General features: G+C 67.3%; 46 protein-coding genes and 1 pseudogene (1 of these 47 running past the window's edge). 23 read left to right on the top strand and 24 right to left on the bottom strand.

Annotated features, from left to right (window positions below):
* The 5 genes in view from HMPREF2716_RS11150 to HMPREF2716_RS11130 are tightly spaced (each overlapping or abutting the next) and all read right to left on the bottom strand, a layout consistent with a single transcriptional unit that may run on beyond the window.
* Positions 1–332: the 5' portion of a class I SAM-dependent methyltransferase gene (locus HMPREF2716_RS11150; RefSeq protein ID WP_003118464.1), read on the bottom strand. It extends 505 nt beyond the left edge of the window; the window shows 332 of its 837 coding nt (coding positions 1–332); its start codon is at positions 330–332; its stop codon lies off the left edge, out of view.
* The gene (locus tag HMPREF2716_RS11145) at positions 326–1,468 is read right to left on the bottom strand and encodes an acyltransferase family protein (RefSeq protein ID WP_003122340.1); all 1,143 of its coding nucleotides are present in this window, start codon (positions 1,466–1,468) and stop codon (positions 326–328) included. Before HMPREF2716_RS11145 ends, HMPREF2716_RS11150 begins: the two co-directional genes overlap by 7 nt.
* Positions 1,465–2,328, bottom strand: coding sequence for a class I SAM-dependent methyltransferase (locus HMPREF2716_RS11140; RefSeq protein WP_003114110.1), 864 nt, complete (start codon positions 2,326–2,328; stop codon positions 1,465–1,467). The genes HMPREF2716_RS11145 and HMPREF2716_RS11140 overlap by 4 nt, the downstream gene beginning before the upstream one ends.
* On the bottom strand, positions 2,325–3,626 hold the full coding sequence (locus HMPREF2716_RS11135) for a glycosyltransferase (RefSeq protein WP_034022427.1): 1,302 nt from the start codon (positions 3,624–3,626) through the stop codon (positions 2,325–2,327). The genes HMPREF2716_RS11140 and HMPREF2716_RS11135 overlap by 4 nt, the downstream gene beginning before the upstream one ends.
* Positions 3,620–5,248 carry a glycosyltransferase gene (locus HMPREF2716_RS11130; RefSeq protein WP_003121361.1) on the bottom strand — a complete coding sequence of 543 codons (1,629 nt, stop codon included), beginning with the start codon at positions 5,246–5,248 and terminating at the stop codon, positions 3,620–3,622. The genes HMPREF2716_RS11135 and HMPREF2716_RS11130 overlap by 7 nt, the downstream gene beginning before the upstream one ends.
* Before the next feature lie 407 nt (positions 5,249–5,655).
* Between HMPREF2716_RS11130 and rmd the strand changes: the two genes are divergently transcribed.
* From rmd to wbpZ, 8 genes are read left to right on the top strand one after another with little or no spacing between them, the layout of a single operon-like run.
* Positions 5,656–6,570: a GDP-6-deoxy-D-mannose reductase gene (gene rmd, locus HMPREF2716_RS11125; protein WP_009877287.1), complete on the top strand. Its 915-nt coding sequence runs from the start codon at positions 5,656–5,658 to the stop codon at positions 6,568–6,570.
* Positions 6,567–7,538, top strand: a complete 972-nt coding sequence (gene gmd, locus HMPREF2716_RS11120) for a GDP-mannose 4,6-dehydratase (RefSeq protein WP_003096890.1) — start codon at positions 6,567–6,569, stop codon at positions 7,536–7,538. Before rmd ends, gmd begins: the two co-directional genes overlap by 4 nt.
* 3 nt (positions 7,539–7,541) lie before the next feature.
* Complete coding sequence (locus HMPREF2716_RS11115; protein ID WP_003162699.1) at positions 7,542–8,981, top strand: mannose-1-phosphate guanylyltransferase/mannose-6-phosphate isomerase; 1,440 nt, start codon at positions 7,542–7,544, stop codon at positions 8,979–8,981.
* A complete protein-coding gene (locus tag HMPREF2716_RS11110; RefSeq protein WP_003096887.1) occupies positions 8,981–9,778 on the top strand; it encodes an ABC transporter permease in 798 nt (265 codons plus the stop codon). Before HMPREF2716_RS11115 ends, HMPREF2716_RS11110 begins: the two co-directional genes overlap by 1 nt.
* Positions 9,778–11,043 carry an ABC transporter ATP-binding protein gene (locus HMPREF2716_RS11105; protein ID WP_003102571.1) on the top strand — a complete coding sequence of 422 codons (1,266 nt, stop codon included), beginning with the start codon at positions 9,778–9,780 and terminating at the stop codon, positions 11,041–11,043. Before HMPREF2716_RS11110 ends, HMPREF2716_RS11105 begins: the two co-directional genes overlap by 1 nt.
* Positions 11,040–12,422, top strand: coding sequence for a glycosyltransferase family 4 protein (locus HMPREF2716_RS11100; protein WP_003096882.1), 1,383 nt, complete (start codon positions 11,040–11,042; stop codon positions 12,420–12,422). The genes HMPREF2716_RS11105 and HMPREF2716_RS11100 overlap by 4 nt, the downstream gene beginning before the upstream one ends.
* On the top strand, positions 12,406–13,533 hold the full coding sequence (locus HMPREF2716_RS11095; protein WP_023518217.1) for a glycosyltransferase family 4 protein: 1,128 nt from the start codon (positions 12,406–12,408) through the stop codon (positions 13,531–13,533). Before HMPREF2716_RS11100 ends, HMPREF2716_RS11095 begins: the two co-directional genes overlap by 17 nt.
* Positions 13,534–14,679 carry a D-rhamnosyltransferase WbpZ gene (wbpZ, locus tag HMPREF2716_RS11090; RefSeq protein ID WP_010792440.1) on the top strand — a complete coding sequence of 382 codons (1,146 nt, stop codon included), beginning with the start codon at positions 13,534–13,536 and terminating at the stop codon, positions 14,677–14,679. It abuts the gene before it with no gap.
* A gap of 55 nt (positions 14,680–14,734) precedes the next feature.
* On the opposite strand, the gene HMPREF2716_RS11085 is transcribed toward wbpZ, so the two are convergent.
* The 4 genes from HMPREF2716_RS11085 to uvrD form a co-directional block, all read right to left on the bottom strand.
* On the bottom strand, positions 14,735–14,938 hold the full coding sequence (locus tag HMPREF2716_RS11085) for a DUF1127 domain-containing protein (protein ID WP_003096877.1): 204 nt from the start codon (positions 14,936–14,938) through the stop codon (positions 14,735–14,737).
* A 377-nt stretch (positions 14,939–15,315) separates the two neighbouring features.
* On the bottom strand, positions 15,316–16,809 hold the full coding sequence (locus HMPREF2716_RS11080; protein WP_003096875.1) for an acetyl-CoA hydrolase/transferase family protein: 1,494 nt from the start codon (positions 16,807–16,809) through the stop codon (positions 15,316–15,318).
* A 97-nt stretch (positions 16,810–16,906) separates the two neighbouring features.
* A complete protein-coding gene (locus HMPREF2716_RS11075) occupies positions 16,907–17,335 on the bottom strand; it encodes an EamA family transporter (RefSeq protein WP_003096873.1) in 429 nt (142 codons plus the stop codon).
* Between the two features lie 37 nt (positions 17,336–17,372).
* Positions 17,373–19,559, bottom strand: a complete 2,187-nt coding sequence (gene uvrD / locus HMPREF2716_RS11070; RefSeq protein ID WP_070621892.1) for a DNA helicase II — start codon at positions 19,557–19,559, stop codon at positions 17,373–17,375.
* Positions 19,560–19,735: 176 nt separating this feature from the next.
* Here uvrD and HMPREF2716_RS11065 point away from each other — a divergent pair, with 176 nt between their 5' ends.
* Genes HMPREF2716_RS11065 through HMPREF2716_RS11055 form a run of 3 tightly spaced genes read left to right on the top strand, consistent with a single transcriptional unit; the run spans position 19,736 to position 25,570 of the window.
* Positions 19,736–22,588 carry a putative bifunctional diguanylate cyclase/phosphodiesterase gene (locus tag HMPREF2716_RS11065; RefSeq protein WP_023132391.1) on the top strand — a complete coding sequence of 951 codons (2,853 nt, stop codon included), beginning with the start codon at positions 19,736–19,738 and terminating at the stop codon, positions 22,586–22,588.
* Between the two features lie 58 nt (positions 22,589–22,646).
* Entirely contained in the window at positions 22,647–24,848 is a 2,202-nt protein-coding gene (locus HMPREF2716_RS11060) for a PA5441 family protein (protein ID WP_023518216.1), read from the top strand.
* The gene (locus HMPREF2716_RS11055; protein WP_003096864.1) at positions 24,845–25,570 is read left to right on the top strand and encodes a DUF3142 domain-containing protein; all 726 of its coding nucleotides are present in this window, start codon (positions 24,845–24,847) and stop codon (positions 25,568–25,570) included. The genes HMPREF2716_RS11060 and HMPREF2716_RS11055 overlap by 4 nt, the downstream gene beginning before the upstream one ends.
* Here HMPREF2716_RS11055 and yegQ read toward each other — a convergent pair.
* Both yegQ and zwf read right to left on the bottom strand, forming a co-directional pair.
* On the bottom strand, positions 25,564–26,958 hold the full coding sequence (yegQ, locus tag HMPREF2716_RS11050; RefSeq protein WP_023518215.1) for a prephenate-dependent tRNA uridine(34) hydroxylase TrhP: 1,395 nt from the start codon (positions 26,956–26,958) through the stop codon (positions 25,564–25,566). The genes HMPREF2716_RS11055 and yegQ overlap by 7 nt on opposite strands.
* Before the next feature lie 80 nt (positions 26,959–27,038).
* Positions 27,039–28,505: a glucose-6-phosphate dehydrogenase gene (gene zwf, locus HMPREF2716_RS11045; RefSeq protein WP_003096859.1), complete on the bottom strand. Its 1,467-nt coding sequence runs from the start codon at positions 28,503–28,505 to the stop codon at positions 27,039–27,041.
* Between the two features lie 85 nt (positions 28,506–28,590).
* Between zwf and hexR the strand changes: the two genes are divergently transcribed.
* Both hexR and HMPREF2716_RS11035 read left to right on the top strand, forming a co-directional pair.
* Positions 28,591–29,472, top strand: coding sequence for a transcriptional regulator HexR (gene hexR, locus HMPREF2716_RS11040; protein WP_003096857.1), 882 nt, complete (start codon positions 28,591–28,593; stop codon positions 29,470–29,472).
* Between the two features lie 106 nt (positions 29,473–29,578).
* Entirely contained in the window at positions 29,579–29,794 is a 216-nt protein-coding gene (locus tag HMPREF2716_RS11035; RefSeq protein WP_003117619.1) for a PA3496 family putative envelope integrity protein, read from the top strand.
* Here HMPREF2716_RS11035 and pycR read toward each other — a convergent pair.
* Complete coding sequence (gene pycR, locus HMPREF2716_RS11030; protein WP_003121355.1) at positions 29,748–30,683, bottom strand: LysR family transcriptional regulator PycR; 936 nt, start codon at positions 30,681–30,683, stop codon at positions 29,748–29,750. The genes HMPREF2716_RS11035 and pycR overlap by 47 nt on opposite strands.
* A 213-nt stretch (positions 30,684–30,896) precedes the next feature.
* Here pycR and HMPREF2716_RS11025 point away from each other — a divergent pair, with 213 nt between their 5' ends.
* The 3 genes from HMPREF2716_RS11025 (at position 30,897) to mtr (ending at position 35,585) form a co-directional block, all read left to right on the top strand.
* Positions 30,897–32,312, top strand: a complete 1,416-nt coding sequence (locus HMPREF2716_RS11025; RefSeq protein ID WP_003096848.1) for an acetyl-CoA carboxylase biotin carboxylase subunit — start codon at positions 30,897–30,899, stop codon at positions 32,310–32,312.
* Positions 32,313–32,327: 15 nt separating this feature from the next.
* Positions 32,328–34,151 carry a sodium-extruding oxaloacetate decarboxylase subunit alpha gene (oadA, locus tag HMPREF2716_RS11020; protein WP_043494939.1) on the top strand — a complete coding sequence of 608 codons (1,824 nt, stop codon included), beginning with the start codon at positions 32,328–32,330 and terminating at the stop codon, positions 34,149–34,151.
* Between the two features lie 180 nt (positions 34,152–34,331).
* Positions 34,332–35,585, top strand: a complete 1,254-nt coding sequence (mtr, locus tag HMPREF2716_RS11015) for a tryptophan permease (protein ID WP_003146817.1) — start codon at positions 34,332–34,334, stop codon at positions 35,583–35,585.
* A gap of 24 nt (positions 35,586–35,609) precedes the next feature.
* On the opposite strand, the gene HMPREF2716_RS11010 is transcribed toward mtr, so the two are convergent.
* Positions 35,610–36,284, bottom strand: coding sequence for a GNAT family N-acetyltransferase (locus HMPREF2716_RS11010; protein ID WP_003096837.1), 675 nt, complete (start codon positions 36,282–36,284; stop codon positions 35,610–35,612).
* 8 nt (positions 36,285–36,292) lie between these two features.
* Complete coding sequence (locus HMPREF2716_RS11005; protein ID WP_070621891.1) at positions 36,293–36,742, bottom strand: GNAT family N-acetyltransferase; 450 nt, start codon at positions 36,740–36,742, stop codon at positions 36,293–36,295.
* Positions 36,743–36,869: 127 nt separating this feature from the next.
* Here HMPREF2716_RS11005 and HMPREF2716_RS11000 point away from each other — a divergent pair, with 127 nt between their 5' ends.
* Together HMPREF2716_RS11000 and HMPREF2716_RS10995 are read left to right on the top strand one after the other, a co-directional pair.
* Positions 36,870–38,345: a MocR-like pyridoxine biosynthesis transcription factor PdxR gene (locus tag HMPREF2716_RS11000; protein WP_003136388.1), complete on the top strand. Its 1,476-nt coding sequence runs from the start codon at positions 36,870–36,872 to the stop codon at positions 38,343–38,345.
* Between the two features lie 36 nt (positions 38,346–38,381).
* A complete protein-coding gene (locus tag HMPREF2716_RS10995; RefSeq protein ID WP_003106317.1) occupies positions 38,382–39,596 on the top strand; it encodes a YeeE/YedE family protein in 1,215 nt (404 codons plus the stop codon).
* Between the two features lie 363 nt (positions 39,597–39,959).
* On the opposite strand, the gene HMPREF2716_RS10990 is transcribed toward HMPREF2716_RS10995, so the two are convergent.
* Positions 39,960–41,384 carry an aspartate ammonia-lyase gene (locus HMPREF2716_RS10990; RefSeq protein ID WP_070621890.1) on the bottom strand — a complete coding sequence of 475 codons (1,425 nt, stop codon included), beginning with the start codon at positions 41,382–41,384 and terminating at the stop codon, positions 39,960–39,962.
* 175 nt (positions 41,385–41,559) lie between these two features.
* On the opposite strand from HMPREF2716_RS10990, the gene HMPREF2716_RS10985 reads away from it, so the two are divergent.
* Positions 41,560–42,468 (top strand): LysR substrate-binding domain-containing protein, encoded by a 909-nt coding sequence (locus HMPREF2716_RS10985; RefSeq protein WP_003096819.1) that lies wholly within the window; start codon positions 41,560–41,562, stop codon positions 42,466–42,468.
* Positions 42,469–42,504: 36 nt separating this feature from the next.
* Here HMPREF2716_RS10985 and adhP read toward each other — a convergent pair whose 3' ends face one another.
* Positions 42,505–43,533, bottom strand: coding sequence for an alcohol dehydrogenase AdhP (gene adhP / locus HMPREF2716_RS10980; protein ID WP_003096816.1), 1,029 nt, complete (start codon positions 43,531–43,533; stop codon positions 42,505–42,507).
* A gap of 347 nt (positions 43,534–43,880) precedes the next feature.
* On the opposite strand from adhP, the gene purE reads away from it, so the two are divergent.
* From purE to HMPREF2716_RS10960, 4 genes are all read left to right on the top strand, one after another.
* Entirely contained in the window at positions 43,881–44,372 is a 492-nt protein-coding gene (purE, locus tag HMPREF2716_RS10975; protein ID WP_003106314.1) for a 5-(carboxyamino)imidazole ribonucleotide mutase, read from the top strand.
* Between the two features lie 30 nt (positions 44,373–44,402).
* Complete coding sequence (locus tag HMPREF2716_RS10970; protein ID WP_003117624.1) at positions 44,403–45,485, top strand: 5-(carboxyamino)imidazole ribonucleotide synthase; 1,083 nt, start codon at positions 44,403–44,405, stop codon at positions 45,483–45,485.
* 114 nt (positions 45,486–45,599) lie between these two features.
* Positions 45,600–45,845, top strand: coding sequence for a GlsB/YeaQ/YmgE family stress response membrane protein (locus tag HMPREF2716_RS10965; protein ID WP_003096795.1), 246 nt, complete (start codon positions 45,600–45,602; stop codon positions 45,843–45,845).
* A 61-nt stretch (positions 45,846–45,906) separates the two neighbouring features.
* On the top strand, positions 45,907–46,455 hold the full coding sequence (locus HMPREF2716_RS10960) for a DUF3299 domain-containing protein (RefSeq protein WP_003106310.1): 549 nt from the start codon (positions 45,907–45,909) through the stop codon (positions 46,453–46,455).
* Positions 46,456–46,520: 65 nt separating this feature from the next.
* Here the strand turns inward: HMPREF2716_RS10960 and HMPREF2716_RS10955 are convergent, their stop codons facing one another.
* The 8 genes and pseudogenes from HMPREF2716_RS10955 to glyA form a co-directional block, all read right to left on the bottom strand.
* Positions 46,521–47,477, bottom strand: a complete 957-nt coding sequence (locus tag HMPREF2716_RS10955) for a D-hexose-6-phosphate mutarotase (RefSeq protein WP_003122353.1) — start codon at positions 47,475–47,477, stop codon at positions 46,521–46,523.
* An 83-nt stretch (positions 47,478–47,560) separates the two neighbouring features.
* On the bottom strand, positions 47,561–48,760 hold the full coding sequence (fdhA, locus tag HMPREF2716_RS10950) for a formaldehyde dehydrogenase, glutathione-independent (protein WP_003096788.1): 1,200 nt from the start codon (positions 48,758–48,760) through the stop codon (positions 47,561–47,563).
* Between the two features lie 206 nt (positions 48,761–48,966).
* Complete coding sequence (locus HMPREF2716_RS10945; protein WP_003096786.1) at positions 48,967–49,824, bottom strand: formyltetrahydrofolate deformylase; 858 nt, start codon at positions 49,822–49,824, stop codon at positions 48,967–48,969.
* A 49-nt stretch (positions 49,825–49,873) separates the two neighbouring features.
* Positions 49,874–50,509, bottom strand: a complete 636-nt coding sequence (soxG, locus tag HMPREF2716_RS10940) for a sarcosine oxidase subunit gamma (RefSeq protein WP_003096784.1) — start codon at positions 50,507–50,509, stop codon at positions 49,874–49,876.
* 93 nt (positions 50,510–50,602) lie between these two features.
* Entirely contained in the window at positions 50,603–53,620 is a 3,018-nt protein-coding gene (locus HMPREF2716_RS10935) for a sarcosine oxidase subunit alpha (RefSeq protein ID WP_023518212.1), read from the bottom strand.
* Positions 53,617–53,937 (bottom strand): sarcosine oxidase subunit delta, encoded by a 321-nt coding sequence (locus HMPREF2716_RS10930; RefSeq protein ID WP_003161125.1) that lies wholly within the window; start codon positions 53,935–53,937, stop codon positions 53,617–53,619. Before HMPREF2716_RS10930 ends, HMPREF2716_RS10935 begins: the two co-directional genes overlap by 4 nt.
* A gap of 93 nt (positions 53,938–54,030) precedes the next feature.
* Positions 54,031–55,281, bottom strand: coding sequence for a sarcosine oxidase subunit beta (locus HMPREF2716_RS10925; protein ID WP_003096779.1), 1,251 nt, complete (start codon positions 55,279–55,281; stop codon positions 54,031–54,033).
* Positions 55,282–55,366: 85 nt separating this feature from the next.
* Positions 55,367–55,682: pseudogene (glyA, locus tag HMPREF2716_RS10920) on the bottom strand (serine hydroxymethyltransferase); the annotation flags it as partial.

The following is a 55,682-nucleotide window of genomic DNA, read 5'->3' as shown; positions in this document are numbered from 1 at the left end:
CATTCCAGTTCGCGGGCCGGGGTATCGGCCAGGCGCTCGCGGGTCCTGGCGATCTTTTCCGCGTCGATGTCGGCGATGATGATGCGAGCGCCGCGCATGGCGCAGAAATGAACGTTGCCGCCGTCGCCGCACCCCACGTCGAGCACGGTGTCCTCGGCGGAAATCGGAAAGCCGCTGAACAGCTCGTCGGTCTCCTGGTTGAACCAGCCGCTGAGCACCGCGTCGCGCAACCCGAGCATGTACGGGTCGACCGGCGCAGGGGCGGGTGGCGCGGCGATGGGCTCGGCGACGGGGCTGGGCGGCGAGACGATCTTCTTGAGGAAGTTCAGCATGAGGTGGCTCCGGAAGTGGTGGCGACGCGGCGGGCGGCGCTCAGGCGCTTGACCAGGCGGGAGCCCAGGTCGCGGCAGGGGCTCTCGACGAAGCGGTAGTTGAGCTCGCTGAGTACGACGATCAGGACCAGGCTGGTGCCGAGCAGCGACAGGGGCCGCTCGCCGGCGTCCCAGCCCAGGCGGAAGCAGAGTTCGCGGCTGAGATAGAACGCCGGGATGTGGATCAGGTAGATCGCATAGGAGCGCGCGCCGACCCAGACCAGCAAGCGCTTCAGCGGCCCGTTGGAGAGCAGGTAGTCGCGGTCGTAGGAGGCTATCCACACCAGCAGTCCGCACAATAGCGCGATGGCGCCGATCCGCACGGTGACCAGGCTGTACGCTTCGCTGGCCAGCACGCCCAGGGCCGCGGCCACGGCGGCCAGCAGCAACGGCCCGCTCCAGGCGCGGCCCAGCAGGGTGGGGTTCCAGCGGGCATAGCCAGGCTGCAGGGAGGCGAGGGCGAGTAGTACGCCGATGGCCAGGGCGTCGGTGCGCAATACCATCAGCAGCGGCGTGCGCAGGCTGAAGAACTGGACCAGCACCAGCGCCAGGAGGGCCCAGCCCAGGTAGCGACGCAGGCAGAGGATCAGCAGCGGCAGCAGGAGGTAGAACTGTTCCTCCAGGGAAAGGCTCCAGTAGACGAAGCTGGCACCGTATTCGTAGCGGTAGAAACTGTCGGCGAAGCGGAAGTTGGCGACCTGGAGGAAACCGGCGAGGCTCGCCGCGAGGTTGGCCGACAGGCTGCCGAAGGCTCCGGAGCGGTTCAGCAGCAGGCAACAGGCCAGGATCAGCGCCAGCCACAGCCAGGCCGAGGGCAGCAGGCGGAAGGCGCGGCGGATCCAGAAGTACCGCGCCTGTTCCCAGAATGCCTGGCGTGTGGGCGCCTCGCGCAGTTGCGGGATGAGGGTGCGGGCGATGACGAAGCCGGAGATGGCGAAGAACAGGTCCACGCCCCACCAGAACTGGACGCGCTGGTTGATGCCGTCCAGCAGTGTCGGGGAGCCGCTGAACAGGTTGCCGTGCAGATGGTGGAATACCACGCCGAGCACGGCCAGCCCGCGCAACAGTTCGATGTCGAGGATGCGTTTGCCGCTCATGTCCGCGACGATCCGGGGTCGAGCGGCTTGCGCGCGATGATCACCTGGCTCTTGGGCATGAAATGGTCGAGCAGGTGCTTGATCTCCAGACCGTCGGGACGGGCCAGGAGGTTTTCCCAGAGCCGTGCCCAGTCTTCCATCAGCGCCGGGTAGGGCGGCTGGATACGGTCGCGGACGGCGCCGCCGAGCTCACGGCCGGCGGCCCGTTCGCTGGCCCAGAAGAAGATCATGCCCATCACCCAGAAGAAGCCGCTGGCCTGGCGGTGCTCGATGACCAGCCCGGCGTCCTGCACCAGGCGCGCGAAGTCGTCACGGGAAAAGATGTGGATGTGGTTGGGCGCCCGGAAGTAGTCGGCCGGGGCGATGCCCTGCTGCAGGTGTTCGCCGACCGGGTCCGGCACGCTCAGCAGGTACTGCGCGCCAGGGCGTCCGAGACGCACGAGTTCGGCCATCACCCGCGCTGGGTTGGCCACGTGTTCGAGCACTTCCATGCACACCAGCTTGTCGGCGCAGGCGTCGCGCAGCGGCAGCGGGTCGCTGTCGCTGACCAGGCCGGTGAAGGGCCGCCGGGCCACCGCCTCGACCTGCTGCGCCAGGCTCCGCACCTTGTCCTCCTCGCTGTCGGTGAAGATCACCGAAGCGCCCTGGCGGGCGGCGAAGAGGGTGGCGACGCCTTCGCCGCAGCCGAGATCGAGCAGGGTGTCCTGGGCGCCGATGGCGAAGCCGGCGAGCAGTTCGCCGGTTTCGCTGCGGAACCAGCCATCCAGCACCGCATCGCGCAGACCGCACATGCGTGGCGACACCGGTTCGCTCGCCGCAGCGGGACGGGAACGCCAGCGTTGGAGCAGGGCGCGGATCATGCCGGGATGCTTTGCAAGGCGGAGGGGTCGCCTCGTGCCGCTTCGTCGAGGAAGCGACGCAGGCGCTCCACGGCCAGCTTGCGGCTGCAGAAGCGTTCGAGGCTGGCGCTGGCATGCGCGGACATGCGTGCGTAGCGCTCCGGCTCCTGGCGAGCGACCTCGAAACTGGCCCGGTAGGCCCGGCACAGCGACTCCCAGTCGGTGATGTAGCGCAGCGTGCGGTAGGCCGCGCGCGGGTCGTGGGGCCAGGCGGTGGCTTCTTCCGAGGAGTCGACGATGAAGGCGTTGTCGGCGTCGATGTAGTCGATCATCGCGGTATTGCGCGGAGCCACGGCCGGCTTGCCGCTGGACATGAATTCCATCAGCGGCAGGCATTGGCCTTCGCCGTAGGAGGTGTTCACCACGTAGCTGGTGGCCTCGACCAGCCGCTCGTAGTCCGGGTCGGCGAGGTAGCCGTGGATCAGCACGATGCGGCAGCGGTAGGACTGGTTCTTGTACAGGTGGTGAAGCATGTCGGCCAGCGCTTCGCCGACGTTGTGGTGGGTCAGTTTCAGCACCAGGGTGGCGTCGGGCTCGTCGCGGAAGGTGGCGCAGAACGCGCTGATCATGTCCTGCCAGTTCTTGCGCCCGTCGTAGGGGTTGAACACCGAGGTGTAGATGACCCCGTCGAGGCTCAGCTCGACCTGTTTCGCCGCGCGGTCCGGCAGGGCCAGGACCTCCGCCGACGGCTCGGGGTCGGCATGGTCGGCCAGGTCCAGCTGGCGGCTGTCCACCAGCAGGCCGTCCAGGTGCAGGCGCACATCCCGGGCTTCGGGACGGCCCGCCTGCTGCGAGGCGCGGTTGGCGAAGCGATCCCAGACCGGCGCCGGCACGCTCAGTACCGGGTAGTCGCGACCCATGGCGGCGCGCACCACGTCGACCGTGAAGCTGGAGTGGGTGATGGCCCGTCCGCTGTGGCGCAGCACATGTCGCCAGTCGTGGCGCGGTTCGCCGTGCCAGGTTTCGCTGGGGAGGGTGCTGAACTCCCAGGCGAACACCGGGATGGTCGGGCAGGCATGGTGGATCGGCGTGCGATGGGGCGGCGAGAAGGAGAGGAAGACGCAGGGTTCGCCGCGCTTGCGGCAGTCGTGGTAGAGGCGGTCCACCAGTTCGTCGGGATCGCTGACTTCGACCACCTGGCCGATCTCTTCCAGCAGCGGACGGAATTCCTTGAGGACGAAGTAATAGCTGTACTCCGGGCGCCCGAGGTTCTGCCGGATGGTGGTCTTGTTGGTCTCGGAGTGGATGATGATCAGCATGGAACGTTGCCTGTGGCGGTGGCCGCCAGTTCGACGCCGGGCGCAGGGGTTGCCTTGCGGGCGGAAAGGAAGGGTTCCAGGCGCTGGCGGACCACGTCGCCGGCGCAGTAGCCGCGCATGCGTTGGTTGGCCGCGGCGGACAGTTGCCGATAGCGCTCCGGCTGTTCCCGGGCTACCCGGTAGCTCTCCAGGTAGGCCTCCTTCAGGGACTCCCAGCTCGGCCGGTAGCGCCGGGTGCTGTACAACCGGCGCGAATCCTGCGGCCAGGCCGCGGGCTCCTGGCTGGAGCGGACCACGAAGCCCACCTGGGCGTCCATGTAGTCGGCCATCGCCGAATGGTCCGGAGCGATCGCCGGGGTGCCGCAGGACATGAATTCCATCAGCGGCAGGCACAGGCCCTCGCAGCGCGAGGCGTTCACGTAGTAGCTGGCGGCTCCGTACAGGCGGGCGTACTCCGCGGCATCGAGATAGCCGTGCAGGGCGATGACCCGGCAGGCGAATGGCGACAGTTGGGAAAGCAGGGTGAGCAGTTCGACGTGGTAGGTCGTCAGGTCGCTCTGGGTCATCTTCAGCACCAGCGTGGCATCGCTGGTGTCGCGGAATGCCCAGCAGAAGGCGGTGATCAGCTGATGCCAGTTCTTGCGCCCGTCCAGCGGATTGAACACCGAGACGTAGACCACCCCGTCCACGACGACCTGCTGGTGCTGGTCGACGGCCGGCAACAGCGCCGGCGGATGCTCGGGCTCGGCGGGCGGCATCGGCTCGATGGCCTGGGGCAATGGCTCCGGCAGCGTTTCCAGCGCCGTTGGCGGGGGCGGCAGCGGCCGGCGCAGGTGACGGAACAGCCAGCGGCGTACCGGTATGGGTACCAGGTCGCTGACGGCTTCCCGGTACCACAGCAGCAGGTAGTGCTTGCTGATGACCAGTCGGCGCCTCCAGTCGAGAGGAACCGGCTCTGGCTCTGGTTCTGGCTCAGGGACCGGTTCGGGCTCGGGCTCGGCGGGCGTCTCGGGGAGGACCTCGAGGATCTCGTCCTCGGTCTCTTCCCTGATCGGTGCGATGAGGCCGTCGGCGGAAAGGCCCAGCAGGCGGCTGTCGATGACGCAGCCCTTGAGTTGCAGGGTCTCGCCGGACTTGACCGGATTCCGTTCGCCTTGCTGGCGGATCGCGGCGAAGTCCTCCCAGATCGGCGTCGGCAGCGCCAGTACCGGAAAATCTTCGCCCAGCACCCGGCGAACCGCGCGGGCAGTCTGCTCGGAGAGGGTGATGGCTGCGCCATGGCCGGCCAGGACCTGGCTCCAGTCCTGCGCCGGATCGCCGTCCCACGCCACGTCGGGAATCGACTCGAACTCCCAGGCGACCACGCACAGCATCGGGCATTGCAGGCCCCGCGCCGCCTTGTGCGGCGGGGTGAAGGAGAGGAACAGGCAGTCTTCGCCCTGTTCATGCAGTTGCCGGTAGAGCGGGTCGACTTCGTCCGTGCTCTGTACCAGGTGGACCTGTCCCAGCGATTCGAGGATTGGCCGGTAGGCCTTGAGGACGAAGTAGTAGCTGTATTCGGGGCGACCGAGGTTGTGGCCGATCGAGCGCTCGTTGATATCCGAGTAAAGGATGAAATTCATGGCATCTCGTGATGAAACTGCCCGTTCGACAGCTTGGTGGTGATGAGCGAGGCCAGGCGCTGCTTCGTTGTCCGGAAGCCTTCCCGGCGGACTGGTCGACCCATCGTGTTCTTGTTCTGTTATCGCGACCGCGACCTGTTCGATCAACAGAACAGGAGGCAGTCAAGCACGAAATCGAGAGGCATTCTAAACATACCTTTCGCAAAAACGTGAAGGCTGACGGAGAAAACGTCATGCCGTTCGAATGAGAACCTACCGGTCACGAATAAGCGGTTGAAATCGGCGCATTCTTGGCACAGATTGGAGCGCGATAATCAGAACAACACGCTATCCGGCATGACCTCTGGAACGTCGTATTCCTAGGAAGAGCGTCGCCGAGCGTAGCATCAGATAAAAGGCCCGCTTCCTTGACTCAGCGTCTGTTCGTCACCGGGCTCTCCGGTTTCGTAGGCAAGCATCTTCAAGCTTATCTGGCAGCGGCCCACACGCCGTGGGCGCTCCTTCCCGTACCGCATCGTTACGACCTGCTGGAGCCGGATTCGCTGGGCGACCTCTGGCCGGAGCTGCCGGATGCGGTCATCCACCTGGCCGGGCAAACCTACGTGCCGGAGGCCTTCCGCGATCCTGCGCGGACCCTGCAGATCAACCTCCTTGGCACCCTGAACCTGCTCCAGGCGCTTAAGGCGCGGGGCTTCTCCGGTACCTTCCTGTACATCAGCTCCGGCGACGTCTACGGCCAGGTGGGCGAGGCGGCGTTGCCGATCCACGAGGAACTGATCCCCCACCCGCGCAATCCCTATGCGGTCAGCAAGCTGGCGGCCGAGTCGCTGTGCCTGCAGTGGGGTATCACCGAAGGCTGGCGGGTGCTGGTGGCGCGACCGTTCAACCATATCGGGCCGGGGCAGAAGGACAGCTTCGTGATTGCCAGCGCCGCGCGGCAGATCGCCCGGATGAAGCAGGGCTTGCAGGCCAATCGGCTGGAAGTGGGGGACATCGACGTCAGCCGTGATTTCCTCGATGTCCAGGACGTGCTGTCAGCCTATCTGCGCCTGCTCTCCCACGGCGAGGCGGGCGCCGTCTATAACGTCTGTTCCGGGCAGGAGCAGAAGATTCGCGAGCTGATCGAACTGCTGGCGGACATCGCCCAGGTCGAGCTGGAAATCGTTCAGGACCCTGCCAGGATGCGCCGGGCGGAACAGCGGCGGGTTCGCGGCAGCCATGCGCGACTGCACGACACCACGGGCTGGAAGCCTGAAATAACCATAAAACAGTCCCTGCGGGCGATCCTGTCCGACTGGGAGTCACGGGTACGAGAAGAATGACAAGAAGTGCACTGGTAACTGGGATCACCGGTCAGGACGGAGCGTACCTGGCCAAGCTGCTGCTGGAGAAGGGCTACCGGGTCCACGGCCTGGTGGCGCGGCGCAGCAGCGACACGCGCTGGCGCCTGCGCGAACTGGGGATCGAAGGCGATATCCAGTACGAGGACGGCGACATGGCCGATGCCTGTTCGGTGCAGCGCGCGGTGATCAAGGCGCAGCCGCAGGAGGTCTACAACCTGGCGGCACAGAGCTTCGTCGGGGCTTCCTGGAACCAGCCGGTGACCACCGGCGTCGTCGACGGCCTGGGCGTGACCCACCTGCTCGAGGCGATCCGCCAGTTCAGCCCGGAAACGCGCTTCTACCAGGCTTCCACCAGCGAGATGTTCGGCCTGATCCAGGCCGAGCGCCAGGACGAGAACACGCCGTTCTACCCGCGCAGCCCCTACGGCGTGGCCAAGCTCTATGGCCACTGGATCACCGTCAACTATCGCGAGAGCTTCGGCCTGCACGCCTCCAGCGGCATCCTGTTCAACCACGAATCGCCGCTGCGCGGCATCGAGTTCGTCACGCGCAAGGTTACCGACGCGGTGGCCCGCATCAAGCTCGGCAAGCAGCAGGAATTGCGCCTGGGCAACGTCGACGCCAAGCGCGACTGGGGCTTTGCCGGGGACTACGTCGAAGCCATGTGGCTGATGTTGCAGCAGGACAAGGCCGACGACTACGTGGTGGCCACCGGTGTCACTACCACCGTGCGCGACATGTGCCAGATCGCTTTCGAGCATGTGGGCCTGGACTACCGCGACTTCCTCAAGATCGACCCGGCGTTCTTCCGGCCCGCCGAGGTCGACGTGCTGCTGGGTAATCCGGCCAAGGCCCAGCGTGTGCTCGGCTGGAAGCCCAGGACCAGCCTGGACGAGCTGATCCGGATGATGGTCGAGGCGGACCTGCGACGCGTTTCCCGGGAGTAAGCCATGCTGATTCCCGTGGTGCTTTCCGGCGGCGCCGGTACCCGCCTTTGGCCGGTGTCGCGTGAAGGACAGCCGAAGCCGTTCATGCGCCTGCCCGATGGCCAGACCCTGCTGGGCAAGACCTACCGACGTGCCGCCGGGCTCCTGGCCGGGCATGGCGAAATCGTCACGGTGACCAACCGCGAGCATTACTTCCAGAGCAAGGACCAGTTCCAGGCGGCCCGCCTGGGGCGGCATCGGGGACATTTCATCCTCGAACCGACCGGACGCAACACCGCTCCGGCGATTGCCGTCGCCGCCCTGGCGCTGCAAGCCGAACATGGCGACGCGGCGGTACTGGTGGTGATGCCGGCGGATCACCTGATCCGCAACGAGGAGGCCTTCCGCGAGGCGGTGGGGCATGCCGCGCGTCTCGCCGTCGCCGGGCACCTGGTTACCTTCGGCGTGGTGCCGGATGCAGCGGAAACCGGTTTCGGCTATATCGAGCTGGGCGACCGGCTGGACGAGCAGGGGGCGGCCAAGGTGCGCCGCTTCGTCGAGAAACCCGATGAGGAAACCGCCCGTCGCTACGTGGAAAGTGGCGGTTTCCTGTGGAACTCCGGGATGTTCTGTTTCACGGCCTCGACCCTGGTCGACGAGCTGGCGCGGCATGCCCCGGCCCTGCTGGAGCAGGCCAGGGCCTGCCTGGCCGCCAGTGCGGCGGTGAAGATGGCCGATGGCATCCAGCATGAGCTGGCGGGCGAAGCCTTCGCCGCGCTGCCGGACATTTCCATCGACTATGCGCTGATGGAGCGCTCCGCGCGGGTCGCCGTGGTGCCGGCGGCCTTCGACTGGAGCGATATCGGTTCCTGGGGCGCGATGAGCGCGCTGCTCGACGCGGACGCAGAGGGCAATCGCGGCAGCGGCGACACCCTGTTCGTCGACACCCGTAACACCTTCGTGCAGAGCGACGGGCGCCTGGTCGCCACGGTCGGGGTCGACGACCTGGTCGTGGTGGATACTTCCGATGCGCTGCTGATCGCCCGCGCCGACCGGGTCCAGGAGGTGCGCAGGGTGGTGCAGCGGCTGAAGGACGAGCGGCACGAGGCCTATCGGCTGCATCGGACCGTCAACCGTCCCTGGGGCAGCTATACCGTCCTCGAGGAGGGGCCGCGCTTCAAGATCAAGCGAATCGTGGTCAGGCCGGGAGAGCGCTTGTCGCTGCAGATGCACCATCACCGCAGCGAGCACTGGATCGTGGTGCAAGGCATGGCCAGGGTCACCAATGGCGATGGCGCGCGGCTGGTCAACAGCAACGAGTCGACCTACATTCCCGCGGGCCACCGGCATCGCCTGGAAAACCCGGGGGTCATCGACCTGGTGATGATCGAGGTGCAGAGCGGCGAATACCTGGGAGAGGACGACATCGTCCGCTTCGAGGACCAGTACGGCAGGGTGGTCTGATGCTTCTTGGCTTGTCTCGTTCCTTGTGGGGCTATCGTGGCTTCGTTCTCGGCAGCGTCAAGCGCGAGTTCCAGTCGCGCTACCGCGGGTCGCTGTTCGGCGCGTTGTGGACGGTGCTCAATCCGCTGTCGATGATCGTCGTCTACACGGTGATCTTCTCCCAGGTGATGCGCGCGCGCCTGCCGGGGGTCGACGACGGCCTGGCCTACAGCGTCTATCTCTGCGCCGGCCTGCTGACCTGGGGCCTGTTCGCGGAAATCACCTCGCGCAGCCAGAGCATGTTCATCGAGAACGCCAACCTGCTGAAGAAGATCAGCTTCCCGCGCATCTGCCTGCCGGTCATCGTACTGCTCAACGCCGGGGTCAATTTCGCCATCATCCTCGCCTTGTTCCTCGGCTTTCTCGCCCTCAGCGGGCGCCTGCCGGGCGCGGCATTGCTCGCGCTGGTGCCGCTGCTGGCGATCCAGGTGCTGTTCGCGGCGGGACTGGGGATGATCCTAGGGGTGCTCAACGTGTTCTTCCGCGACGTCGGCCAGCTGTTCGGCATCTGCCTGCAGTTCTGGTTCTGGCTGACGCCGATCGTCTATCCGATCGGCATCCTGCCCGAGGGTATCCGCTCGCTGATCGAACTCAATCCGATGACCGCGCTGATGCGCAGCTACCAGCAGCTGTTCCTCCACGGGCAATGGCCGGACTGGCCTTCATTGCTGCCGATCACCCTGCTGGCGCTGCTGCTGTGCGCGCTCGGCCTGCGTCTGTTCCGCCAGCGGGTCGGCGAAATGGTGGATGAACTCTGATGGGACAGATACGCGTATCCGGCCTCGGCAAGGCCTACAAGCAGTATCCCAATCGCTGGAGCCGGTTGTTCGAATGGCTGGTGCCTTTCAGCCCTTCGCGCCACCACCTGCACTGGATCCTGCGCGAGGTCGAGTTCACCATCGAGCCGGGCGAAGCGGTCGGCATCGTCGGGGTCAACGGCGCCGGCAAGAGCACCCTGCTGAAGATGATCGCCGGCACCACCCAGCCGACCTGCGGCGAGATCCGCGTGGCCGGCCGGGTCGCCGCGCTGCTCGAGCTGGGCATGGGCTTCCACCCGGACTTCACCGGCCGGCAGAACGTCTTCATGGCCGGGCAACTGCTGGGCATGCAGGTCGAGGAAATCCAGGCGCTGATGCCGGATATCGAGGCCTTCGCCGAAATCGGCGAGGCCATCGAGCAACCGGTGCGCACCTACTCCAGCGGCATGCAGATGCGCCTGGCGTTCAGCGTGGCGACTGCCCGGCGGCCGGACATCCTGATCGTCGACGAGGCCCTGTCGGTCGGCGATGCCTATTTCCAGCACAAGAGCTTCGAGCGCATCCGCAGTTTCCGCAAGGCCGGCACCACCCTGCTGATCGTTTCCCACGACCGCTCGGCGATCCAGTCCATCTGCGACTCCGCGATCCTCCTGGAGCAGGGACGGATGGCCATGCGCGGGCGGCCGGAAGAAGTGATGGACTACTACAACGCCCTGCTCGCCGAGCGCGAGGGGCAGACCGTGCGCCAGGAAATGCTCGCCGACGGCCAGGTGCGGACGATTTCCGGCACCGGCGAGGCAGCGATCCTCGACGTACGGATGGTCGACCAGCGGCAGCGCGCGCTGGAGGTGGTCGAGGTAGGCCAGGCGGTGACGCTGGAAGTCGAGGTCGAGGTTCGCCAGGACATCGAGCGGCTGATCCTCGGCTTCATGATCAAGGACCGCCTCGGCCAGCCGATGTACGGGATCAATACCCACCGCCTGGACAAGGCGCTCACCGACCTGAAGGCCGGCGAGCGCATCACCTACCGCTTCGCCTTCGACATGCGCCTGGGCAAGGGGCACTACTCGGTGGCGCTGAGCCTGTCGCGGCTGGACTCGCACCTGGACCGCAACTTCGAATGGCGCGACTACGGCCTGGTCTTCCATGTCATCAACAACCGCCAGGAAGACTTCGTCGGTTGCTCCTGGCTGGGCGCCGAAACCCATATCAGCCGCTCCGGCGAGGCGGCTCTGGACCCCACTTCCGCGGAGAGCACTCCATGACGCGTCTGTTGGTCGAATGCACCTATGTGTTCGAGCATCCCAAGGTCAATTCCGGTATTCAGCGGGTGGTGCGCAACGTCATCCGCGAGTTGCCGGAAGCCGACGAGACGGTGGAGTGCATCCCGGTGGCAATGCTCGACGGCACCCTGTATCAGGTCCACAGCCTGGCGCCGCTGGACCCGCGGCCGCATTCGCCGCTGGTACGCCTGCGCATCCTGGTGGAGCGAGCCGCCAACTACTTCTGGCTGGGCCAGCGCACCCTGGAAAAGCGCCGCCCGTTCCGTTCCTCGCCGTGGGCCCGGCGCCTTCTCTATGTAGCCTGCCGCCTGTTCGCCTTCGCCTTCCTCAGCATTCCGCTGCGCCTGCTCGACCGCATCCTCGGCAAGCAGCAGCCTGCACCCGTGCGCGCGACCCCGCTCGAACATCGGGCCGGCGACCAACTGGTCTTGCTGGACTCCTCCTGGCACGCCGATTTCTTCCCGCTGGCGGAACGCCTCAAGAGCGAGGGCGTGGGCATCGTCTCGGTGATCTACGACCTGATTCCCCTGACCCATCCGCAATTCTGCGATGCCGGACTGGTCAAGGTGTTCAACCACTGGTTCGACTGGATCGCGGCCACCGCCGACGGCTACGTCGCGATTTCCGAGACCATCCGCGACGAAGTGCGCGCGGAGATGCTGCGGCGCATCGGCCCGGAGAAGGTCGCGCAACGCTGGTTCGATTATTTCCACCTGGGTTCGGAGCTGGACCTGGTGGAGGACGGCGCCTCCGTCGAGCCCGATCTGCTGCGCATGTTCAAGGCCAAGGCGCCGGTATTCCTGATGGTCAGCACCATCGAGCCGCGGAAGAACCACGGTTACCTGCTGGATGCCTTCGAGCGTGCCTGGGCCCAGGGTTCGCAGGCGCGGTTGTGCATCGCCGGACGCATCGGCTGGAAGTGCGAGGCGCTGGTGGAACGGGTGCGGCAGCATCCGGAGCTGAACAAGCGCCTGTTCATGTTCAACGACCTCTCCGACAAGAGCCTGGAGTACGCATACTCCCATGCCGCATCGCTGGTCTTCCCGTCCTATGTGGAAGGTTTCGGCCTGCCGCTGGTGGAGGCCATGCAGCGCGGCCTGCCGGCGATGGGCAGCGACATCCCGGTGTTCCGCGAGATCGGCGGCGAATTCATGGCCTACTTCGACCTCGCCGATCCGCAGACCCTGGCGAACCTGGTCACCCGCTTCGAAGCCACGGGCGAGTTCCCGGCCGAGCGACCGGTCGGCGAATGGCGCTGGATCGGCTGGCACGAGGCGAGTCGGCAACTGATCGCGCGGATCCTGCTCGCCCTCGGCAAGGCCCCGGCGCATGGCGAGGCAGTACATGCGGATTGCGGTTAACGCGCGGATTCTCCAGGCGCCGCGGACCGGCATCGGACATTACCTGGTCGAGTTGCTGGGTGCGTTGCAGGCGCACGCGGACTTAGAGTTTTCCCTGTTCCATGGCTGGGGCTGGAGCGGCGACCTGCCGGCGGCGGCGCTGCCCGGCTATTCGCGTCTGTCGCCCTGGCTGCGCAACCTGCCCGGAGCCTACCGGGCACGACGCTGGCTGGAGCAGCGGCGTTTCGATAGCGGTCGGCTGCCGGTCGATCTCTACCATGAGCCCAGTCTCTGGCCGCTGGACTTCGACGGGCCGATGCTGATGACCCTGCACGACCTGACCCACCTGCATTATCCGGCGACGCAACCCGCCGCCCGCTTGCGCGAAATAGAACGCCGGCTGGCGCGCGGGATGGAAAAGGCGCGGTTGATCCTGACCGACTCGCAGGCGATCGCCGACGAGGCGCAGGCGTATTTCGGCCTGCCGCGCGAGCGCTTCGTGGTGGCGCCCCTCGGCCATGCCGCGCGGTTCCGTCCGCGGGACCGGGAGTCCCTGCGCGAGCCCTTGCGCGCGCATGGCCTGGTGCCGCGCGGGTATTTCCTCTGCGTAGGAACCCTCGAACCGCGCAAGAACCTGTCGCTGGCCCTGCGCGCCCATGGGCAACTGCCGGCGGCGGTCCGCCAGCGTTTTCCGCTGATGATCGTCGGCATGCCGGGATGGGAAAGTCGCTCGCTCGACGACGAACTGCGCCAGGCGCTGGCTTCGGGAACGGTGCGGCTGCTCGGCTACCTGCCGGACGAGCGGGTCGCCGAGTTGATGTCGGGCGCTCGGGCGCTGGTCTTCCCCTCGATCTACGAAGGCTTCGGCCTGCCTGTGCTGGAAGCCATGGCCAGCGGCACGCCGGTATTGCTCACGCGACTCTCCGCAATGCCGGAGGTGGCCGGCGAGGCGGGCAGCTATATTGACCCGGATGATGCCAATGGGCTATCTGACATGCTGGTCCGCATGACCGAGGATACCGTCTACTGGGAGTGCTGCCGGGAAGCCGGCCTGCGACGGGCGGAGCAGTTTTCCTGGAAGCGTTGCGCGAATCTCACCGCTGCAGCCTATCGTCGTGCCGTGGAGGGCTGAATGCGGGTACTGCACTTCTACAAGACCTACCTGAGCGAAACGGTAGGCGGGATCGAACAGGTGATCTTCCAGCTTTGCGAGAGCAGCGGGTCGTGGGGGATCGACAACCACGTCCTGACCCTGAGCAGCGACCCGCATCCGCCTGTCGTGCCCTTCGGCGGACATGTGGTGCATCGCGCCAGGCTCGACCTGCAGCTCGCTTCCACCGGGTTTTCCCTGAGCGTGTTCAAGCAGTTCCGCGAGTTGGCGGCGGAGGCGGACGTGGTCAACTACCACTTCCCCTGGCCGTTCATGGACCTGGTGCATTTCCTCACCGGTATGAACAAGCCGAGCGTGGTCACCTACCATTCGGACATCATCCGCCAGCGCGTCCTGTTGAAACTGTACCGGCCGCTGATGGGGCGCTTCCTTCATAGCGTCGATCGGATCGCGGTGGCGTCGCCCAACTACTTCAGCACCAGCGACGTGCTCCGCCAGTACCGGGAAAAGACCCGGGTGATCACCTACGGCCTGGACAAGGCCTGCTACCCGAAGCCTGCGGCACAGCGTCTGGAGCACTGGCGAGAGAAACTCGGGCCGCGGTTCTTCCTGTTCGTCGGGGTGATGCGCTACTACAAGGGCCTGCATATCCTGCTGGATGCGTTGCAGGGCACCGATTACCCGGTGGTGATCGTCGGTGCCGGGCCGTTGCAGGCCGAGCTGTATGCCCAGGCCGCGGCGCTGGGGTTGCGCAACGTGCACTTCCTCGGGCGGGTGGACGACGAGGACAAGGTCGCCCTGCTGCAACTCAGCTACGCCATGGTCTTTCCGTCACACTTGCGTTCCGAGGCGTTCGGTATCTCCCTGCTGGAGGGCGCGATGTACGGCAAGCCGATGATCTCCAGCGAGATCGGCACCGGCACCAGCTACATCAATATCCATGGCGAGACCGGCCTGGTCGTGCCGCCCAGCCAGCCGGCCGCGTTTCGCCAAGCGATGCGCTGGCTCTGGGAGCATCCGCAGCAGGCGGAGGAAATGGGCAGGAACGCGGAGGCCCGCTATCGGCAACTGTTCACCGCCGAAGAGATGGGGCGTCGCTGGAGCGAGCTGTACCGTGAACTGCTGGAGGAAAAGGCTTCTTCCAGATACGTGAAGGCCGCTCGGTAAGGAGCGGCCTACGGTACAGTTCAGGCTGGGCCGAACCGGGGCGTTACAGTATCGCTTAGCGCCAGAACGGCTTGTTCAGCTCGGCGTAGCGCTGGGCTTCGCTGATGCCGGCGTCGGCGAGCAGGCGGGAGTCCAGGCGGGCCAGCTGGCGACGGCTCTGGATGCGGCGCTGCCACAGTTTCATGGTGCCCAGCAGGCTGCTGCTGCGGCGGTTGGAGCGAGCGATGTCGAAAGTGTTGGAACCGAGGGTACGTTCCATGATGTGTCGATCCTTCCCACTTGTGGTGGGTAGTCAGGTTGCTAGTGATTAACTGAGCAATATGATCTGACTAACAGGTCAACAAGAATAGGAACAGTTGCGGAGAATTGCGTTGGATCACCGGGGTGTGTTTCCGAACTGTATGGGTTGTTTCGGTGCGTAACTGTACTGCTCTGCACCGTCATGGTGCGTTACCGAAAGAAACAACGAAGTGTTACAGCAGGAAAAGCGGAAGGGCCGGGTCGGCGTGTTGCGATGGCAGCAAGAGAAAAGGCCGCCGAAATATGTTTTTACGTGGTTTTTTCTGCCCTGTCCAGACGCCCGGAAGAATTAATCGTCCGGGCGCTGGAAATAGTTGCGGATGAAACGGTTCAGCCTCAGCCGGCCAGCATGTGTCCGCGTTCTTCCAGGTTCAGGTGCCAGGCCAGCGCCTCGCGCAACAGATGCGGCGTGTGGCCGCCTTTCGCGCAAGCCGCCTCGAAGTAGTCCAGCAGCGGTGCCTGGTAGGACGGGTGGACACAGTTCTCGATGATCACCCGGGCCCGTTCGCGAGGCGCCAGGCCGCGCAGGTCGGCGAGGCCCTGCTCGGTGACGAGGATGTCGACGTCGTGCTCGGTGTGGTCGACGTGGCTGACCATCGGCACCACGCTGGAAATGTTGCCGCCCTTGGCGATCGACTTGGTGACGAAGATCGCCAGGTGCGCGTTGCGGGCGAAGTCGCCGGAGCCGCCGATGCCGTTCATCATCTTGGTGCCGCCGACGTGGGTCGAGTTGACGTTGCCGTAGATGTCGAACTCCAGCGCCGTATTGATGCCGATGATGCCCAGGCGACGGACCACCTCGGGGTGGTTGGAGATTTCCTGCGGGCGCAGCACCAGCTTGTCCTTGTAGCGCTCCAGGTTACCGAACACGTCGGCGTTGCGCCGCGGCGACAGGGTGATCGAGCTGCCCGAGGCGAAGCGCAGCTTGCCGGCGTCGATCAGGTCGAAGGTCGAGTCCTGCAGCACTTCGGAGTACATGGTCAGGTTCTCGAACGGCGACTCGATCAGGCCGCACATCACCGCGTTGGCGATGCTGCCGATACCGGCCTGCAGCGGGCCGAGGCTGTTGCTCATGCGCCCGGCGTCGACCTCGCGCTTGAAGAAATCGATCAGGTGGTTGGCGATGGCCTGGGTCTCGCCGTCCGGCGGCAGCACGGTGGATGGCGAGTCCGGCTGGTCGTTGATGACGATGGCGACGATCTTCTCCGGCGGGATCGGGATCGCCGTGCTGCCGATGCGGTCGTCGACGCGGGTCAGCGGGATCGGCGTGCGGGTCGGCCGGTAGGTCGGGATATAGATGTCGTGCAGGCCTTCCAGGTTGGTGCTGTGGGCCAGGTTGATCTCGACGATGACCTGCTTGGCGAAGATCGCGAAGCTCGCCGAGTTGCCCACCGAGGTGGTCGGCACGATGTGGCCCTGCTCGGTGATCGCGGCGGCTTCGATGACGGCGATGTCCGGCAGCTTCAGTTGGTGGTTGCGCAACTGCTCGACGGTTTCCGAGAGGTGCTGGTCGATGAACATCACTTCGCCGGCGTTGATCGCCTTGCGCAGGGTGCTGTCGACCTGGAACGGCATGCGCCGGGCGAGCACGCCGGCCTCGGTGAGCTGCTTGTCGAGGTCGTTGCCGAGGCTGGCGCCGGTCATCAGGCTGATACGCAGCGGACGTTCCTTGGCGCGCATGGCCAGCGCCTGGGGTACGGCCTTGGCCTCGCCGGCGCGGGTGAAACCGCTCATGCCGACGGTCATGCCGTCCTGGATCAGGTCGGCGGCTTCGGCCGCACTCATCACCTTGTCGAGCAGGGAGGGCAGGCGCACGCGATCACGGTACATGGAACGAACCTCAGACGACGAATTATTAGAGGCCGCCAGTCTAGGGTTTCCGCGATTTTTCGCCTTTATACCAAGGTCGAAGCGCCATTCAGCGGGCTTATGGGCGGATTGCCAGGACCACCACGCCCGCTGTCACCAGGGCTACGCCGAGCCATTGGCGCAGGTCCAGGCGTTCGCCGAGGAAGGCCACGCCGAGCAGTGCCACCAGCACCACGCTGAACTTGTCCAGCGGCGCCACCAGCGACGCCGGGCCGAGCTTGAGGGCGCGGAAATAGCAGATCCAGGAGGCACCGGTGGCCAGCCCGGAGAGCACCAGGAACAGCCAGCTGCGCGGCGGGATGCTGCCCGGGGCTTGGAACTTGCCCAGGACCGCGAGGATGCCGCCGAGGGTGACGAGGATCACCAGGGTGCGGATGAAGGTGGCGAAGTCCGAATCGACCCGGTCGAGGCCGATCTTGGCGAAGATCGCGGTCAGCGCGGCGAACAGCGCCGAAAGCAGTGCCCAGAAGGCCCAGGATGCCAGCATGTCGTCCTCCTCCGGGCCTTCTCCACGGGCTGCGCCGCTACAGGGCTTCCAGCTTGGCGTAGCCGAGCATCAGCCACTTGCTGCCTTCGCTCTCGAAATTCACCTGCACCCGGGCCTGGGCGCCGGCGCCTTCGAAGTTGAGGATAGTCCCTTCGCCGAACAGCGCGTGGCGCACCCGCTGGCCGAGGGAGAAGGGCGTCTCCGGCACCCCGGCGCCGCTGAAGAGGTTGCCGCCGGCACTGCGCGAGGTGCCGCCGTAGGGGCGGCTGACGGTATTGGACAGGCGCACTTCCTGGATCAGCGCCGGCGGGATCTCGCGGATGAAGCGCGAAACCTTGTTGTAGGTCTCGCTACCGTAGAGCCGGCGGGTCTCCGCGTAGGTCAGGACCAGTCGCTGCATGGCGCGGGTGACGCCGACGTAGGCCAGGCGGCGTTCCTCTTCCAGGCGGCCGGATTCCTCCAGGCTCATCTTGTGCGGGAACAGCCCTTCCTCCATGCCGACCAGGAACACCAGCGGGAACTCCAGGCCCTTGGCGCTGTGCAGGGTTATCAGCTGGACACTGTCCTCGTGGGCGTCGGCCTGGGTTTCCCCGGCCTCCAGGGAGGCGTGGCTGAGGAAGGCCTGCAGCGGGGTGAGGTCTTCCTCTTCCTCGCTGTTCTCGAAGGCGCGGGCGGCGCTGACCAGTTCCTCGAGGTTCTCCACCCGGGCCTGGCCTTTCTCGCCTTTTTCTTCCTTGTGGTAGCTGATCAGTCCGGACTGCTCGATCACCGTCTGGGTCATCAGGTGCAGCGGCATGTCCATGACCTTCGCCGAAAGATTCTCGATCAGCTCGACGAAGCCGGTCAGGGCGCTGGCGGCGCGGCCGGGCAGGACCTTGTTGGCGATCATCAGGCGGATCGCCTCCCACATCGACACATCGTTGCCGCGGGCGAATTCGCGGATGCTCTCCACGGTCTTCTCGCCGATGCCGCGTGCCGGCACGTTGACCACCCGTTCCAGCGCCGCGTCGTTGCCGCGGCCGTCGAGCAGGCGCAGGTAGGCCATGGCGTTCTTGATCTCGGCACGCTCGAAGAAGCGCTGGCCGCCGTAGATGCGGTAGGGAATCTTCTCCCGCAGCAGGGCTTCCTCCAGCACCCGCGACTGGGCGTTGGAGCGGTAGAGGATGGCGATCTCGCTGCGCGCCAGGCCGCCCTTGAGCGCGCTCTCGATCGATTCGACCACGTAGCGCGCCTCGTCGTGCTCGTTGAACGCGGCGTACAGGCTCAGCGACTCGCCGTCCTCGCCGTCGGTCCACAACTCCTTGCCCAGGCGTCCCTGGTTGTTGGCGATCAGGGCGTTGGCGGCCTTGAGGATCGACGCGGTGGAACGGTAGTTCTGCTCCAGGCGGATCACCTCGGCGTCGGCGAAGTCGTCGCTGAACTGCTGGATGTTCTCGATCCGTGCGCCACGCCAGCCGTAGATCGACTGGTCGTCGTCGCCGACCACCATCAGGCTGTCGCCGCCCTTGGCGAGAATCCGTAGCCAGGCGTACTGCACGGCGTTGGTGTCCTGGAACTCGTCCACCAGGATATGGCGGAAGCGCCGCTGGTAGTGCTCGAGCACGCCGGGATGGTCGCGCCAGAGGTCCAGGGCGCGCAGCAGCAGCTCGGAGAAGTCGATCACCCCGGCGCGGGCGCAGGCCGCCTCGTAGGCTTCGTAGATCTTCAGCATGGTGGCGAGGAACAGGTCGCCGCCGGGCTGGATGTGTTGCGGCCGCAGGCCCTCGTCCTTCTGCCCGTTGATGAACCACTGGGCCTGGCGCGCCGGCCAGCGCTGCTCGTCGAGGCCGAGTTCGCGGATCACCCGCTTGACCAGGCGTTGCTGGTCGTCGCTGTCGAGGATCTGGAAGTTCTCGCTCAGCCCGGCCTCGCGCCAGTGCGCGCGCAGCAGGCGATGGGCGAGGCCGTGGAAGGTGCCGACCCACATGCCCGCCGGATTGATCCCGAGCAACTGCTCGATGCGGTGGCGCATCTCCGCCGCCGCCTTGTTGGTGAAGGTCACCGACAGGATGCTGTAGGGCGAGGCGTGCTCGACCTGGATCAGCCAGGCGATCCGGTGCACCAGCACGCGGGTCTTGCCCGAGCCGGCGCCGGCGAGGACCAGTTGGCGGCCCAGCGGCGCGGCCACGGCCTGGCGCTGCGGGTCGTTGAGGGAGTTCAGCAGGAGGGAGAGGTCGTCGTTCATCGCGGCATTCTACCGGGGCGGGGAAAAGCCGGGCAAACCGGGCCGCCATTCGGCGCAGGCCGGCGCAGCGTCGGGCCTGGCTGCGGAAAAATGCTCTATCCCGGCCTTGGGCAGCCTGCCCCTGCTCGGTTATGCTCCGGCCACTTCAAGGCAAACCACTACAAGAACAAGCGCCTATGACCGTCCATGTCGAGCCCTTGGCGCTGCCGGGCGGCAGCACCGATGTACTGCGGCTCTACGCCCGCGAAATTGCCATCGAGCGTACCCGGCTCCTTTATCTCGGCTCGCGCACGCCGACCCTGCTCATGCTGCTCGGCGGCGTGACCAGCGCCTGCCTGGTGTGGGGCAAGGTCAGCAGCTGGCTGCTCGGTGGCTGGCTGGTCTGGCTGGTGTTGCTCGCCGTCCTGCGCCTGCTGCAGGTCGCCGCCTTCCAGCAGGCCGACAGCCGTCGCCAGGCCAGCCGCCACTGGCGGCGGACCTTCCTGTGCGGCGCCGGCGCCTCGGGCCTGACCCTGGCGTTCGCGGTGATCATGCTGGTCCCGGCCGATGCCTTCCTCCAGCAGGTGCTGGTGTTCGGCCTGGTGGCGGCGGCGATCCTCTCCGCCAGCGTCGCCTATGCGGTGAGCCTGCCGGCCTTCCTCACCTTCGCCTTGCCGGGCCTGCTGCCATCCATCGTTTTCCTGCTGTTGCAGCCGCATAGCCTGTTGCAGGGCTGGGGCGTGCTCGGCCTGATCCTGCTGGTGGCGCTGCTGGTGGTCGCCGGGCAGATCCACCGGCTGGTGCAGGGCGCGCTGCTGCGACGCTTCCAGACCCAGGCGCTGAACCTGCACCTGGAGCGCGTCAACGCCGAGGCCGAAGCGCTCAATCGCAAGCTCGCCCAGGAGGTCGGCCAGCGACGCCTGGTCGAACGCGAGCTGCGCGCCGCCCGCGATGCCTTGCAGCGCCGGGTGGAGGCGCGCACCGAGGAGCTTGGCGCGACCAGCCAGGCGCTCAGCCAGAGCGAGGCGCGCCTGGCCATGGCCCTGGAGGCCAGCGAACTGGGGTTGTGGGACTGGAACCTGGAGAGCGGCCGGGTCCAGCATTCCTATCTCGAGGCGGTCTTCAGCGCCGGGGACGGTCCCGAGGACTATCGCAGGCTGATCGAAAGCATCCACCCCGGCGACCTGCCGCGTATCCGTCGCGCCCTCGCCGAACATCTCAAGGGGCGCAGCGAGCTGTACCGGGTGGAGTACCGCGTGCGCGACCGGGAGGGCGGCTGGCGCTGGCTGGAGGATCGTGGCCGGGCCATGGCTCGCGACCCGCGGGGACGGGTGACGCGGATGCTCGGCACGCGCAGCGACATCAGCGCGCGCAAGCGCCTGGAAGAGCAGCAGCAACTGGCCGCGACAGTGTTCGAGGCGGCCAGCGAGAGCATCGTGATCCTCGATCCGGCCTACAACCTGCTGGCGGTCAACCAGGCCTTCAGTCGCATCACCGGCTATCGCCGCGAGGACGTGGTCGGGCGCAACGCCAGCCTGCTGGTGAATACCCCCGAGGCCCAGCGCCACTACCGGCAGATCCGCGCCGAGCTGCGCCAGCACGGGCAGTGGCAGGGCGAACTGGTGGATACGCGGAAGAATGGCGATCCCTATCCCCAATGGCTGCAGCTCAACCTGCTGCGCGACGGCAATGGCGAGGCGACCCACATCGTCGGTTTCTTCACCGATCTCAGCGCCCGCCGCGACGTCGAGGAGCGCCTGCGTCACCTGCTGCACTACGACGAACTGACCGGCCTGGCCAACCGCCGGTTGTTCCGCGAGCGGCTGCACGAGGCGGCCCAGCGGGCGCGCCAGGAGGAGGGCGGGCTGGCCCTGCTGCTGATCGACCTGGACCGCTTCAAGCTGCTCAACGACAGCCTCGGCCACGAGGTCGCCGACCAGTTGCTCAGGGAGATGGCCCAGCGCCTGCGGCGCACCGCGCCGGAAGCCAACACCCTGGCGCGTCTGGCCGGCGACGAGTTCGCCATCCTCCTCGATGGCGGCACCGGCGCCGCGGCCCTGTCGCGCCTGGCCGAACGCCTGCTGGTCCAGTTGCGCCAGCCGGTGAGCGTGCTCGGCCACGAGCTGATCCTCGGCGCCTCGCTGGGGATCAGCCTGTTTTCCGAGCAGGCGCGGGAAATCTCCGTGCTGATGAGCCAGGCGAACCTGGCGATGCAACATGCCAAGCAACTCGGCGGCAACACCTTCCAGTTCTTCCGCGACAACCTGCAGGACAGCACCCTCGAACGCCTGCGCCTGGAAACCCGGTTGCGCAAGGCGGTCGAGGAGGGCCAGCTGGACGTGCATTACCAGCCCAAGCTGTGCCTGGCCAGCGGCCGCCCGGACTCGGTCGAGGCGCTGGTGCGCTGGCACCATCCGGAGGAGGGCATGATCCCGCCGTCGACCTTCATCGGCCTCGCCGAGGAGTGCGGGTTGATCGGCGAGATCGGCGAATTCGTCCTGCGCCGGGCCTGCCTGCAGGCCGCCGAGTGGAGCCAGCGGGGCCTGAACCTGCGGGTCTCGGTGAACCTCTCGGTCCACCAGTTGCGCCAGGGCGACCTGCTCGACGTAGTGCGCTCGGCGCTGGACGACAGCGGCCTGCCGGCGGCGCAACTGGAGCTGGAGTTGACCGAAAGCCAGTGGCTGGACGCCCTCGACAGTGTCCTGGCGACCTTCCGCCAGTTGCGCGAGATGGGGGTGAAGCTGTCGGTCGACGACTTCGGCACCGGCTATTCCTCGCTCAGCTACCTGAAGCGCCTGCCGCTGGACTACCTGAAGATCGACCAGTCGTTCGTCCGCGACCTGACCCAGAACAGCGAGGATGCGGCGATCATCCGGGCGATCATCGCCATGGCCCACAGCCTCGACCTGAAGGTGGTCGCCGAAGGCGTGGAAACCATCGAACAGCGGGACTTCCTGGTGGCCCAGCGTTGCGACGAGCTGCAGGGCTACCTGATCGGCCGGCCGTTGCCGGCCCATGCCCTGGAGGAAGGTTTGCGCCAGGCTCGTTGAACGCGATCCGGCGGAGTATGCTGTAGCACTTTCGACTCCCACGAATTAAGGACGATTCATGCGCTCGAAGCCGCTTCTTCCCGCCCTCCTGCTGGTGGGCGCCGGTCTCTCCCCGCTGGCCCAGGCCAGCAGCGACGACTCCTGCTATCCCGATTGGTCGCTGGTCGGCGGCGGTGTCTGCGATACCCTGCCGTTCCTCGCCCCGGGCAACGACACCCGCGCCAACCTGCGCCTGCTGCTGGCCGACGCCGGCCACTGGCGGCTGGTGGAGGCGCCGCCGTCGGAGGAAGAGAAGCTCGAAGGCTACGGCCTGGTACCGTTCGGCCTGTTCCGCCTGCTGCCCGGCGACGGCAGCCAGCCGCCCGCGCCGCCGGCGGCGAGCGAGGCCGAGACACCGCCGCCTGCGCCAGCGCCCTCGCCGCTCGCCGAACTGGCCCGGCAGATGGGCGCCGAAGCGCTACCGGAAAAGATCGCCGGCGCCGAATTCTTCGAGGGCGAGGGCAGCCGCTGCCGCAGCAACGACCAGGGCAGCGCGCTGGCGTTTCTTCGCCAGGTGCGTGACGCCGGGCTGGGCGAGGCGGAGACCAAGGCCCTGGCCAACAGCCGCCTGGACCTGCTCGGTGCCTGCGGCTGGGAACAAGAGGAACTGGGCGGTGTGCTCGCGCAAGGCGTCGAGTCGGCCGCAGGCAAGGCCTTCGCCACGTACCTGGAGGCTGCGGCCAACTTCTACAGCGGTCGCTTCGACGAAGCCGAACAGGGCTTCAAGGCGTTGCAGGACGTGTCGCAGCCCTGGCTGAAGGAAACCGCCCTGTACCTGCAGGCGCGCACCCTGCTCAACGCCGCCCAGCAGAACGCCTTCGACGACATGGGCTTCCCCGAGCTGCAGAATGTCGACAAGGCTCGCCTGGAACAAACCCGCAGCGCCCTCGAGGCCTACCTGCAGGCGTATCCGAAGGGGCTCTACGCCGCCTCGGCCAAGGGCTTGCAACGGCGCGTGCACTGGCTGGCCGGCGACCAGAAGCTGCTGGCCCAGGACTATGCCGCGCAATTCGCCGAAGCCGAGCAAGGGCAGCGCAACATGGCCCTGGAAGACCTGGTCCAGGAGGTCGACAACAAGCTCCTGACCGGTATCCAGCTCGGCGACATCCAGACTCCGCTGCTGCTGGCGGTGGCCGACCTGGTGCAGATGCGCGCCCACGATCCGTCGACCCCGCGCAGCTTCACCTGGGAAACGCTGCAGGCCCAACAGGCCAGCTTCGCCGCGCATCCCGAACTGTTCGCCTACCTGCAGGCGGCCTATCGCTTCTATGTCGACCAGGATCCGGCGAAGACCCTCGAAGCGCTGCCGCAAAAGGTCGGCAGCCTCGACTACGTCGGCTTCAGCCAGCAGACCCTGCGCGGGCTGGCGCTGGAGCAGCAGAAGGACTGGAAAGCCGCCGAGGCGCTCTGGCTGGAACTGTTGCCGCAGGCCGCGCAGCCGTACCAGAAGGGCCAGTTGCAGCTGGCCCTGGCGCTCAACTACGAGCGCAGCGGCCAGTTGGAAAAGGTCTTCGCCGAAGGTTCGCCGGTCCAGGAGCCGCTGCTGCGCAGCATCCTCCTGCGCAACGTCGCCGACGCCGCGCTGTTGCGCCGCCAGGCCAAGCAGGGCGCGACGGCGGAAGAGCGCGATACCGCGCTGTTCACTCTCCTTTACAAGGACCTGCGCCGCAGCCGCTTCGCCGACTTCGGCAAGGACTTCGCGCTGCTCGGCGAAACCCCCTCGCAGACCAAGCTGGGCACCAGCCTCGGCTATGTCTACGGCGCCGGTAACAGCCTGGAGCTGTTCCGCTGGAAGGGCGACAAGGCCGAGTCCGGCTACGTTTGCCCGGCCATCGCCGAGTCGGCCGCGGCGCTGGCCGCCGATGACAAGGACCCGAAGGGCCTGAACTGCCTGGGCGAATTCATCCTGCGCAACGGTCTCGACGGCATGCCGCTGGACAGCCAGCCCGAGGCCAACGAGCTGGGCGGCACCCCGAGCGGCTTCAAGGGCGAGGTGTACTCCCGGCTGGATGGCTATCGCCTGGTCATGGACAACCCCAAGGCTCCGCGCGAAGACAAGGCCTACGCGCTGTTCCGCGCGATCAACTGCTTCGCCCCGGCCGGCTACAACACCTGCGGCCAGCAGGACATCCCGCAGGCCGAGCGCAAGCAATGGTTCCGTACGCTCAAGTCGACCTACGCCGACAGCTCCTGGGCCAAGGAACTGAAGTACTACTGGTGAGGCGCTGGCGAGCCTGGCTGGCGGGCCTGTTGCTGGGCCTGCCGCTGTTGCCGTCCGTCGAGGCCGCGGTGCGCGCCGAGGACTACGGCGCCTTCTGGCTGTGGAGCGGCGTCGCGCCGCAGCCGGTGCTGGCGCGGGCCGAGACGCTGTACATCCTGCAGGGACAGATCAGCCAGTCGCGCCGGCGCCCCGGCGAGGGCGTGCGGCTGATCGCCCAGGGCATCTCGGTGCCGCGCCTGGCGCGGGGTGAGGTCTGGGTGGTGTACCGCGCCCATACCCTGCGCTGGACGCCGCAGATCTACCAGGCCGTGCTGAACCAGGTGCAGCGCTGGAAGCGTGCCGGCAACCCGGTGGTCGGCATCCAGATCGACTTCGATGCGCGTACCCGCTACCTCGACGAGTACGTCGATTTCCTCCGCGACCTGCGCCGGCGCCTGCCCCGCGAATACCGCTTGAGCATCACCGGGTTGCTCGACTGGGGCAGCAACGCCGAGCCGGCGGCGATCAACCGGCTCAAGGGCGTGGTCGACGAAGTGGTGGTGCAGACCTACCAGGGGCGCCACAGCATTCCCAACCACGCCGCCTACCTCCCGCGGGTCAGCCGCCTGCAACTGCCGTACCGGATCGGCCTGGTCCAGGGCGGCGACTGGCAAGCCCCCGACTACCTGGAAAAGAGCCCCTGGTTCAGGGGCTACGTGGTGTTCCTGCTCAACCCTCAGTGAGCGCAGCCGCAAGCGCCCTTGCCGGCACACCCGCCGCTGCGTTCGGCCTGCGGCTGGCGGGTATCCTGGCCGGGCTGGAGATCGCGCATCAGTAGCGCGTAGCACAGGTCCAGGCCTTCCGGCAGCGCCAGGTAGACCACGTGGCCATTGCCCGGCGCCACCTCGATGGCCTCGCCGGCGGCGTTGCGCAGGTCCTCCACGCGCAGGCTCAGGTTGCCTCGCGGAGTCATCAGTTCGACGCTGTCGCCGCGCTGGAAGCGGTTCTTCACCTCCACCTCGGCCAGTCCGTCGCGGCGTTCGCCGGTGAGTTCGCCGACGAACTGCTGGCGCTCGGACAACGAATGGCCGTGCTGGTAGTTCTGGTACTCGTCGTGCACGTGGCGGCGCAGGAAGCCCTCGGTGTAGCCGCGGTGGGCGAGGGACTCCAGGGTGTCCATCAGGCCGCGGTCGAACGGCTTGCCGGCCGCCGCGTCGTCGATCGCCTGGCGGTAGACCTGGGCGGTGCGCGCCACGTAGTAGTGGGATTTGGTGCGGCCCTCGATCTTCAGCGAGTGCACGCCGATCCGCGCCAGCCGCTCGACGTGCTGCACGGCGCGGAGGTCCTTGGAATTCATGATGTAGGTGCCGTGTTCGTCCTCGAAGGCGGCCATCGGTTCGCCGGGACGGTTGCCTTCCTCGAGGAGGAACACCTGCTCGGTCGGCGCGCCGCGTCCCAGGGTCGGCTCCCGCGCCACCACGTTGCCCAGCTCGTCCTCGCGGCCCTCCACCGCCTTGTATTCCCAGCGGCAGGCATTGGTGCAGGTGCCCTGGTTGGGGTCGCGGCGGTTGATGTAGCCGGACAGCAGGCAGCGCCCGGAATAGGCCATGCACAAGGCGCCGTGGACGAACACTTCCAGCTCCATGTCCGGCACCTGCTGGCGGATTTCCTCGATCTCCTCCAGCGACAGCTCGCGGGAAAGGATCACCCGGGTCAGGCCCTGCTGCCGCCAGAATTGCACCGCGGCCCAGTTCACCGCGTTGGCCTGCACCGACAGGTGGATGGGCATCTGCGGGAAATGCTGGCGAACCAGCATGATCAGGCCGGGATCGGACATGATCAGCGCATCCGGACCCATGTCGACCATCGGCTCCAGGTCGCGCAGGAAGGTTTTCAGCTTGGCGTTGTGCGGGGCGATGTTGACCACCACGTAGAAGCGCTTGCCAAGTGCGTGGGCCTCGGCGATGCCTTCGGCCAGTTGGGCGTGGTCGAAATCGTTGTTGCGCACCCGCAGGCTGTAGCGCGGCTGCCCGGCGTAGACGGCATCGGCGCCGTAGGCGAAGGCATAGCGCATGCTTTTCAGGGTGCCGGCGGGGCACAGCAGTTCGGGGCGGAGGGTGGTGGCGGTCATGGTTCGGGCTCGCAACGACGTGGGCGCGCGACTCTAGCCGAGCGCGCGCCGGGCGATCCTGAGCCGGATCAATGTCCGCGTCATTCCAGCCAGCGTCGACCCTGCAGTTCCAGCAGCAGTTGCGCCTGTTCCGGGCCGTTGCTGCCGGCCGGGTAGGGCCGCGGGCTCTGGTAGTGCTCGCGCCAGCCGGCGAGGATCGGGTCGACCCAGCCCCAGGCGGCCTCTACCTCGTCGCGGCGCATGAACAGCGTCGAGTCGCCCTCGATCACGTCCAGCAGCAGGCGCTCGTAGGCGTCCCAGCGCCGCTTGTTGCGGCTGAGGGCCTCGGCCAGGTTGAGGTCCAGCTCCACCGGTTCCAGTTGCATGCCCTTGCCCGGGGTCTTGGCCATCAGTTGCACGCTGATCCGCTCCTCCGGCTGCAACCTTATCCACAGGCGGTTGGCCGGCCCGCCGCCGCCGTCGATCAGGCTGTGCGGCACCGGCTTGAACTGGATGACGATTTCCGAGCACTTGCGCGCCATGCGCTTGCCGGTGCGCAGGTAGAACGGCACCCCGGCCCAGCGCCAGTTCTCGACCTCGGCCTGGAGCGCGACGAAGGTCTCGGTATCGCTGTCGTTGTCGACGTTCTTCTCGAAGTAGTACGCCGGCACCTCCTGGCCGCCGATCCTGCCGGCGGCGTACTGGCCGCGTACCGTCTTGTCCTGCACGTCGAGCCCGGAGATCGGCTTCAGCGCCTGCAGCACCTTGAGCTTCTCGTTGCGCACAGCCTCGGCGTCGAAACGCACCGGCGCCTCCATCGCCACCAGGCAGAGCAACTGGAGCAGATGGTTCTGCACCATGTCGCGCATCGCCCCGGCGTGGTCGTAGTAGCCGCCACGGTTCTCCACGCCAAGGGTCTCGTTGACGCTGATCTGCACATGGTCGATGTGCGCCGCGCGCCAGACCGGCTCGAACAACGCATTGGCGAAGCGCAGGGCCATCAGGTTCTGCACGGTTTCCTTGCCCAGGTAGTGGTCGATGCGGAACACCCGCGACTCGTCGAACACCCGGCCGATGGACTGGTTGATCGCCCTCGCCGAGTCCAGCGAATGGCCCAGCGGTTTTTCCAGCACGATGCGCGCTTGCGGCCCGGCGAGGCCGGCGATGGAGAGGTTCTGCGCGATCGGCGCGAACAGGCTCGGCGAGGTTGCCAGGTAGTGCACCAGCACCCGGCCCTCGCTGCTCTTCAGGTGCCGCGCGAGACGGCCGAAGTCGGCGCTCTGCGAGGCGTCCATGGCCAGGTAGTCGAGGCGCGCGGCGAAGCCTTTCCATTGTTCGGCGGCGAACTCGCTGCGCGCCACCACCGCGCGGACGTTGCGCTCGGCGAGGGCGAGGAAGGCGGCGTTGTCCAGCGCGCTGCGGGCGAGGGCGAAGATCCGTGTATCGGCCGGCAGGCGGTCCTCCCGGTGCAGGCGATAGAGCGCCGGCAGCAGCTTGTGCAGGGCCAGGTCGCCGGTACCGCCGAAGACCAGGATGTCGCAGGACGTTGGAGTGGCTGGTGTACTCAAGGCAAGCTCCCGACGGCGTTGGCTGGGCGTGGCTGACTGTTTGTAGTATAACTACAAGGTTACTACAGAGAATCGAGCCCAGCCTGTGAACCTGCTGCAGCACATAGCCCAGTCCCGCCAACAGCTCCGCAAGTCGGAACTCAAGGTCGCCGATCACGTTCTCAACGATCCGGCGTCGGTCATGCACAGCTCCATGGCCGAACTGGCCCATGGGGTCGGGGTCAGCGAGCCGACCATCGTGCGCTTCTGCCGCGCCATCGGCTGCAGCGGCTTCCAGGACCTCAAGCTGAAGCTGGCGCAGAGCCTGGCGGCCGGCGCCAGCTTCGGCCAGTTCTCGATCCATGAGAGCGACTCGGTGGCCGACTTCAGCCTGAAGATCTTCGACACCACGCTGCACAGCCTGATGGAAGTCCGCGAGCACCTGGACACCCACGCCCTGGAGCGCGCCATCGCCGCCATCGCCCACGCCCAGCGCGTGGAGTTCTACGGCTTCGGCGCTTCCGGCGCGGTGGCCTCGGATGCCCAGCACAAGTTCTTCCGCCTGCTGCTGTCGGCGGCGGCCTACTCCGACCCGCACATGCAGGCGATGTCGGCGGTGACCCTCAAGCCCAGCGACGTGGCCATCTGCATTTCCCAGTCGGGTCGCTCGAAGGACCTGCTGATCACCGCCAACCTGGTGCGCGAGGCCGGCGCCACGCTGATCACCCTGTGCCCGAGCCAGACCCCGCTGGCCGACCTGGCCACGGTCAACCTGGCGATCGACGTGCACGAGGACACCGACATCTACACCCCGCTGACCTCGCGCATCGCCCACCTGGTGGTGATCGACGTGCTGGCGATGGGCGTGGCCATGGCCCGCGGCCCGGACCTGGTCAACCACCTCAAGAGCGTCAAGCGCAGCCTGCGCAGCCTGCGCCTGTCGCCGAAGGTGATGAAGAACCAGGAAGAGCGCGGCGAGCCGTCCTGAGGCGCCGCCGGGAAGGCATAACGCAGTCTTCACCGGCTTGCCGCCAAACCGTCACATTGCTGCGCGATGCTCGCGACTCCAGCCAGTCGGCCATGGGAGACGCGAGATGCCCCGTCATAGCGATGCCAATGCCCAGCACGTGGATTCGAAAACCCGCCGCAAGCTCGAAGACCAGCGGCGCATGCAATTCCGCCGGGCGATCGAGGACCACTGCGAAGAACTGCGCCTGCGCCAGGAACTGGCCGACTACCCCGATCTGGTAGCCGCCGCCTACCTCAGCTCGAACCGCCAGGGCCGGCGAAGCGCCCAGCGAGCTGGCTGATCAGCGCCCGCTCCTCGCGGACGAAGGCGACGAACGCCTGGGCCACCGGGCTCAGGCGCTTGCCCTTGGCGTGCACCAGGCACCAGCTGCGATAGAGCGGCAATTCCTCCACCGGTAGTTCGCGCAGCAGGCCGTTGGCCAGTTCCTGGTGCGCCGCATGGCGCGGCAGCAGGGCCAGGCCGAGGCCGGCGATCACCCCTTCGCGCAGGGACTCCAGCGAGGCGATCTCCTGGATCTGCGAGAAGTGCGCGCGGCGTTGCTGGAAGAACTCCTCGCAAGCCTTGCGGGTGCCGGAGCCCGGTTCGCGGACCAGTAGCGGGAAGGGCTCCAGGTCCTTCAGGGCCAGCTTCGCGGCGTTGCACAGCGGATGGTCCGGCGGCGCCACGGCGATGATCGGGTTGTTCAGGAAGGGCAGGAACTCCAGGGCCATGTCCTGCGGTACCAGGGACATGATTACCAGGTCGTCGCGGTTGTCGGCCAGGCGCTTGATCACCTGGGTGCGGTTGACCACCGTCAGGCTCAGGCTGACTTCCGGATGCAGGTTCTGGAACGCCTTGAACAGGTGCGGGGTGATGTACTTGGCGCTGGACTCCACCGCCAGGCGCAACTGGCCCTGCAGCGAGCCCTTCAGGTCCGAGAGCTGCATGTCCAGGCTTTCCAGGCGCTGGAACAGGTCGGTGCTGGTCTTCAGCAGGGCTTCGGCGGCATCGGTCAGGTAGAGCTTCTTGCCGACGTACTCGAACAGCGGCTGGCCGACCAGCTCTTCCAGTTGGCGGATCTGCAGGCTGACCGCCGGCTGGGTCAGGGCCATTTCCTCCGCCGCCCGGCTGTAGGAGCGGCTCTCGCATACGGCACGAAAAACCTGAAGCTGCCGTAATGTCATACGCATCAACGACTTACGCATTCCAGTCACACTCTGACCGAGATCGGTCGGGCGACTATAAAGCTTTTCTAATGGCTATCCCAATAATTATTGATTTTTGTTAATCACCCTCACGGGGGTAGGGTAAAAGCGCGACCGGGAGCTGCCTGCCGGTCATGCAGCGACCGGAATATCCGGATCGACCGTACCAGGTTCCCAACCCCGAAGAGGGAGACCTCCGTGATCAAGAAGATCCTGATCGCCAACCGCGGCGAGATTGCCGTCCGCATCGTGCGCGCCTGCGCCGAGATGGGCATCCGCTCGGTGGCCGTCTACTCCGAGGCCGATCGCCACGCGCTGCACGTCAAGCGCGCCGACGAAGCCCACAGCATCGGCGCGGACCCGCTGGCCGGCTACCTCAACCCGCGCGCCCTGGTGAACCTGGCGGTGGAAAGTGGCTGCGACGCCCTGCACCCCGGCTATGGCTTCCTCTCGGAAAATGCCGAGCTGGCGGAAATCTGCGCCGAGCGCGGTATCAAGTTCATCGGCCCGTCGGCGCAAGTGATCCGCCGCATGGGCGACAAGACCGAAGCCCGCCGCAGCATGATCGCCGCCGGCGTGCCCTGTACCCCCGGCACCGAAGGCAACGTCGCCGATCTCGCCGAGGCCCTGCGCGAAGCCGAGCGGATCGGCTACCCGGTGATGCTCAAGGCCACCTCCGGCGGCGGCGGTCGCGGCATCCGTCGCTGCAACAGCCGCGAGGAGCTGGAACAGGCGTTCCCGCGGGTGATCTCCGAGGCGACCAAGGCCTTCGGCAGCGCCGAGGTATTCCTCGAGAAGTGCATCGTCAATCCCAAGCACATCGAGGCGCAGATCCTCGCCGATTCCTTCGGCAACACCGTGCACCTGTTCGAGCGCGACTGCTCGATCCAGCGCCGCAACCAGAAGCTCATCGAGATCGCCCCGAGCCCGCAGCTCACTCCCGAGCAGCGCGCCTATATCGGCGACCTGGCGGTGCGCGCGGCCAAGGCGGTGGGCTACGAGAACGCCGGCACCGTGGAGTTCCTGCTCGCCGACGGCGAGGTGTACTTCATGGAGATGAACACCCGGGTCCAGGTGGAGCACACCATCACCGAGGAGATCACCGGCATCGACGTGGTCCGCGAGCAGATCCGCATCGCTTCCGGGCTGGAGCTGTCGGTCAAGCAGGACGACATCGTCCATCGCGGCTACGCCCTGCAGTTCCGCATCAACGCCGAGGACCCGAAGAACAACTTCCTGCCCTCGTTCGGCAAGATCACCCGCTACTACGCCCCCGGCGGCCCCGGCGTGCGTACCGACACGGCGATCTACACCGGCTACACCATCCCGCCGTACTACGACTCGATGTGCCTGAAGCTGATCGTCTGGGCGCTGACCTGGGAAGAGGCCCTCGATCGCGGCCTGCGCGCCCTCGATGACATGCGCGTGCAGGGGGTCAAGACCACCGCGCCGTACTACCAGGAAATCCTCCGCAACCCGGAATTCCGCAGCGGCCAGTTCAACACCAGCTTCGTCGAAAGCCACCCGGAACTGACCCAGTACTCGATCAAGCGCAACCCGTCGCACCTGGCCATCGCCATCGCCACCGCCATCGCGGCCCACGCCGGCCTGTAAGGGAAGGAGCAGAACATGAGCAACACCATCCAAGCGAAGAAGACCGGCGTCACCGATACCATCCTGCGCGATGCCCACCAGTCTCTGCTGGCGACCCGCATGCGCACCGAGGACATGCTGCCGATTTGCGACAAGCTCGACCGCGTCGGCTACTGGTCGCTGGAAGTCTGGGGCGGCGCCACCTTCGACGCCTGCGTGCGCTTCCTCAAGGAAGACCCGTGGGAACGCCTGCGCAAGCTCAAGGCGGCGCTGCCCAACACCCGCCTGCAGATGCTCCTGCGCGGGCAGAACCTGCTCGGCTACCGCCACTACAGCGACGATGTGGTGCGCGCCTTCGTGGCCAAGGCGGCGGTCAACGGCATCGACGTGTTCCGCATCTTCGACGCGATGAACGACGTGCGTAACCTGCGCGTCTCCATCGAGGCGGTGAAGGCCGCCGGCAAGCACGCCCAGGGCACCATCTGCTACACCACCAGCCCGGTGCACACCATCGAGGCCTTCGTCGCCCAGGGCAAGGCGATGGCCGACATGGGCGTCGACTCCATCGCCATCAAGGACATGGCCGGCCTGCTCACCCCCTATGCCACCGGCGACCTGGTCAAGGCCCTGAAGGACGCCCTGCCGCTGGACGTGGTGGTGCATTCCCATGACACCGCCGGTGTCGCCAGCATGTGCCAGCTCAAGGCCGTGGAAAACGGCGCCGACCGTATCGACACGGCGATCTCCAGCATGGCCTGGGGCACCAGCCACCCGGGCACCGAGTCGATGGTCGCGGCGCTGCGCGGTACCCCCTACGACACCGGCCTGGACCTGGAGCTGATCCAGGAGATCGGCATGTACTTCCACGCGGTGCGCAAGAAGTACCACCAGTTCGAGAGCGAATTCACCGGCGTGGATACCCGCGTGCAGGTCAGCCAGGTGCCGGGCGGGATGATTTCCAACCTGGCCAACCAGCTCAAGGAGCAGGGCGCGCTGAACCGTATGGGCGAGGTGCTCGAGGAAATCCCGCGGGTCCGCGCCGACCTCGGTTTCCCGCCGCTGGTGACGCCGACTTCGCAGATCGTCGGCACCCAGGCGTTCTTCAACGTGCTCGCCGGCGAGCGCTACAAGACCATCACCAACGAAGTGAAGCTGTACCTGCAGGGCCGTTATGGCAAGGCCCCCGGCGAGGTCAACGAGCAACTGCGGCGCCAGGCCATCGGCAGCGAGGAAGTCATCGACGTGCGCCCGGCCGACCTGATCAAGCCGGAGCTGAACAAGCTGCGCAGCGAGATCGGCAACCTGGCCAAGTCCGAGGAAGACGTACTCACCTACGCGATGTTCCCGGACATCGGGCGCAAGTTCCTCGAAGAGCGTGAGGCCGGCACCCTGAAGCCCGAGGAACTGCTGCCGATTCCCACCGGCAAGGGCGTCGCCGCCGCTGGCGCGGAAGGCACCCCGACCGAGTTCGTCATCGACGTGCACGGCGAGACCTACCGCGTCGACATCACCGGGGTCGGCGTGAAGAGCGACAACAAGCGGCACTTCTACCTGTCCATCGACGGCATGCCGGAAGAAGTGGTGTTCGAGCCGCTCAACGAATATGTCGCCGGCTCCGCCAGCGGCCGCAAGCATGCCAGCGAGCCGGGCCACGTCAGCACCACCATGCCGGGCAACATCGTCGACGTGCTGGTGAAGGAAGGCGATAGCGTCAAGGCCGGCCAGGCGGTGTTGATCACCGAGGCGATGAAGATGGAAACCGAGGTCCAGGCCGGCATCGCCGGTACGGTCAAGGCGATCCACGTGGCCAAGGGCGACCGGGTCAACCCGGGCGAGATCCTGATCGAGATTGCGGGCTGACCGCGACAGACGGTTAAAGTCCCTGGGGGAGCATGATGCTCCCCTTTTTTTATCGGCATCGGTTGCCGCGTCGGCCGGCTGTTCGCCCTGCCAGGGTGCGCCCGGCGCGCGCGCCGCCTAGAATGCCGCCTCTGCCCAACGGCGCGTCGCGCCGCAGGCGCTGACTATCGGGAAGTCCAGGTGTCGTCCTCTCCAGCTCAAACGCCCAGCCGCCGGCCCTCGCTGCTCGGCGGTTCGATGATCATCGCCGGCACCGCCGTCGGCGCCGGAATGTTCTCCCTGCCCATCGCCATGTCCGGCATCTGGTTCGGCTGGTCGGTGGCGGTGTTCCTGCTCACCTGGTTCTGCATGCTGCTGTCGGGGATGATGATCCTCGAAGCCAACCTCAACTACCCGGTGGGCTCGAGCTTCTCGACCATCACCCGCGACCTGCTCGGCCAGGGCTGGAATGTGGTCAACGGGCTGAGCATCGCCTTCGTCCTCTATATCCTCACCTATGCCTATATCTCCGGCGGCGGCTCGATCATCGGCTACACCCTGTCCAGCGGCCTCGGCGTGACCCTGCCGGAAAAGCTCGCCGGGCTGCTGTTCGCCCTGGCGGTGGCGCTGGTGGTGTGGTGGAGCACCCGCGCGGTGGACCGCATCACCACGCTGATGCTCGGCGGCATGATCATTACGTTCGGCCTCTCCATCAGCGGCCTGCTCGGGCGCATCCAGCCGGCGATCCTGTTCAACAGCGGCGAGCCGGACGCGGTCTACTGGCCCTACCTGCTGGCGACCCTGCCGTTCTGCCTGACTTCCTTCGGTTACCACGGCAACGTGCCGAGCCTGATGAAGTACTACGGCAAGGACCCGCAGCGGATCAGCCGTTCGCTGTGGATCGGCACCCTGATCGCCCTGGCCATCTACCTGCTGTGGCAGGCCAGCACCCTGGGCACCATCCCGCGCGAGCAGTTCAAGGGCATCATCGCCGGCGGCAGCAACGTCGGCACCCTGGTGGAATACCTGCACCGGATCACCGCGTCGGATTCGCTGAACGCGTTGCTCACCACCTTCTCCAACCTGGCGGTGGCCAGCTCCTTCCTCGGCGTGACCCTCGGCCTGTTCGACTACCTGGCCGACCTGTGCAAGTTCGACGACAGCCACTTCGGGCGCTTCAAGACCGCGTTGCTGACCTTCGTCCCACCGACCATCGGCGGGCTGCTGTTCCCCAACGGCTTCATCTACGCCATCGGTTTCGCCGGGCTGGCCGCGGCGTTCTGGGCGGTGATCGTTCCGGCGCTGATGGCGCGGGCCTCGCGCAAGCGCTTCGGCAGCCCGCTGTTCCGCGCCTGGGGCGGCACGCCGGCGATCGTGCTGGTGCTGCTGTTCGGCGTGGCCAACGCGGTCGCGCACATCCTGGCCAGCCTGCACTGGCTGCCGGAGTACCGTTGAGCGACCGGCAGTCCCTGCCAGGGGCTAGTCGCGCAGCGCCTCCAGCGTCTGCCGCTGGCGGCCTTCGGCGTCGAAGTTGGAAGGATCGAGCCAGCGCTCGAACGCCGCCTGTCGCGCCGGCCATTCGCTGTCGAGCAGGGAGAACCAGGCGGTGTCGCGGTTGCGCTGCTTGACCACCATGTGCTGGCGGAAGGTGCCTTCGTAGGTGAAGCCCAGGCGCTCGGCGGCGCGCATCGAACGGGCGTTGCCGGCATTGCACTTCCACTCCAGGCGGCGGTAGCCGAGGCGGCCGAGGGCGAGTTCGGCGAGCAGGTAGACCGCCTCGGTAGACCCCGGTGTGCGCTGCATAGGCGCGCCGAAGGCGATATGACCGATTTCGATGACGCCATCCTTCGGCGTGATCCGCAGGTAGCTGAGCAGGCCGACGGCGCGCTGCGTGCGCCGCTCGCGCACGGCGAAGAACAGCGGGTCGCGGCTGGCCGCCTGGCCGGCCAGCCAGGCGTCGAAAGCCGGGCGCTCGGCGAACGGGCCGTAGGCCAGGTATTCCCACAGCAACGGGTCGGCGCCAGGCCCTTGCAGGGCGTCCCACAGGTCGTCGCCATGGCGTTGCGGATCGAGCGGTTCGAGCTTGACGAAGCGGCCGTCGAGCGGGGCGTGGGGTGGAGTGGCGACGGGGCGCCAGTTCAAGGGTTCGCGCATGGTGGGCCTCAGAGAATCCTGCGGTACTGAAGGAAACCGGACTTGTCGGCGATGCGCTCGTACAGCTTCATCGCGTCGCTGTTGCTCTCGTGGGTCAGCCAGTGCACCCGCGAACAGCCAGCGGCGCCGGCCTCGGCGTAGACATGCTCGATCAGCCGGCGCCCTATGCCTTCGCCGCGCAGGCCCTCGGCGACGAACAGGTCCTGCAGGTAGCAGTAGTCGCCGACGGTCCAGCAGGAGCGGTGGTAGATCCAGTGCACCAGGCCCACGGCGCGCTCGTCGAGCCAGGCGAGGGCGGCGTTCATCGGTTCGTCGGCGTCGAGGAAGCGCTGCCGGGTGGCGTCGCTGGTAGCGGCGGCGATCTCGGTCTTGTAGAAGCGCTGGTAGCCCTCCCACAGCGGCAGCCAGGCGGCGTGGTCGCCGGCGTCGACGGGACGAATCTGCAGGGACGTGCTCATGGCTCGGTTCCATGTCCGGGTAAAGGTGCCTCCAGACTAGGCCGGGAAATGGTCCGCTAGAAGATCCATTGCTGGTCAATTCCACAGGTCCAATCCACACTGGCGCTTTCTTCCCTCCGAGACCGCCATGGCCACCGTACTGCCCTTCGACGCCGCCGGCATCCACCTCGACCCCGCCCAGGGCCTGGCCCGCCAGCTCTACGCCGCGCTGCGCGAACGGATCCTCGACGGCCGCCTCGGCAGCCGCACGCGGATGCCCGCCAGCCGCGAGCTGGCCCAGGCCCTGAAGGTCTCGCGCAACACCGTGGTGCGGGCCTATGAACAGTTGCACGCCGAGGGCTATATCGACGGGCGCACAGGCGACGGCACCTACGTTGCCGAGTTGCAGGAAATCCCAGGCAGGGCCCCCGCCGTCGCCCCGAGCGCTCCCGCGCCGCGCGGCCCGGCGGCCCTGGCGCCGCCACCGGAAGGCGCGCCGCGAGCGTTCCGCGTCGGCGTGCCGGCCTTCGACCTGTTCCCCTTCGACACCTGGGCGCGGCTACAGGCGCGCTTCTGGCGCAACCCGCCGGCGGACTGCCTGGGCTACGGCGACCCGGCCGGCGAGGCGCGCCTGCGCGAGCTGATCGCCGCCTACCTGCGCAGCGCGCGCGGCCTGCGCTGCGAGGCGGAACAGGTGATCGTCACCCATGGCGCGCAGCAGGCCATCCGCCTGTGCGCCCAGGTGTTGCTCGAGAACGGCGATCCGGTGGCTGTGGAAAACCCTGGCTACCGCGCGGCGCGCCTGGCCTTCGCCGCGACCGGCGCGGTACCGCACGGGATCGACCTCGACGCCGAGGGGCTGCGCAGCGACCGGCTCGCGGGCATTGCCGGCTGCCGCCTGGCCTATGTCACGCCGTCGCACCAGTACCCCACCGGCGTCACCCTGTCGCTGGCGCGGCGCCTGGAGCTGCTGGAGTGGGCCGAGCGCGCCGACGGTTGGATCGTCGAGGACGACTACGACGGCGAGTATCGCTACAGCGGTACGCCGCTGGCGCCGCTGGCCGCGCTGGACCGACAGGGCCGGGTGCTCTACGTCGGGACCTTCTGCAAGATCGCCTTCCCGGCGTTGCGCCTGGGCTACCTGGTGGTCCCGCCGGCGCTGGTCGAGCGCTTCCGCCAGCGGCGGGCCATCGAGGTACGCCATTCGGAGGTGGGCACCCAGCGGGTCATGGCCGACTTCATCGCCGAGGGGCATTTCCAGCGCCACGTCCGCCGCATGCGCCGCGCCGCCCGCGCCCGCCGCGACGCCTTGCTGCGGGGCTGGCCAGAGGCGCCGGGTTGCCAGCCGTTGCCGGCGGTGGAGGCGGGGCTGCACCTGTGCGTGCGGGTCGACAGCCTGGCGCGCGAGCGGGCCCTGATCGCCGCGGCGGCAGCCGCCGGGGTGGAAGTCAGCGCCTTGAGCGACTACTGGATGGACGACTCCAGCGTTGCGCCAGACGACCGCGCGGGCCTGGTGCTGGGCTTCGCGGCAGTACCCGAGGCGCGTATCGATGAGGCGCTGCGGGCGTTGCGCAAGGCCTGGCGGCGGGAGGCCCTGGTTGGACCCGTCGTCGCGACTGACTAGAATGCCCCCGGATCACCCTCGCGCCCAGGAGTAGCCATGAGTGTCGCCCTTTCCGCCGCGCCCGAGCGCAAGCTCGCCGCCCCCCTGATCGCCTTCGCCCTGCTGGTGCTCGGCGGGCTGTTCCTGTTCAACGCGGTCAGCGCGCGCCAGGCCATCCTCTTCATCGTCGGCGGCGCCCTGGGCCTGACCCTCTACCACGCCGCCTTCGGCTTCACCTCCGCCTGGCGGGTATTCATCCGCGAACGGCGCGGCGCCGGGCTGCGCGCGCAGATGGTGATGCTGGCGCTGGCGGTGCTGCTGTTCTTCCCGGCGCTGGCGGCGGGCAGCCTGTTCGGCCAGCCGGTGAGCGGTTTCGTCTCGCCGGTCGGTACTTCGGTGATCGTCGGCGCCTTCATTTTCGGCATCGGCATGCAACTGGGCGGCGGCTGCGCCTCCGGCACCCTGTTCACCGTCGGCGGCGGCAACGCGCGGATGCTGGTGACCCTGCTGTTCTTCATCCTCGGCTCGCTGATCGCCACCCAGCATGTCGGCTGGTGGTTCGCCCTGCCGTCGCTGCCGCCGATCTCGCTGGTCGCCGAACTGGGCCTGGCACCGGCGCTGGTGTTGAGCCTGGCGGTGTTCATCGGCATCGCCGGGGTCACGGTACGCATGGAGAAGGCCCGCCACGGCACCCTGGAAACCCCGCCGAGCGCCGAATGGCGGGGTTGGCGGCGCTTCCTCCGCGGCCCCTGGCCGCTGGTCTGGGGCGCGTTGGCGCTGGCGCTGCTCAACTTCCTCACCCTGTACCTCGCCGGACGCCCCTGGGGCATCACGTCGGCCTTCGCCCTGTGGGGCGCGAAGATCGCCCAGGGCGTGGGCCTGGACGTCGGCGCCTGGGCCTTCTGGCAGACGCCGGCGAACGCCAAGGCGCTGGCCGCGCCGCTGTGGGAAGACATCACCAGCGTGATGGACATCGGCATCGTCCTCGGCGCGCTGCTCGCCGCCGGCCTGGCCGGACGCTTCGCGCCGAACCTGGACATCCCGCGCCGTTCGCTGGCGGCGGCGGTGATCGGCGGGCTGCTGCTCGGCTACGGCGCGCGCCTGGCCTATGGCTGCAACATCGGCGCGTATTTCAGCGGGATCGCGTCCGGCAGCCTGCATGGCTGGTTGTGGTTGGTGGCGGCGTTTGCCGGCAACAGCGTCGGGGTACGGGTATTGAGGCCCTATTTCTTCCCGGAGGAGCGGCGGGAGCAAGGGTTGACGGGGTGTTGAGAGGGGATATGCCTTCGTAGGACGTATGACGCGGACGTTATCCACAGGTGAGCGCAGCCACACAACACCTCGGCAACGGGGAAGATCTGCGGGCCGTCTTGAGCGGTGAAAAAAAGAAGGGACACCGCAGGTCGCCGTGCCCCTCAGAGTGTAGAGAGGGAAAGTTGGTATCCCTCTCGACCGGTGAGCGTGGCGCCGCGGCTGGGCCGGGGCGCCGGGTATAAAAGAAGGGATGAAGGGTATCCATCCCTAAAGGTCGAGGGGGTAGTACTCCCCCTCTACCGGTGAGCCTTCTTCGATCGGCTGCGCTGCGGCCCGGCTGCGTCGATAGCCGGACCTGGGCGCGCTCGATCTCGTATCGGATCAGGCGCGCAGTGGAATCAGGCGCGGCGCGATCATGTTTTCCGGCAGCAGGATGTCGGCCAGGGTGGCTTCGTCCAGCAGCTTTTCCTCGCGTACCAGTTCCAGTACGCCGCGGCCGCTCTCAAGGGCGGTCTTGGCGATCCGCGTGGAGTTCTCGTAGCCGATGTACGGGTTCAGCGCGGTGACCAGGCCGATGCTGTGCTCGACCAGTTCGTGGCAGCGCTCGACGTTGGCGGTGATGCCGGTGATGCAGTGTTCGCGGAGCATGTCCATGGCGCGTTGCAGCAGGCGGATCGAGTCGAAGATCTTGTAGGCGATCAGCGGCTCCATCACGTTCAGTTGCAACTGGCCGCCTTCGGCCGCCAGGGTCAGGGCGAGGTCGTTGCCGATCACTTCGAAGGCGACCTGGTTGACCGCTTCCGGGATCACCGGGTTGACCTTGCCCGGCATGATCGAACTGCCCGGCTGGCGCGGCGGCAGGTTGATCTCGTTGATGCCGGGGCGCGGGCCGCTGGAGAGCAGGCGCAGGTCGTTGCAGATCTTCGACAGCTTGACCGCGGTGCGCTTGAGCATGCCGGAGAACAGCACGAAGGCGCCCATGTCGGAGGTGGCTTCGATCAGGTCGGCGGCCGGCTTCAGCGGCTGCCCGCTGATGGCGGCCAGGCGCTCGACGGCGAGCTTCTGGTAGCCGGGGTCGGCGTTGATGCCGGTGCCGATGGCGGTGCCACCGAGGTTCACTTCGGTGAGCAGCTCCGGCGCCAGGCGACGCAGGCGGTCGAGGTCTTCGCCGAGGGTGGTGGCGAAAGCGTGGAATTCCTGGCCGAGGGTCATCGGCACGGCGTCCTGCAACTGGGGGCGGCCCATCTTCAGTACGCCGGCGAATTCGACGCCCTTGGCGGCGAAGGCCTGGATCAGGCTGTCGAGGCTGGCCAGCAGGGTGTCGTGGCCGAGCAGCAGGCCCAGGCGGATGGCGGTCGGGTAGGCGTCGTTGGTCGACTGCGCCATGTTCACATCGTTGTTCGGGTGCAGGTACTTGTACTCACCCTTGGTGTGGCCCATGGCTTCCAGCGCGATGTTCGCGATCACTTCGTTCGCGTTCATGTTGGTGGAGGTGCCGGCGCCGCCCTGGATCATGTCCACCACGAACTGCTCGTGGAAATCGCCGCGGATCAGGCGGGCGCAGGCCTCGCTGATGGCGGCGTGCTTGTCTTCCGGGAGATGGCCGAGCTGACGGTTGGCGTCGGCGGCGGCCTGCTTGACCATGGCCAGGGCAACGACCAGCTTCGGGTAGTGCGACAGCGGCACCCCGGAGAGGCGGAAGTTGTTCACGGCGCGCAGGGTCTGGATGCCGTAGTAGGCGTCAGCGGGCACTTCGAGGGTGCCGAGCAGGTCTTTCTCGATACGGGAAGATGCAACGGGGGACATGACGGGATTTGTCTCAGAGGGACACGGCCAGTGCCGCGATGCCCACTAGACTAAGGATGTGACGATTTCGTGGCCAATGCTGTTAAACGCTGCCTCATGCACAAACGGCATAATGTTGGATGTGACGCTGGTATGATGGCGGACGTGTCATCGCATTACCGGAGCCTTTCCCGTCGTGAACCTCGAACTGAAGTGGCTGGAGGATTTCATCGCCCTGGCCGGCACCCGCAGCTTTTCCCAGGCGGCGGAGAAACGCTTCGTCACCCAGCCGGCCTTCAGCCGGCGCATTCGCAGCCTGGAGGACGCCCTCGGCCTGACCCTGGTGAATCGCCAGCGCACGCCGGTGGAACTGACCGAGGCCGGGCAGCTGTTCCTGGTCACCGCGCGCAGCGTGGTCGAGCAGCTCGGCCAGGTGGTGCGCCACCTGCACCACCTGGAAGGCGGGCAGGGCGAGGTGCTGCAGTTCGCCGCCGCCCACTCGCTGGCGCTGGGCTTCTTCCCGCAGTGGATCGCGCGGCTGCGCAACGAGGGGCTGAACATCGCCAGCCGGCTGATCGCCACCAACGTCGGCGAGGCGGTGCATTCCCTGCGCGAGGGTAGCTGCGACCTGATGCTGGCGTTCTACGACCCTGACGCCGCGTTGCAGATGGACCCGGAGATCTTCCCCTCGCTGCACCTGGGGCGCACCGAGATGCTGCCGGTTTGCGCGGTGAACGCCGAGGGCCAGCCGCTGTTCGACCTGGAGAACGGCCAGAGCGTGCCGCTGCTCGCCTACAGCGCCAGCGCCTTCCTCGGCCGCGGGGTCAACCTGCTGCTGCGCCAGCGCAACCTGCGCTACACCACGGTCTACGAGACGGCGATGGCCGACAGCCTGAAGAGCATGGCGCTGCAAGGCATGGGCGTGGCCTGGGTGCCACGGCTGAGCGTGGTCAACGAACTGGAGCGCGGTGAGCTGGCGATCTGTGGCGGGCCGCAATGGTTCGTGCCGCAGGAAATCCGCCTGTACCGCTGCGCGCTGGTACGCAAGGCGGCGATCCGCCTGCTCTGGCGCAAGCTGGAAGGCGGGCTGGGCAGCGTCGAGTAGACAGGCAAGGGCGGCGCCGGGACGCCGCCCCGCAGGTCACATCTCGAGGACGATGCGCCCCTCGATCTGCCCGGCGCGCATCTGGTCGAGGATCTGGTTGATGTCGTCCAGCTTGCCCGGATGGATGGTCGCCTTGACCAGGCCTTCGCCGGCAAAGTCGAGGGCTTCCTGAAGGTCCGCGCGGGTGCCGACGATGGAGCCGGCGATGTGCAGGCCCTTGAGCACCACGTCGAAGATCGGCGTCGGGAAGTCACCCGGCGGCAGGCCGACCAGGGCGATGGTGCCGCCGCGGCGCGCCATGCCGATGGCCTGGCCGAAGGCGCTGTTGGATACCGCGGTGACCAGCACCCCGTGGGCGCCGCCGATGTCGCGCTGGAGCACCTCCACCGGGTCTTCCTGCCGGGCGTTGACCGTCAGGCTGGCACCGAGCTTGCGCGCCAGTTCCAGCTTGGCGTCGTCGATGTCGATGGCGGCGACGTGCAGGCCCATGGCCCTGGCGTACTGCACGGCGACGTGGCCGAGGCCACCGATGCCGGAGATCGCCACCCACTGGCCGGGGCGCGCGTTGGTCTGCTTGAGCCCCTTGTAGACGGTGACGCCGGCGCAGAGGATCGGCGCGATTTCAGCGAATTCGACGTTTTTCGGCAGAATTCCGACGTAGTTCGGGTCGGCCAATACGTATTCGGCATAGCCGCCGTTCACCGAGTAGCCGGTGTTCTGCTGGCTCTCGCAGAGGGTCTCCCAGCCGGTCAGGCAGTGCTCGCAGCAGCCGCAGGCGGTGTACAGCCAGGGGATGCCGACCCGGTCGCCTTCCTTCACCCGGGTCACTCCGCTGCCCACCGCGGCGACGTAGCCGACGCCTTCGTGACCGGGAATGAACGGCAACGGCGGCTTCACCGGCCAGTCGCCCTCGGCGGCGTGCAGGTCGGTGTGGCAGACGCCGGAGGCTTCGATCTTCACCAGTACCTGCCCGGGGCCGGGCAGCGGAACCTTGACTTCCTCGATCCGCAGCGGCGCGCCGTAGGCGTGCACGACCGCGGCTTTCATGGTCTGTGGCAGGGTCATGGTCATCTCCTTGGACGGGGCTGAGCGCCTGTCGCGGCGCCTTTGACGGGCACCGCGACAGGCTGCGGAACCGGCGCGGCCGCCGCTCCCTCGGAGCGCGCCGCGACAACCAGTCTGGCCGCTCGTGGCAGGCGCGCATTGAGTTGCGGCAAGTTTCCCGCCATGGCGCGAAAAAACGGGACGGACGGTAGCCCCCGGCGCGCGCCCGGCCTGCCTTTGCGGTATACTGCGCCGCCTTCGAACCGGCACTGCCCGCCGGCTCGGCCCAGTACAAGCCACGCCCCTCGACGAAGCGTGGCTTGTTGGTTTCTGACGCGCCGGACGGCGCATTTGAGAGAGGCACGACGATGAGCGCACTGGTTGGCGTGATCATGGGTTCCAAATCGGACTGGAGCACCCTCAGTCACACCGCGGACATGCTGGACAAGCTGGGCATCCCCTACGAAGTGAAGGTGGTTTCCGCCCACCGCACCCCGGACCTGCTCTTCCAGTACGCCGAGGAAGCCGAAGGCCGCGGCCTCGAAGTGATCATCGCCGGCGCTGGCGGCGCCGCCCACCTGCCGGGCATGTGCGCGGCCAAGACCCACCTGCCGGTACTCGGCGTGCCGGTACAGTCGTCGATGCTGTCGGGTGTCGACTCGCTGCTCTCCATCGTGCAGATGCCCGCCGGCGTACCGGTCGCCACCCTGGCCATCGGCAAGGCCGGCGCGGTCAACGCGGCGCTGCTCTCGGCGAGCATCCTCGGCGCCAAGCACCCGCAGTACCACGAGGCGCTGAAGCAGTTCCGCGCCAACCAGACCGAAACCGTGCTGGACAATCCCGACCCGCGCGATGCGTGAGACAGGCTCTGAGAAGGTAAGGCTCGAACCATGAAAATCGGTGTCATCGGTGGCGGCCAGCTGGGCCGCATGCTGGCCCTGGCGGGAACCCCGCTGGGCATGAACTTCGCTTTCCTCGACCCGGCGCCGGACGCCTGCGCGGCCTCCCTGGGCGAGCACATCCGCGCCGACTACGGCGACCAGGAGCACCTGCGGCAACTGGCCGACGAGGTCGACCTGGTGACCTTCGAGTTCGAGAGCGTGCCGGCGGAAACCGTGGCCTTCCTCTCCCAGTTCGTGCCGGTCTACCCGAACGCCGAGTCGCTGCGCATCGCCCGCGACCGCTGGTTCGAGAAGTCGATGTTCAAGGACCTCGGCATTCCCACTCCGGACTTCGCCGACGTCCAGTCCCAGGCCGACCTCGATGCCGCCGCAGCCGCCATCGGCCTGCCGGCGGTGCTCAAGACCCGCACCCTGGGCTACGACGGCAAGGGCCAGAAGGTCCTGCGCCAGCCGGCCGACGTGCAGGGCGCGTTCGCCGAACTGGGCAGCGTGCCGTGCATCCTCGAGGGCTTCGTGCCGTTCACCGGGGAAGTCTCGCTGGTGGCGGTGCGCGCTCGCGATGGGGAGACGCGTTTCTACCCGCTGGTGCACAACACCCACGACAGCGGCATCCTCAAGCTCTCCGTGGCCAGCAGCGCGCATCCGTTGCAGGCGCTGGCCGAGGACTACGTCGGCCGTGTGCTGGCCCGGCTCGACTACGTCGGCGTGCTGGCCTTCGAGTTCTTCGAGGTGGACGGCGGCCTGAAGGCCAACGAGATCGCCCCGCGCGTGCACAACTCCGGGCACTGGACCATCGAAGGCGCCGAGTGCAGCCAGTTCGAGAACCACCTGCGCGCCGTCGCCGGCCTGCCGCTGGGCTCGACCGCCAAGGTCGGCGAGAGCGCGATGCTCAATTTCATCGGCGCGGTGCCCCCGGTGGCTCAGGTGGTCGCCGTCGCCGACTGCCACCTGCATCACTACGGCAAGGCCTTCAAGAACGGCCGCAAGGTTGGCCATGCCACCCTGCGCTGTGCCGACCGGGCGACGCTGCAGGCGCGCATCGCCGAGGTCGAGGCGCTGATCGAGGCGTGAGCGATTGCCGTCCGCCCATCCTTGGGTTGGCGGGCGGCACTGAACCCAAGGCTTTTCTACACTGTCCCATGGCAGGCGCAATACATGCGCATACACCCGTAAGGAGGGACTGTCATGGGATTAATCGGAACCATCATCGTCGGACTGATCGTTGGTCTCGTTGCACGCTTTCTGAAGCCAGGTGACGACAGCATGGGCTGGATCATGACCATCCTGCTCGGCATCGGCGGTTCGCTGCTGGCCACCTACGGCGGCCAGGCGATCGGCTTCTACCAGGCCGGTCAGGCGGCCGGTTTCATCGGCGCGGTGGTCGGCGCCGTCGTACTGCTGGTCATTTACGGCCTGATCAAGAAGAATTGATGGCTCTGGCCGGCCCCCGCGGGGGCCGGCGTTTCCTCACTTCGCCGGTATTCCCGCCATCATGCGCCGCTTCCCGTTCGCCCGCCTGTTGCTGCTCGCCCTGTTGTCCTCACCCCTGGCCCACGCCGAACTGCCCGAGACCGACTGGCTGGAACTGATGCCGCCGGCCGACCGCAAGGCGCTGGAAGAAATGCCCGACATCATCCACGACACCCCGGAGGCCGCCGGCACCTTCACCAGCAAGGGGGGCCTGAAGCAGTCGGACCGAAAGATGCCGGCGGTGATGTATTCGGCCAAGACCGTCGCCAGCCTGGATGGCAAGGCGATCCGCCTCGGCGGCTACCCGGTGCCGCTGGAGAACGACGCCAAGGGCCGCGTCACCGAATTCTTCCTGGTGCCCTATCCGGGCGCCTGCATCCACGTGCCGCCGCCGCCGCCGAACCAGATCGTCCTGGTGCATTATCCACAGGGGCTGAAGCTGACCGATATCTACACCCCGCTGTGGGTCAGCGGCACGCTGAAGATCGAGCAGGTGAGCAATGACCTGGCCGATGCCGCCTACGCCATCGACAAGGCGCGGGTGAAGGTGGTGGAGGAAGCGGACCTGTAGGGCCGGCACCTGCGCAACGGCCTATGGCGGACGACGCGAGCCGCCCCGTCCGCTCGCCGTCCCGCTCAGGGCCGTTTCAGCGGCTCGCTCCAGATCTGCACGCCAAAGCTTTCGCTGCGCCCGGGGGCGACCACCATGAGGTCGTCCCAGACCCGCCCGGTCTCGATGCAGAGCATCTGCTGCCAGGCGTCGTCGGCGAACTGTGAGAGACGCCGGGACTTGTCCACCCAGGGGTTCCAGACCACCGCCGAGCGCGAGTCGAGGGCGTGCAGGTGGATGCTGCGTTCCCAGCGCGGGTCCTTGATCAGCAGGTCGCGTTCGAGACCGAGGTAGATGCGATCCAGTTCGCCCTTGACCCGTACCGCGCCGTGCTGAGTGCGTTCTTCCCAGTTCTCCAGGGTCTCGATGTAGCGCGCGCCTTCCAGGCCCTCGATGGCGATCTCGCGGCTGTCGCTGACCGCGAAGTAGGTGTGCAGTGCCTGGCTGAGCACCAGCGGCTTGCTGCCGAGGTTCTCGCTGGTGAGTCGCAGGGTCAGGCGCTCGCCGAAGCGGAACAGCATGCGCAGCGCCGCCGGGTGCGGCCAGCCGGGGAGGCCATCGGGGGCGTCGAGGCGGAAGCTGACGCAGAGGTCGCCGTCCTCCTCGGCGATGTCGTCGATTTCCCAGTCGACTGCCCGGACCAGCCCGTGGGCGGGCGCCTTCAGGCCATCTTCCACCTGGCCGCGGACTTCCTGCGGGTTGCGCTCCAGCGGACCGAACCACGGCCAGCACACCGGCACCCCGCCGCGTACCGACTGCCCGCGCCGGTAGCCGGCCTCGTCGCTGAGCCAGACCAGCGGCGGCTGTTCGTGGGGCTGGTAGCTGAGCAGTTGCGCGCCCTGCTGGGCGATCAGCGCCTCGCCATGGGCGGTGTGGATGCGCCAGCAGGCCAGGTCGTCGACCTGTACCTGTTCGACGCGGTTGATCGGGCTATCGGTGTTCATGGCGGTCTCCGGGAGGCGAATGGATGGCAGCAGTATCACCGATCCATTTTATCGCCGGCAGTTCCCCCGGATAGCGCCAACGACGACGCGGCCCGTGGGCCGCGTCGGTTGTTGCCGGAGGTTCAGGCCGCGCGGAACAGGTTGTGTGGGTCGATGACGAATTTCTTCGGCACCCCGGCGTCGAACTCGCCATAGCCTTTCGGCGCATCGTCGAGGGTGATGACTTCCACCCCGACGATGTCGGCGATCTTGATCCGGTCCCACATGATCGCCTGCATCAGCTGGCGGTTGTACTTCATCACCGGGGTCTGGCCGGTATGGAAGCTGTGCGACTTGGCCCAGCCCAGGCCGAAGCGGATGCTCAGGGCGCCGTGCTTGGCGGCCGCGTCCACCGCGCCCGGGTCTTCGGTGACGTACAGGCCGGGAATGCCGATCTTGCCGGCGACCCGGGTGATGCCCATCAGCGAGTTGAGCACGGTGGCCGGGGCTTCCTGCTGCGAGCCCGAATGGCCGTGGCCGCGCGCCTCGAAACCGACCGCATCGACCGCGCAGTCGACCTCCGGCTCGCCCAGCAGAGCGGCGATCTGTTCGTGCAGCGGGGTGTCCTTGGACAGGTCGGCGATCTCGAAGCCCTGTTTCTTGGCGTGGGCCAGGCGGGTCGGGTTGACGTCGCCGACGATCACCACCGCCGCGCCGAGCAGGCGTGCCGAGGCCGCCGCGGCCAGGCCGACCGGACCGGCGCCGGCGATGTAGACCGTGCTGCCCGGGCCGACGCCGGCGGTGACCGCGCCGTGGTAGCCGGTGGGGAGGATGTCCGAAAGGCAGGTCAGGTCGCGGATCTTCTCCATCGCCGCTTCGCGGTTGGGCAGTTTCAGCAGGTTGAAGTCGGCGTAGGGCACCAGCACGTATTCGGCCTGGCCGCCGACCCAGCCACCCATGTCGACGTAGCCGTAGGCGCCGCCGGCACGCGCCGGATTGACCGTCAGGCAGACGCCGGTGTGCTGTTCCTTGCAGGTACGGCAATGGCCGCAGGCGACGTTGAACGGTACCGAGACCAGGTCGCCGATCTTCATGGTTTCCACGCCACGCCCGATCTCCACCACCTCGCCGGTGATCTCGTGGCCCAGCACCAGGCCTTCCGGCGCGGTGGTGCGGCCGCGCACCATGTGCTGGTCGGAGCCGCAGATGTTGGTGGAGACCACCCGCAGGATCACCCCGTGGTCGATCTGCCGGCCCTGCGGGTCCTGCATCTTCGGATAGGGAATGTTCTGCACCTCGACCTTGCCCGGGCCGAGATAGACCACACCACGATTGCCAGACATACGCGTTTCCTCTTTGTCGTTGTGGGTACAAATGCGCGGCGTCCACGGCCGCGCGGCTTTGCACTGGAAAGTCGTCTGTTGCGCGACAGGGCCGGAGAATGCTGGCAGCCGGCGGGCTGTCGGTGTTGCTCGGGTCGCGAGGCCGTGGGAAGCGCCCCTCTCCCTGGCGCTCTTCCTTCAGCGAGGGTTGGGAAGAGAGGGCGCGCTTACAGCACCACGGTCCGATTGGCGTTGAGGAATACCCTCCGCTCGATGTGGTAGCCCACCGCCCGCGCCAGGGTCAGGCACTCGATGTCGCGGCCCTTGGCGATCAGGTCCTCGGGGTAGTGGGCGTGGTCGACCGTCTCGACGCCCTGGGCGATGATCGGCCCTTCGTCGAGGTCGTTGTTGATGTAGTGGGCGGTGGCGCCGACCAGCTTCACGCCCTTCTGGTAGGCCTGGTGGTACGGCTTGGCGCCCTTGAAGCCGGGCAGCAGGGAGTGATGGATGTTGATCGCCCAGCCGTCCAGGCGCCGGCACAGTTCCGGCGACAGCACCTGCATGTAGCGAGCGAGGATCACCAGCTCGGCGCCACTCTCTTCGAGCACCTGCCAGACCCTGGCTTCCTGGGCCGGCTTGTCGTTCGGGTCGAGCGGGAAGTGGTGGTAGGGAATGCCGTGCCAGCGCGCCAGCGGCTCCAGGTCCGGGTGATTGGAAATCACCGCCACCACGTCCATCGGCAACTGGCCGATGCGCTGGCGGTAGAGCAGGTCGTTCAGGCAGTGGTCGGCCTTGGAAACCATGATCGCCACCTGGCTGCGGTAGCCCGGCGCGGTCAGCTCGGTACGCATGCCGAACGGTGCCACCCGTTCGGCCAGTCCGGCGCGGAAGGAGGCTTCGTCGAAGCCGTCGCCGGCGCGGAACTCCACGCGGATGAAGAAGCGTTGCGCCAGGCGGTCGTCGAACGAGTGGTGCTCGGTGACGTAGCAGCGCTGCTCGAAGAGGTAGCGCGTCACCACGTCGACGGTGCCCAGCAGGCTGGGACTGTCGGCGGTGAGGATCCAGGTGTCGGGGGTACGGCTCATCGCGAGGCTCCGGGTCCGGTATCCCCTCTCGGGGAGAGGGGAAGGCTGCTCATGCCGCTACCTGCAGGCCGTATTCGGCGCTGGCGTCCTGCAACCAGAGCCAGAAGTAGTCGGCGAAGCTGCGGCGCACGACCAGCTCCCAGGTGTCCTCGCCGGTATGGCGGATCACGCATTGCGACTTGGCGAAGATGCTGCCGACCGCCTTGCCCACCGGGAAGTTGCTCGGATGCACGTCGTAGCTGGTGGATTTCATCAGCAGTTCGCGGACGTTCGCTCCGCTCAGTTCGAGCAGCGTCTGCCCGCCGCTGACGTTGACCACCGCGTAGTGCAGCTCCTCGCCCAGGGCCTGGCGCAGGCGCTGTTCGACGGCGTATTCCTCGCCGCCGGGGACGATCAGCAACCATTCGTCCGGGGCCAGCCATTGCAGCGAGGTCTCGCCGCTGGCGACCAGGGTCAGGGCCACCGGCAGTTCCAGGCCGAGGGCCTGGTGCACGGCGGCGGCGAAGGCCGGGTCGGCGGCATCGCCGCGCAGCACCAGGTGGCCGAGCAGCTTCTTCTCGCGCAGGACGATACCGGCCTTCGCGGCGGTCTTGCCGGCGAGCTTGTGCAGCTCGGCATGGTGCAGCGGCGATTCGGCGTGGACGCCGGGTTCGGGGCGTTGCTGGTAGACGTTTGCCTTGCTCATTCGTTTTCACCTTGGGGCGCCGAGCGCCCTGGTAGCCTGTCTGCCTTCTCCCTTCGGGAAGAGGGCCGGGGAGAGGAGCGCATCCCTCTCCGGTCAATCCACGTTCTGCCGCTCCCCTTTGGGGTCGTAGAACACCGAGGAGCAGATCTCCGCCTCGATGAAGCGGCCGTCCGCCAGCGGCGCGTAGATCTTCTGGCCCATGCGCTTGAGGCCGCCTTTCACCACCGCCAGGGCGAAGCCGTGGCCGAGGCTGGCGCTCATGTAGCTGGAGGTGACGTGGCCGACCATCTTCATCGGGATCGCCTGCTGGGTGTCGAACACCAGTTGCGCGCCTTCGGGCAGTACCTCCTGCGGGTTGCTCGGCCTGAGTCCGACCAGTTGCTTGCGATCCTCGCGCAGGCAGTCGGCGCGGTTCATGCCGCGCCAGCCGATCCAGGAGAACGGCTTGCTGCGGCCCACCGCCCAGCCCATGTTGAGATCGTCCGGGGTGACCGAGGCATCGGTGTCCTGGCCGACGATGATGAAGCCCTTCTCGGCGCGCAGGACGTGCATGGTCTCGGTGCCGTAGGGCGTCAGGCCGTACTTCGCACCGTGCTCGGCGAGCGCTTCGAGCACGCCCATGGCGTAGTCGGCCTGGACGTTCACCTCGTAGCTCAGCTCGCCGGTGAAGGAGATGCGGAACACCCGCGCCGGCACCCCGGCGACCTTGCCTTCCTTCCAGGTCATGAAGGGGAAGGCATCCTTGTCCAGGTCGATGTCGGTGACTTCGGCGAGCAGCTTGCGGCTGTTCGGGCCGGACAGGGTGAGGGTCGCGTAGTGGTCGGTGACCGAGGTGAAGTACACCTTCAGCTCCGGCCATTCGGTCTGGTGGTACAGCTCCAGCCACTCCAGTACGCGGGCGGCGCCGCCGGTGGTGGTGGTCATGACGAAGTGGTTGTCGGCCAGGCAGGCGGTCACGCCGTCGTCGAAGACCATCCCGTCTTCCTTGCACATCAGGCCGTAGCGCGCCTTGCCGACGTCGAGCTTGGTCCAGGCGTTGGTGTAGACCCGGTTGAGGAACTCCCGCGCGTCCGGGCCCTGGATGTCGATCTTGCCCAGGGTCGAGGCGTCGAGCAGGCCGACCGCCTCGCGCACCGCGCGGCATTCGCGGGCCACGGCGGCGTGCATGTCCTCGCCGCGGCGCGGGAAGTACCACGGCCGCTTCCACTGGCCGACGTCCTCGAACTCGGCGCCGTTCTTCACGTGCCAGGCGTGCAGGGCGGTGAAACGCACCGGTTCGAACAGGTGCCCGCAGTGGCGGCCGGCGACGGCGCCGAAGGTCACCGGGGTGTAGTTCGGACGGAACATGGTGGTGCCGGTGTCGGCGATGCTCTTGCCCTGGGCCCGCGCGGCGATCGCCAGGCCGTTGATGTTGCCCAGCTTGCCCTGGTCGGTGCCGAAGCCCAGCGCGGTGTAGCGCTTGACGTGCTCGATGGACTCGAAGCCCTCGCGGCAGGCCAGTTCGATGGCGGCGGCGGTGACGTCGTTCTGCGGATCGACGAACTGCTTCGGTGCGCGTGCCGTGGGCTTCTCGTGGGGCACCTGGAACAGCGCGACGGGTGCTTCCTCGCGGCGCGGCTGGACCTTCGGCAGGCTGCCGGCGGCGGTCTTGTAGCCGGCGTCGAGGGCGGCGCGGCTCCCGGCCTGGTAGCCGTCGGCGAGCACCTCGGCGAGCCCGAACACGCCGTTCACGGCGCCGGCGCAGATGCGCTTCTGCAGGCCTTCGCCGGGGACGAAGGCGAGGATTTCCTCGCGCCATTCCGGCTTGCCGCCCAGGTGCGAGGCCAGGTGCACGACCGGGCTGTAGCCGCCGGAGCTGGCGATCAGGTCGCAGTCCAGCCATTCGCCGCCGCTGGCGCGCATGGCCTGCAGGTCGATCCGGGCGACCTTGGCGCCGCTGACCCGCTTGCCGCCGCGAGCCTCGATCACCGAACTGCCGGTGATCACCCGCATACCGCGTTGGCGTGCTTCCTCGACCCACTCGCCGCGCGGATTGGCCCTGGCGTCGGCGATGGCCACCACTTGCAGGCCGGCTTCCTGCCAGTCGAGGGCGACGCGGTAGGCGTAGTCGTTGTTGGTGGCCAGCACCAGTTTCTTGCCCGGTGCCACGCCGTAGCGCCGTACATAGGTGGAAACCGCGCCGGCGAGCATGTTGCCGGGCAGGTCGTTGTTGCCGTAGACCAGCGGCCGCTCATGGGCGCCGGCGGCCAGTACCACGCGCTTGGCGCGTACGCGGTGCACGCGCTGGCGGACCTGGCCGAGCGGGGCGACCTCGCCGAGGTGGTCGGTGCGCCGCTCGTGGATGGTGAGGAAGTTGTGGTCGTGGTAGCCGTTGACCGTGGAGCGCGGTAGCAGGATGACTTCCGGCAGGCCTTGCAGCTCGGCCACGGCGTCCGCGACCCACTCGGCGGCGGGCTTGCCGTCGAGGGTCTCGCGGGTGTCCAGCAGGCTGCCGCCGAACTCTTCCTGCTCGTCGGCGAGAATCACCCGCGCGCCGCTGCGAGCGGCGGCGAGGGCGGCGGCCAGGCCGGCCGGGCCGCCGCCGACCACCAGCACGTCGCAGTGGTGGTTCATCCAGTCGTAGCTGTCCGGATCGACCTCGGTCGGCGCGCGGCCCAGGCCGGCGGCCTTGCGGATGTACTTCTCGTAGGTCATCCACATCGACTGCGGGTACATGAAGGTCTTGTAGTAGAAACCGGGCGGCATCAGCTTGCCGCCGACCTTGCCGAAGATTCCCATCAGGTCGTTCTGCACGTTCGGCCAGCCGTTGGTACTGGTGGCCACCAGGCCGCCGTAGAGGGCCTGCTGGGTGGCGCGTACGTTGGGGATCTGAGTGGCTTCGCGGGAGCCGATCTGCAGGATCGCGTTGGGCTCCTCGGCGCCGGCGGCGACGATGCCGCGCGCCCGCGAGTACTTGAAGCTGCGGCCGACGATGTCGACGCCGTTGGCCAGCAGCGCGGCGGCCAGGGTGTCGCCGGCATAGCCCTGGTAGTGCTGGCCGTTGAAGCTGAAGGTCAGCGGGCGGTTGCGGTCGATGCGGCCGCCGCTGGACAGGCGATTGATCTGGCTCATGCCGGTTCCCCTTGTACGGCGGCTTTCTTCTCACCGTCGGCGACGACGCTGGGCTGCTCGCCGATCAGGTAGGTCTCGAGGATCTCGTAGGTCACCGTATGTCGGGTGACGTTGAAGTACTTGCGGCAGCCGGCGGCGTGCACCCACAGCTCGTGATGGAGGCCGCGCGGGTTGTCGCGGAAGAACATGTAGTCGCCCCATTCCTCGTCGCTGCAGGCGTTCGGGTCGAGCGGGCGCGGGATGTGGGCCTGACCCTTGGCGTGGAATTCCTCTTCGGAACGCAGTTCGCCGCAGTGGGGGCAGAAGATATTCAGCATTTTGTAGCCTCCGGAAACTGTTCTTGCCGGTTGACCGGCACCCTCTCCCTGAAGGGCGAGGGGCAGCGGATTTCGCCCTGCGGGCGGCTTTTGTCAGTGCGCCACTGCCGCCGCGCCGTGCTCGTCGATCAGCGCACCGCTGTGGAAGCGTTCGATGGAGAAGGGCGCGGCCAACGGATGCGGTTCGCCCTTGGCCAGGGTGGCGGCGAAGACGTTTCCGGAGCCGGGAGTGGCCTTGAAGCCGCCGGTGCCCCAGCCGCAGTTGAAGAACAGGTTCTGCACCGGAGTCTTGCCGATGATCGGGCAGGCGTCCGGGGTGGTGTCGACGATGCCGCCCCATTGGCGGTTCATGCGTACCCGCGAGAGCACCGGGAACATCTCGACGATGGCTTGCAGGGTGTGCTCGATCACCGGGTAAGAGCCGCGCTGGCCGTAGCCGTTGTAGCCGTCGATGCCGGCGCCGATGACCAGGTCGCCCTTGTCCGACTGGCTGATGTAGCCATGCACGGCGTTGGACATGATCACGCTGTCGATGATCGGCTTCAGTGGCTCGGAGACCAGCGCCTGCAACGGGTGCGACTCCAGCGGCAGGCGGAAGCCGGCGAGCCTGGCCATGTGCCCGGAGTTGCCGGCGGTGACCACTCCGACACGGCGCGCGCCGATGAAGCCGCGGTTGGTCTCGACGCCGATCACCGCGCCGTCCTGCTTGCGGAAGCCGGTGACTTCGGTCTGCTGGATCAGGTCCACGCCGAGGGCATCGGCGGCGCGGGCGAAGCCCCAGGCCACCGCGTCATGGCGGGCGACGCCGCCGCGACGCTGGATGGTCGCGCCCATGATCGGGTAGCGGGTGTTCTTGCTGCAGTCCAGGTAGGGAATCTCCTCCGCCACCTGCTGCGCGTTCAACAATTCGCCGTCGACGCCGTTGAGGCGGTTGGCGCTGACCCGGCGCTCGCCGTCGCGCATGTCCTGGAGGGTGTGGCAGAGGTTGTAGACCCCGCGCTGGGAGAACATCACGTTGTAGTTGAGGTCCTGGGACAGGCCCTCCCACAGCTTCATCGCGTGTTCGTAGAGCAGCGCGGACTCGTCCCACAGGTAGTTGGAGCGCACGATGGTGGTGTTGCGCGCGGTGTTGCCGCCGCCCAGCCAACCTTTCTCGACTACCGCCACGTTGCTGATGCCGTGTTCCTTGGCCAGGTAGTAGGCGGTGGCCAGGCCGTGCCCGCCGCCGCCGACGATGACCACGTCGTAGACCGGCTTCGGCGTGGGCGTGCGCCACATGCGTTGCCAGTTCTCGTGATGGCTCAGTGAATGCTTTAACAGGCCGAAGCCGGAGTAGCGTTGCATGTGGATGCTCCTGAACTGTTGCTCCCTCTCCCGCGGAGAGGGTTGGGCCGGGGCGCGTCGGGCTCCCCGACCGTCTTCGGGGGGCTCAGCGATAGACCGGGAAGTCCGCGCAGAGACCGGCGACCTGGGTGGCGACCTTGGCCTCCACGTCGGCATCGCCGAGGTGGTCGAGGATGTCGCAGATCCAGCCAGCCAGTTCGCGGCTCTGCGCTTCCTGCAGCCCGCGGGTGGTGATGGCCGGGGTGCCGATGCGGATGCCGGAGGTGACGAACGGGCTCTGCGGATCGTTCGGCACGGCGTTCTTGTTCACCGTGATGCCGACCCGGCCGAGGGCGGCGTCGGCTTCCTTGCCGGTCAGGCCCTGGCGCACCAGGCTGATCAGCATCAGGTGGTTGTCGGTG

The sequence above is a fragment of the Pseudomonas sp. HMSC076A11 genome (assembly GCF_001810205.1).
Lineage (GTDB): Bacteria > Pseudomonadota > Gammaproteobacteria > Pseudomonadales > Pseudomonadaceae > Pseudomonas > Pseudomonas aeruginosa.
Note: the sequence above shows the minus strand (reverse complement) of the source record. Positions and strands in the feature narration are given on the sequence as shown.

What these genes read in the sequence shown, in the direction of transcription:
- HMPREF2716_RS11145 (WP_003122340.1), bottom strand. Translation starts at nt 1,468, where the DNA reads ATGAGCGGCAAACGCATCCTCGACATCGAACTGTTGCGCGGGCTGGCC.
- HMPREF2716_RS11140 (WP_003114110.1), bottom strand. Translation starts at nt 2,328, where the DNA reads ATGATCCGCGCCCTGCTCCAACGCTGGCGTTCCCGTCCCGCTGCGGCG.
- HMPREF2716_RS11135 (WP_034022427.1), bottom strand. Translation starts at nt 3,626, where the DNA reads ATGCTGATCATCATCCACTCCGAGACCAACAAGACCACCATCCGGCAG.
- HMPREF2716_RS11130 (WP_003121361.1), bottom strand. Translation starts at nt 5,248, where the DNA reads ATGAATTTCATCCTTTACTCGGATATCAACGAGCGCTCGATCGGCCAC.
- gmd (WP_003096890.1), top strand. Translation starts at nt 6,567, where the DNA reads ATGACAAGAAGTGCACTGGTAACTGGGATCACCGGTCAGGACGGAGCG.
- HMPREF2716_RS11115 (WP_003162699.1), top strand. Translation starts at nt 7,542, where the DNA reads ATGCTGATTCCCGTGGTGCTTTCCGGCGGCGCCGGTACCCGCCTTTGG.
- HMPREF2716_RS11110 (WP_003096887.1), top strand. Translation starts at nt 8,981, where the DNA reads ATGCTTCTTGGCTTGTCTCGTTCCTTGTGGGGCTATCGTGGCTTCGTT.
- HMPREF2716_RS11105 (WP_003102571.1), top strand. Translation starts at nt 9,778, where the DNA reads ATGGGACAGATACGCGTATCCGGCCTCGGCAAGGCCTACAAGCAGTAT.
- HMPREF2716_RS11100 (WP_003096882.1), top strand. Translation starts at nt 11,040, where the DNA reads ATGACGCGTCTGTTGGTCGAATGCACCTATGTGTTCGAGCATCCCAAG.
- HMPREF2716_RS11095 (WP_023518217.1), top strand. Translation starts at nt 12,406, where the DNA reads ATGCGGATTGCGGTTAACGCGCGGATTCTCCAGGCGCCGCGGACCGGC.
- wbpZ (WP_010792440.1), top strand. Translation starts at nt 13,534, where the DNA reads ATGCGGGTACTGCACTTCTACAAGACCTACCTGAGCGAAACGGTAGGC.
- HMPREF2716_RS11085 (WP_003096877.1), bottom strand. Translation starts at nt 14,938, where the DNA reads ATGGAACGTACCCTCGGTTCCAACACTTTCGACATCGCTCGCTCCAAC.
- HMPREF2716_RS11080 (WP_003096875.1), bottom strand. Translation starts at nt 16,809, where the DNA reads ATGTACCGTGATCGCGTGCGCCTGCCCTCCCTGCTCGACAAGGTGATG.
- HMPREF2716_RS11075 (WP_003096873.1), bottom strand. Translation starts at nt 17,335, where the DNA reads ATGCTGGCATCCTGGGCCTTCTGGGCACTGCTTTCGGCGCTGTTCGCC.
- uvrD (WP_070621892.1), bottom strand. Translation starts at nt 19,559, where the DNA reads ATGAACGACGACCTCTCCCTCCTGCTGAACTCCCTCAACGACCCGCAG.
- HMPREF2716_RS11065 (WP_023132391.1), top strand. Translation starts at nt 19,736, where the DNA reads ATGACCGTCCATGTCGAGCCCTTGGCGCTGCCGGGCGGCAGCACCGAT.
- HMPREF2716_RS11060 (WP_023518216.1), top strand. Translation starts at nt 22,647, where the DNA reads ATGCGCTCGAAGCCGCTTCTTCCCGCCCTCCTGCTGGTGGGCGCCGGT.
- yegQ (WP_023518215.1), bottom strand. Translation starts at nt 26,958, where the DNA reads ATGACCGCCACCACCCTCCGCCCCGAACTGCTGTGCCCCGCCGGCACC.
- HMPREF2716_RS11035 (WP_003117619.1), top strand. Translation starts at nt 29,579, where the DNA reads ATGCCCCGTCATAGCGATGCCAATGCCCAGCACGTGGATTCGAAAACC.
- pycR (WP_003121355.1), bottom strand. Translation starts at nt 30,683, where the DNA reads ATGCGTATGACATTACGGCAGCTTCAGGTTTTTCGTGCCGTATGCGAG.
- oadA (WP_043494939.1), top strand. Translation starts at nt 32,328, where the DNA reads ATGAGCAACACCATCCAAGCGAAGAAGACCGGCGTCACCGATACCATC.
- HMPREF2716_RS11010 (WP_003096837.1), bottom strand. Translation starts at nt 36,284, where the DNA reads ATGCGCGAACCCTTGAACTGGCGCCCCGTCGCCACTCCACCCCACGCC.
- HMPREF2716_RS11005 (WP_070621891.1), bottom strand. Translation starts at nt 36,742, where the DNA reads ATGAGCACGTCCCTGCAGATTCGTCCCGTCGACGCCGGCGACCACGCC.
- HMPREF2716_RS11000 (WP_003136388.1), top strand. Translation starts at nt 36,870, where the DNA reads ATGGCCACCGTACTGCCCTTCGACGCCGCCGGCATCCACCTCGACCCC.
- HMPREF2716_RS10995 (WP_003106317.1), top strand. Translation starts at nt 38,382, where the DNA reads ATGAGTGTCGCCCTTTCCGCCGCGCCCGAGCGCAAGCTCGCCGCCCCC.
- HMPREF2716_RS10990 (WP_070621890.1), bottom strand. Translation starts at nt 41,384, where the DNA reads ATGTCCCCCGTTGCATCTTCCCGTATCGAGAAAGACCTGCTCGGCACC.
- adhP (WP_003096816.1), bottom strand. Translation starts at nt 43,533, where the DNA reads ATGACCCTGCCACAGACCATGAAAGCCGCGGTCGTGCACGCCTACGGC.
- purE (WP_003106314.1), top strand. Translation starts at nt 43,881, where the DNA reads ATGAGCGCACTGGTTGGCGTGATCATGGGTTCCAAATCGGACTGGAGC.
- HMPREF2716_RS10970 (WP_003117624.1), top strand. Translation starts at nt 44,403, where the DNA reads ATGAAAATCGGTGTCATCGGTGGCGGCCAGCTGGGCCGCATGCTGGCC.
- HMPREF2716_RS10965 (WP_003096795.1), top strand. Translation starts at nt 45,600, where the DNA reads ATGGGATTAATCGGAACCATCATCGTCGGACTGATCGTTGGTCTCGTT.
- HMPREF2716_RS10960 (WP_003106310.1), top strand. Translation starts at nt 45,907, where the DNA reads ATGCGCCGCTTCCCGTTCGCCCGCCTGTTGCTGCTCGCCCTGTTGTCC.
- fdhA (WP_003096788.1), bottom strand. Translation starts at nt 48,760, where the DNA reads ATGTCTGGCAATCGTGGTGTGGTCTATCTCGGCCCGGGCAAGGTCGAG.
- HMPREF2716_RS10945 (WP_003096786.1), bottom strand. Translation starts at nt 49,824, where the DNA reads ATGAGCCGTACCCCCGACACCTGGATCCTCACCGCCGACAGTCCCAGC.
- soxG (WP_003096784.1), bottom strand. Translation starts at nt 50,509, where the DNA reads ATGAGCAAGGCAAACGTCTACCAGCAACGCCCCGAACCCGGCGTCCAC.
- HMPREF2716_RS10935 (WP_023518212.1), bottom strand. Translation starts at nt 53,620, where the DNA reads ATGAGCCAGATCAATCGCCTGTCCAGCGGCGGCCGCATCGACCGCAAC.
- HMPREF2716_RS10930 (WP_003161125.1), bottom strand. Translation starts at nt 53,937, where the DNA reads ATGCTGAATATCTTCTGCCCCCACTGCGGCGAACTGCGTTCCGAAGAG.
- HMPREF2716_RS10925 (WP_003096779.1), bottom strand. Translation starts at nt 55,281, where the DNA reads ATGCAACGCTACTCCGGCTTCGGCCTGTTAAAGCATTCACTGAGCCAT.